At 46.1% G+C, this 57,671-nt stretch carries 57 protein-coding genes, 1 pseudogene and 1 riboswitch (2 of these 59 cut by a window edge); of the genes and pseudogenes, 38 read left to right on the top strand and 20 right to left on the bottom strand.

Features of this window, described 5'->3' with window-relative positions; all coding sequences use genetic code 11:
• Positions 1 to 579 carry the 5' portion of a MarC family protein gene (locus MY523_RS17420; protein WP_250655950.1) on the bottom strand. Its footprint begins 42 nt before the window's first position, so the window shows 579 of its 621 coding nt (coding positions 1-579); it begins with the start codon at positions 577 to 579; its stop codon lies beyond the left edge, outside the window.
• A gap of 251 nt (positions 580 to 830) precedes the next feature.
• Here MY523_RS17420 and phnC point away from each other — a divergent pair, with 251 nt between their 5' ends.
• The 14 genes from phnC (at position 831) to MY523_RS17350 (ending at position 15,479) form a co-directional block, all read left to right on the top strand.
• Positions 831 to 1,688, top strand: coding sequence for a phosphonate ABC transporter ATP-binding protein (phnC, locus tag MY523_RS17415; RefSeq protein ID WP_250655949.1), 858 nt, complete (start codon positions 831 to 833; stop codon positions 1,686 to 1,688).
• Between the two features lie 96 nt (positions 1,689 to 1,784).
• Complete coding sequence (gene phnD / locus MY523_RS17410; RefSeq protein WP_250655948.1) at positions 1,785 to 2,783, top strand: phosphonate ABC transporter substrate-binding protein; 999 nt, start codon at positions 1,785 to 1,787, stop codon at positions 2,781 to 2,783.
• Positions 2,784 to 2,836: 53 nt separating this feature from the next.
• Positions 2,837 to 3,643, top strand: coding sequence for a phosphonate ABC transporter, permease protein PhnE (gene phnE, locus MY523_RS17405; protein ID WP_250655947.1), 807 nt, complete (start codon positions 2,837 to 2,839; stop codon positions 3,641 to 3,643).
• A 118-nt stretch (positions 3,644 to 3,761) separates the two neighbouring features.
• Positions 3,762 to 4,463 carry a phosphonate metabolism transcriptional regulator PhnF gene (gene phnF / locus MY523_RS17400; RefSeq protein ID WP_250655946.1) on the top strand — a complete coding sequence of 234 codons (702 nt, stop codon included), beginning with the start codon at positions 3,762 to 3,764 and terminating at the stop codon, positions 4,461 to 4,463.
• 25 nt (positions 4,464 to 4,488) lie between these two features.
• On the top strand, positions 4,489 to 5,022 hold the full coding sequence (phnG, locus tag MY523_RS17395) for a phosphonate C-P lyase system protein PhnG (protein ID WP_250655945.1): 534 nt from the start codon (positions 4,489 to 4,491) through the stop codon (positions 5,020 to 5,022).
• 2 nt (positions 5,023 to 5,024) lie between these two features.
• The gene (gene phnH / locus MY523_RS17390) at positions 5,025 to 5,744 is read left to right on the top strand and encodes a phosphonate C-P lyase system protein PhnH (protein WP_250655944.1); all 720 of its coding nucleotides are present in this window, start codon (positions 5,025 to 5,027) and stop codon (positions 5,742 to 5,744) included.
• Positions 5,735 to 6,970 (top strand): carbon-phosphorus lyase complex subunit, encoded by a 1,236-nt coding sequence (locus tag MY523_RS17385; protein WP_250655943.1) that lies wholly within the window; start codon positions 5,735 to 5,737, stop codon positions 6,968 to 6,970. The genes phnH and MY523_RS17385 overlap by 10 nt, the downstream gene beginning before the upstream one ends.
• Positions 6,967 to 7,920, top strand: coding sequence for an alpha-D-ribose 1-methylphosphonate 5-phosphate C-P-lyase PhnJ (locus tag MY523_RS17380; RefSeq protein WP_275975261.1), 954 nt, complete (start codon positions 6,967 to 6,969; stop codon positions 7,918 to 7,920). Before MY523_RS17385 ends, MY523_RS17380 begins: the two co-directional genes overlap by 4 nt.
• Complete coding sequence (gene phnK, locus MY523_RS17375) at positions 7,913 to 8,743, top strand: phosphonate C-P lyase system protein PhnK (RefSeq protein ID WP_305883234.1); 831 nt, start codon at positions 7,913 to 7,915, stop codon at positions 8,741 to 8,743. The genes MY523_RS17380 and phnK overlap by 8 nt, the downstream gene beginning before the upstream one ends.
• Positions 8,744 to 8,764: 21 nt before the next feature.
• Positions 8,765 to 9,463 (top strand): phosphonate C-P lyase system protein PhnL, encoded by a 699-nt coding sequence (phnL, locus tag MY523_RS17370; protein WP_275975260.1) that lies wholly within the window; start codon positions 8,765 to 8,767, stop codon positions 9,461 to 9,463.
• Positions 9,464 to 9,470: 7 nt separating this feature from the next.
• Positions 9,471 to 10,616: an alpha-D-ribose 1-methylphosphonate 5-triphosphate diphosphatase gene (locus tag MY523_RS17365; RefSeq protein ID WP_250655942.1), complete on the top strand. Its 1,146-nt coding sequence runs from the start codon at positions 9,471 to 9,473 to the stop codon at positions 10,614 to 10,616.
• A gap of 250 nt (positions 10,617 to 10,866) precedes the next feature.
• On the top strand, positions 10,867 to 11,481 hold the full coding sequence (gene phnN / locus MY523_RS17360) for a ribose 1,5-bisphosphokinase (RefSeq protein WP_250655941.1): 615 nt from the start codon (positions 10,867 to 10,869) through the stop codon (positions 11,479 to 11,481).
• Positions 11,478 to 12,242 carry a phosphonate metabolism protein PhnP gene (gene phnP, locus MY523_RS17355; RefSeq protein WP_250655940.1) on the top strand — a complete coding sequence of 255 codons (765 nt, stop codon included), beginning with the start codon at positions 11,478 to 11,480 and terminating at the stop codon, positions 12,240 to 12,242. Before phnN ends, phnP begins: the two co-directional genes overlap by 4 nt.
• 441 nt (positions 12,243 to 12,683) lie before the next feature.
• Positions 12,684 to 15,479, top strand: a complete 2,796-nt coding sequence (locus MY523_RS17350; protein ID WP_250655939.1) for an RHS repeat domain-containing protein — start codon at positions 12,684 to 12,686, stop codon at positions 15,477 to 15,479.
• On the opposite strand, the gene MY523_RS17345 is transcribed toward MY523_RS17350, so the two are convergent.
• A protein-coding gene (locus MY523_RS17345) for an IS3 family transposase (protein WP_250655574.1) occupies positions 15,462 to 16,630 on the bottom strand; the annotation gives its coding sequence in 2 pieces (ribosomal slippage) (positions 15,462 to 16,369 and positions 16,369 to 16,630; 1,170 coding nt in all). The genes MY523_RS17350 and MY523_RS17345 overlap by 18 nt on opposite strands.
• A gap of 70 nt (positions 16,631 to 16,700) precedes the next feature.
• On the opposite strand from MY523_RS17345, the gene MY523_RS17340 reads away from it, so the two are divergent.
• The 9 genes from MY523_RS17340 (at position 16,701) to MY523_RS17300 (ending at position 22,748) form a co-directional block, all read left to right on the top strand.
• A complete protein-coding gene (locus MY523_RS17340) occupies positions 16,701 to 18,557 on the top strand; it encodes a putative Ig domain-containing protein (RefSeq protein ID WP_250655938.1) in 1,857 nt (618 codons plus the stop codon).
• 60 nt (positions 18,558 to 18,617) lie between these two features.
• The gene (locus MY523_RS17335; protein WP_250655937.1) at positions 18,618 to 19,541 is read left to right on the top strand and encodes an RHS repeat domain-containing protein; all 924 of its coding nucleotides are present in this window, start codon (positions 18,618 to 18,620) and stop codon (positions 19,539 to 19,541) included.
• Positions 19,542 to 19,547: 6 nt separating this feature from the next.
• Positions 19,548 to 19,841, top strand: coding sequence for an immunity protein TriTu family protein (locus MY523_RS17330; RefSeq protein WP_250655936.1), 294 nt, complete (start codon positions 19,548 to 19,550; stop codon positions 19,839 to 19,841).
• A gap of 131 nt (positions 19,842 to 19,972) precedes the next feature.
• A complete protein-coding gene (locus tag MY523_RS17325) occupies positions 19,973 to 20,932 on the top strand; it encodes an RHS repeat-associated core domain-containing protein (protein ID WP_476726617.1) in 960 nt (319 codons plus the stop codon).
• A gap of 2 nt (positions 20,933 to 20,934) precedes the next feature.
• A complete protein-coding gene (locus tag MY523_RS17320; RefSeq protein WP_250655934.1) occupies positions 20,935 to 21,261 on the top strand; it encodes a hypothetical protein in 327 nt (108 codons plus the stop codon).
• A 157-nt stretch (positions 21,262 to 21,418) separates the two neighbouring features.
• A complete protein-coding gene (locus tag MY523_RS17315) occupies positions 21,419 to 21,622 on the top strand; it encodes a hypothetical protein (protein WP_250655933.1) in 204 nt (67 codons plus the stop codon).
• A gap of 11 nt (positions 21,623 to 21,633) precedes the next feature.
• Positions 21,634 to 22,134 (top strand): DUF2247 family protein, encoded by a 501-nt coding sequence (locus MY523_RS17310; RefSeq protein WP_250655932.1) that lies wholly within the window; start codon positions 21,634 to 21,636, stop codon positions 22,132 to 22,134.
• Positions 22,135 to 22,242: 108 nt separating this feature from the next.
• Positions 22,243 to 22,488, top strand: coding sequence for a hypothetical protein (locus MY523_RS17305; protein WP_250655931.1), 246 nt, complete (start codon positions 22,243 to 22,245; stop codon positions 22,486 to 22,488).
• The gene (locus MY523_RS17300) at positions 22,488 to 22,748 is read left to right on the top strand and encodes a DUF7660 family protein (RefSeq protein ID WP_076590809.1); all 261 of its coding nucleotides are present in this window, start codon (positions 22,488 to 22,490) and stop codon (positions 22,746 to 22,748) included. Before MY523_RS17305 ends, MY523_RS17300 begins: the two co-directional genes overlap by 1 nt.
• A 50-nt stretch (positions 22,749 to 22,798) precedes the next feature.
• On the opposite strand, the gene MY523_RS17295 is transcribed toward MY523_RS17300, so the two are convergent.
• A protein-coding gene (locus MY523_RS17295) for an IS3 family transposase (protein ID WP_370301158.1) occupies positions 22,799 to 23,967 on the bottom strand; the annotation gives its coding sequence in 2 pieces (ribosomal slippage) (positions 22,799 to 23,715 and positions 23,715 to 23,967; 1,170 coding nt in all).
• A 136-nt stretch (positions 23,968 to 24,103) separates the two neighbouring features.
• Here MY523_RS17295 and MY523_RS17290 point away from each other — a divergent pair.
• Together MY523_RS17290 and MY523_RS17285 are read left to right on the top strand one after the other, a co-directional pair.
• The gene (locus tag MY523_RS17290) at positions 24,104 to 25,111 is read left to right on the top strand and encodes an RHS repeat-associated core domain-containing protein (RefSeq protein WP_250655929.1); all 1,008 of its coding nucleotides are present in this window, start codon (positions 24,104 to 24,106) and stop codon (positions 25,109 to 25,111) included.
• 67 nt (positions 25,112 to 25,178) lie between these two features.
• Positions 25,179 to 25,559 (top strand): hypothetical protein, encoded by a 381-nt coding sequence (locus tag MY523_RS17285; protein ID WP_250655928.1) that lies wholly within the window; start codon positions 25,179 to 25,181, stop codon positions 25,557 to 25,559.
• Between the two features lie 157 nt (positions 25,560 to 25,716).
• Here MY523_RS17285 and MY523_RS17280 read toward each other — a convergent pair whose 3' ends face one another.
• The 3 genes from MY523_RS17280 to MY523_RS17270 all read right to left on the bottom strand — a co-directional run bounded on the left by MY523_RS17280 (position 25,717) and on the right by MY523_RS17270 (position 30,213).
• Entirely contained in the window at positions 25,717 to 26,286 is a 570-nt protein-coding gene (locus MY523_RS17280) for a prepilin-type N-terminal cleavage/methylation domain-containing protein (protein ID WP_250655927.1), read from the bottom strand.
• The gene (locus MY523_RS17275) at positions 26,283 to 28,937 is read right to left on the bottom strand and encodes a response regulator (protein WP_250655926.1); all 2,655 of its coding nucleotides are present in this window, start codon (positions 28,935 to 28,937) and stop codon (positions 26,283 to 26,285) included. Before MY523_RS17275 ends, MY523_RS17280 begins: the two co-directional genes overlap by 4 nt.
• Before the next feature lie 328 nt (positions 28,938 to 29,265).
• Entirely contained in the window at positions 29,266 to 30,213 is a 948-nt protein-coding gene (locus tag MY523_RS17270) for an esterase-like activity of phytase family protein (protein ID WP_250655925.1), read from the bottom strand.
• A 240-nt stretch (positions 30,214 to 30,453) separates the two neighbouring features.
• On the opposite strand from MY523_RS17270, the gene MY523_RS17265 reads away from it, so the two are divergent.
• On the top strand, positions 30,454 to 31,056 hold the full coding sequence (locus MY523_RS17265; RefSeq protein ID WP_250655924.1) for a Yip1 family protein: 603 nt from the start codon (positions 30,454 to 30,456) through the stop codon (positions 31,054 to 31,056).
• Between the two features lie 191 nt (positions 31,057 to 31,247).
• On the opposite strand, the gene MY523_RS17260 is transcribed toward MY523_RS17265, so the two are convergent.
• Both MY523_RS17260 and MY523_RS17255 read right to left on the bottom strand, forming a co-directional pair.
• Entirely contained in the window at positions 31,248 to 33,728 is a 2,481-nt protein-coding gene (locus tag MY523_RS17260) for a fatty acid cis/trans isomerase (protein ID WP_250655923.1), read from the bottom strand.
• A 164-nt stretch (positions 33,729 to 33,892) separates the two neighbouring features.
• Positions 33,893 to 34,297: a hypothetical protein gene (locus MY523_RS17255; protein WP_250655922.1), complete on the bottom strand. Its 405-nt coding sequence runs from the start codon at positions 34,295 to 34,297 to the stop codon at positions 33,893 to 33,895.
• A gap of 333 nt (positions 34,298 to 34,630) precedes the next feature.
• Between MY523_RS17255 and MY523_RS17250 the strand changes: the two genes are divergently transcribed.
• From MY523_RS17250 to MY523_RS17230, 5 genes are all read left to right on the top strand, one after another.
• Positions 34,631 to 35,434, top strand: coding sequence for an ion transporter (locus tag MY523_RS17250; RefSeq protein WP_250655921.1), 804 nt, complete (start codon positions 34,631 to 34,633; stop codon positions 35,432 to 35,434).
• A gap of 187 nt (positions 35,435 to 35,621) precedes the next feature.
• A riboswitch (cobalamin riboswitch) is annotated at positions 35,622 to 35,880 on the top strand.
• Positions 35,881 to 36,044: 164 nt separating this feature from the next.
• Positions 36,045 to 38,942, top strand: a complete 2,898-nt coding sequence (locus tag MY523_RS17245; protein ID WP_250655920.1) for a ribonucleoside-diphosphate reductase subunit alpha — start codon at positions 36,045 to 36,047, stop codon at positions 38,940 to 38,942.
• A gap of 24 nt (positions 38,943 to 38,966) precedes the next feature.
• Entirely contained in the window at positions 38,967 to 40,085 is a 1,119-nt protein-coding gene (locus MY523_RS17240) for a ribonucleotide-diphosphate reductase subunit beta (protein ID WP_250655919.1), read from the top strand.
• A 172-nt stretch (positions 40,086 to 40,257) separates the two neighbouring features.
• A complete protein-coding gene (locus MY523_RS17235; protein ID WP_250655918.1) occupies positions 40,258 to 42,486 on the top strand; it encodes a patatin-like phospholipase family protein in 2,229 nt (742 codons plus the stop codon).
• 184 nt (positions 42,487 to 42,670) lie between these two features.
• On the top strand, positions 42,671 to 43,039 hold the full coding sequence (locus tag MY523_RS17230) for a glutaredoxin family protein (RefSeq protein ID WP_250655917.1): 369 nt from the start codon (positions 42,671 to 42,673) through the stop codon (positions 43,037 to 43,039).
• A gap of 4 nt (positions 43,040 to 43,043) precedes the next feature.
• Here the strand turns inward: MY523_RS17230 and cobD are convergent, their stop codons facing one another.
• Genes cobD through MY523_RS17210 form a run of 4 tightly spaced genes read right to left on the bottom strand, consistent with a single transcriptional unit; the run spans position 43,044 to position 45,631 of the window.
• Positions 43,044 to 44,066 (bottom strand): threonine-phosphate decarboxylase CobD, encoded by a 1,023-nt coding sequence (gene cobD, locus MY523_RS17225; RefSeq protein WP_250655916.1) that lies wholly within the window; start codon positions 44,064 to 44,066, stop codon positions 43,044 to 43,046.
• A 1-nt stretch (position 44,067) separates the two neighbouring features.
• Positions 44,068 to 44,979 (bottom strand): adenosylcobinamide-phosphate synthase CbiB, encoded by a 912-nt coding sequence (cbiB, locus tag MY523_RS17220; protein ID WP_250655915.1) that lies wholly within the window; start codon positions 44,977 to 44,979, stop codon positions 44,068 to 44,070.
• Positions 44,980 to 45,031: 52 nt separating this feature from the next.
• Positions 45,032 to 45,328: a hypothetical protein gene (locus tag MY523_RS17215; protein ID WP_250655914.1), complete on the bottom strand. Its 297-nt coding sequence runs from the start codon at positions 45,326 to 45,328 to the stop codon at positions 45,032 to 45,034.
• 15 nt (positions 45,329 to 45,343) lie between these two features.
• On the bottom strand, positions 45,344 to 45,631 hold the full coding sequence (locus MY523_RS17210; RefSeq protein WP_250655913.1) for an antibiotic biosynthesis monooxygenase family protein: 288 nt from the start codon (positions 45,629 to 45,631) through the stop codon (positions 45,344 to 45,346).
• 143 nt (positions 45,632 to 45,774) lie between these two features.
• On the opposite strand from MY523_RS17210, the gene MY523_RS17205 reads away from it, so the two are divergent.
• Both MY523_RS17205 and MY523_RS17200 read left to right on the top strand, forming a co-directional pair.
• Positions 45,775 to 47,607, top strand: a complete 1,833-nt coding sequence (locus MY523_RS17205; RefSeq protein ID WP_250655912.1) for an ABC transporter ATP-binding protein — start codon at positions 45,775 to 45,777, stop codon at positions 47,605 to 47,607.
• A 193-nt stretch (positions 47,608 to 47,800) separates the two neighbouring features.
• A complete protein-coding gene (locus tag MY523_RS17200) occupies positions 47,801 to 48,787 on the top strand; it encodes an ABC transporter substrate-binding protein (protein WP_250655911.1) in 987 nt (328 codons plus the stop codon).
• A 66-nt stretch (positions 48,788 to 48,853) separates the two neighbouring features.
• On the opposite strand, the gene MY523_RS17195 is transcribed toward MY523_RS17200, so the two are convergent.
• A complete protein-coding gene (locus MY523_RS17195) occupies positions 48,854 to 50,020 on the bottom strand; it encodes a site-2 protease family protein (protein ID WP_250655910.1) in 1,167 nt (388 codons plus the stop codon).
• Positions 50,021 to 50,059: 39 nt separating this feature from the next.
• Here MY523_RS17195 and MY523_RS17190 point away from each other — a divergent pair, with 39 nt between their 5' ends.
• The 3 genes from MY523_RS17190 to MY523_RS17180 all read left to right on the top strand — a co-directional run bounded on the left by MY523_RS17190 (position 50,060) and on the right by MY523_RS17180 (position 51,780).
• Entirely contained in the window at positions 50,060 to 50,266 is a 207-nt protein-coding gene (locus MY523_RS17190; protein WP_250655909.1) for a hypothetical protein, read from the top strand.
• Positions 50,267 to 50,420: 154 nt separating this feature from the next.
• Entirely contained in the window at positions 50,421 to 50,930 is a 510-nt protein-coding gene (locus MY523_RS17185; protein WP_250655908.1) for a hypothetical protein, read from the top strand.
• Between the two features lie 277 nt (positions 50,931 to 51,207).
• On the top strand, positions 51,208 to 51,780 hold the full coding sequence (locus MY523_RS17180; protein ID WP_250655907.1) for a Uma2 family endonuclease: 573 nt from the start codon (positions 51,208 to 51,210) through the stop codon (positions 51,778 to 51,780).
• Between the two features lie 532 nt (positions 51,781 to 52,312).
• On the opposite strand, the gene MY523_RS17175 is transcribed toward MY523_RS17180, so the two are convergent.
• The 6 genes from MY523_RS17175 to MY523_RS17150 form a co-directional block, all read right to left on the bottom strand.
• A complete protein-coding gene (locus MY523_RS17175) occupies positions 52,313 to 52,723 on the bottom strand; it encodes a hypothetical protein (protein WP_250655906.1) in 411 nt (136 codons plus the stop codon).
• A gap of 68 nt (positions 52,724 to 52,791) precedes the next feature.
• Complete coding sequence (locus tag MY523_RS17170) at positions 52,792 to 53,103, bottom strand: cytochrome C oxidase subunit IV family protein (protein WP_250655905.1); 312 nt, start codon at positions 53,101 to 53,103, stop codon at positions 52,792 to 52,794.
• Between the two features lie 33 nt (positions 53,104 to 53,136).
• Entirely contained in the window at positions 53,137 to 53,799 is a 663-nt protein-coding gene (locus tag MY523_RS17165) for a cytochrome c oxidase subunit 3 family protein (protein ID WP_250655904.1), read from the bottom strand.
• Positions 53,800 to 53,911: 112 nt separating this feature from the next.
• On the bottom strand, positions 53,912 to 54,748 hold the full coding sequence (locus MY523_RS17160; protein ID WP_250655903.1) for an SDR family oxidoreductase: 837 nt from the start codon (positions 54,746 to 54,748) through the stop codon (positions 53,912 to 53,914).
• A gap of 120 nt (positions 54,749 to 54,868) precedes the next feature.
• A complete protein-coding gene (locus MY523_RS17155) occupies positions 54,869 to 55,843 on the bottom strand; it encodes a GAF domain-containing protein (protein ID WP_250655902.1) in 975 nt (324 codons plus the stop codon).
• 185 nt (positions 55,844 to 56,028) lie between these two features.
• Entirely contained in the window at positions 56,029 to 56,586 is a 558-nt protein-coding gene (locus MY523_RS17150) for a hypothetical protein (RefSeq protein ID WP_250655901.1), read from the bottom strand.
• Positions 56,587 to 56,853: 267 nt separating this feature from the next.
• Between MY523_RS17150 and MY523_RS17145 the strand changes: the two are divergent.
• Positions 56,854 to 57,039, top strand: a pseudogene (locus tag MY523_RS17145) (glyceraldehyde 3-phosphate dehydrogenase NAD-binding domain-containing protein); the annotation flags it as partial.
• Between the two features lie 44 nt (positions 57,040 to 57,083).
• On the top strand, positions 57,084 to 57,266 hold the full coding sequence (locus MY523_RS17140) for a hypothetical protein (protein WP_338021688.1): 183 nt from the start codon (positions 57,084 to 57,086) through the stop codon (positions 57,264 to 57,266).
• Here MY523_RS17140 and MY523_RS17135 read toward each other — a convergent pair.
• Positions 57,263 to 57,671, bottom strand: partial view of an SMP-30/gluconolactonase/LRE family protein gene (locus MY523_RS17135; protein ID WP_250655899.1) — the 3' end only. 647 nt of this gene lie beyond the right edge of the window; the window shows 409 of its 1,056 coding nt (coding positions 648-1,056); the start codon falls outside the window, past its right edge; its stop codon occupies positions 57,263 to 57,265. The two genes, MY523_RS17140 and MY523_RS17135, sit on opposite strands and share 4 nt — an antisense overlap.

Genomic DNA, 57,671 nt, shown 5'->3' with positions numbered 1-57,671 from the left:
ATTCACTGCAACCGATGCCAAAATAAGCCCCATCACACGACTCACAACGCTGGCGCCCGCGTTGCCGATAACTCTTTGAATAGGCCCTGCCATTAGAAACAGAATAAGCGTAATAAATATGACCGATAGCATCACCAGAGCGGTAACAATCTGCTCTTGCAGCGAGAAACGATGGTTATCGGTAAGCATCACCACTGAAAGCATCGCCCCGGGAGAAGCCAACGATGGAATCGCCAGCGGAAATACCGCCAAGTGGCCAATATTACCTTGAATCTGTTTCTTCTCTTCGTCGGGTTTACTGTCACCAAAGATCATCGTTAGGGCAAATAGAAACAGCACAATGCCGCCTGCAATTTGAAAGGCATCAAGAGAAATACTGAGTTGTTCAAGCAGTAACTGACCCAACACCAGAAAAAATAGCAATATCGCCGCCGCAATTGAAGCGGCTTTGATGGCTATCTTTCGCTGCATTGATGCCTGCAAGCCCGTCGTTATGGCAATAAAAACCGGGATCGAACCAATGGGGTCGATAACGACCCACAGCGAAATAAACTCTTTAACAATCGTATCCCAGTTCATAGAAGTCCTTGGTTTTCATTTAACCTGTTATCGCAAAACGCTTTTATCGCCGGATTATAGATCATTGACGGCTGTGGTCGCTTGTCTTTTTAGTGTAATCGTTTGTTTATCTGTTCTTAATAGTAGTTGAAAGAAACTGTCACATTCTTCTCGCATGATTGTCTAGACAAGCTGGTCAATATTACTCCAGCTGGTCTAGACAAGTTGGTTAACTAATCGCCAGTGATAATAGATAAGAATGCGAGGAAGAGATGGGCAACGTCGTACAGATACAATCACTTCACAAAACGTTTAATAACTCCAACCGTGCGTTAAAAGGGATAGACTTGTCTGTTGCGAGTGGGGAAATGGTTGCCCTGATTGGGCCTTCCGGGTCGGGTAAATCGACGTTGCTGCGCCATATGGCCGGGTTAACCTGGGGAGATAAAGGCGGTCAGGGCTCAGTTTCAATCTTGGGTGAGACCATTCAACAGCAGGGCAAGCTCGCCCATACCGTGCGTCGTTCGCGGGCCAAAATTGGTTATATCTTCCAGCAGTTCAATCTTGTTAATCGTATGAGTGTCGTCAATAACGTGCTGATGGGAAGTTTAGGCCGCATTTCCAGTTGGCGTGGAACGCTCAGCCTGTTTACTAAAGATGAAAAACGCCAGGCACTTAAAGCGTTAGCAAGGGTCGGTATGGCGCAGTATGCCTACCAGCGTGCCGATACCTTATCGGGTGGTCAACAACAGCGAGTTGCGATTGCCAGAGCGTTGATGCAGCAAGCTGAAATTATTCTTGCTGATGAACCTATTGCATCGCTTGACCCTGAATCCGCACGCACCGTGATGGATATCCTCAAAGATATTAACCAGAACGACCATAAAACCGTCATCGTGACACTGCATCAAGTGGAGTATGCAAGAAAGTACTGCCAAAGAGCTGTTGCCTTAAAGGGCGGTGAACTGTATTTCGATGGTGCCAGCACTGCGCTCAGTGATGAACGTCTGGCCAATATTTATGGTGCTTCTGAGCTTGCTATGGGTAGCGATCAGGCACCAAATCATTCAAGTGAAAAGCCGGTAAATCTGGGTGTTTCCGGAGCTATGGCTTTTGCTGAAGCAGGCTGAGGCTGTCACTTGATGGTCTCAATTATCAACTATCTCAATAACTAGCTATCTCAAAAGAAACCCTTACTTAAACCTAGTGACTTTCAGGAGTCAAACATGATTTTACGGATAACAAAGCGCTTAGTGGTTGCGGCCATGATGGTGGTGACATTGGTTAGTTCTGCGCTGGCGGAGCAAATGAAAACACTCAATTTCGGTATCATCTCCACTGAGTCGAGCCAAAATTTGAAAGCAGTCTGGACCCCTTTTCTTGACGATATGGGCAAAGAGCTGGGTGTAGAGGTCAAACCGTTCTTTGCATCCGATTATGCGGGAATTATACAAGGAATGCGTTTTGATAAAGTGGATATCGCTTGGTATGGCAATAAGTCTGCAATGGAAGCCGTTGACCGTGCCGGGGGGGAGATATTTGCTCAAACGGTTGATGTTGAGGGTAATCCAGGGTATTGGGGGCTGCTTGTCACTCATAAAGATAGCAAGCTTAACAGCATCGAAGATATCTTTAAAAACAGCAAGGAATTAACCTTCGGTAATGGTGATCCAAACTCGACTTCCGGGTTCTTGATCCCTTCTTATTATGTGTTCGCGATGAACAAGGTTAACCCTAAAACCGCTTTTAAGCGTGTGTTGAATGCCGGTCATGAGGCGAACCTCTTGTCAGTGGCCAACAAACAGGTAGATTTTGCCACCAATAATACCGAGAACCTCCGCCGCCTGGAGATTACCAACCCGGAGAAGGCGAGTCAGGTAAAGGTTATTTGGAAGTCACCTTTAATCCCTGCTGACCCAATCGTGTGGCGTAAGAACCTGCCTGAGCCAGTAAAAGCCAAGATTTATAACTTCTTCACTAAATACGGCACTACCGGTGATGCCCGTCAGACCAAGATACTGGCAGATCTTCAGTGGGCCCCCTTTATTGCGTCAAGTGACGACCAGTTGCTACCGATTCGCCAATTGGTTCTGTACAAAAACAAGCTAAAGATTCAGAACGACGAAACACTGTCTGCAAACGAAAAAGCAGAAAAATCTGCCTCTATTGATGCCCAACTGGGTGCTCTAGAACGTCGTCTTGCGGCATTAGATGCGCGTAAGTAGTCAAGTATTCGCGAGGGATCTGATCCCTCGCTTATTGGTGAAAGAGACTGATTATGCAGCATGTGATGACAGCAGAAAATAAACCGACCGTTGCGGTGACACCACCAAAAAAACACTGGAGCCACTGGCTTATATGGGCGTCAGCGTTTTTAGTGCTGGCCTGGTCCTGGGAAGGCGCAGAGATGAGACCAGCGAGCCTGGTCAATGATTCCGGGAATATGGCGGAATTTATAGCGGACTTTTTCCCGCCTGATTTTTCCCAGTGGCGTCTTCATTTAAGCGAAATGCTGATAACCATTCAGATTGCAGTATGGGGCACTGTCTTGGCTGTAGTGCTGGCCATTCCTTTGGGCATTATGTCGTCGGAGAACATTGTTCCCTGGTGGGTTTATCAGCCCACTCGTCGAGTGATGGATGCGTTCAGGGCGATCAACGAGATGGTGTTTGCCATGCTATTTGTTGTGTCTGTTGGTTTGGGGCCATTTGCAGGTGTATTGGCGCTATTTATACACACCACAGGGGTGTTGGCAAAGCTCTTCTCTGAAGCGGTTGAAGCGATTGATACAGGGCCGGTTGAAGGTATCAGAGCGACCGGCGCATCGGGTTTGCAAGAAGTTATATATGGCGTGATTCCTCAGGTGTTGCCGTTGTGGATCTCTTATTCGCTCTATCGTTTTGAATCGAATGTCCGCTCTGCCTCGGTATTAGGCATGGTCGGCGCAGGCGGTATTGGGGTGATTCTATGGGAGAGCATTCGCGGTTTCATGTTTGCCGAAACCTGTGCCGTGATGATTGTGATCGTGGTGACGGTAACGTTGCTGGACATGCTGTCGCAGCTGATTCGCAGACGCTTTATCTAACTTTTAGCGCGATATGCGAATGGCGAAATTGCAGGTTGTCTAGACATCTAGACACCAAACAGCAAGACAGGGCTTTACCCCTGGACAGCACATCCAGATAACAGGGAGGGAAAATGAGATGGCGGTGTATTTAGACGTAGCGGAAGCCCTGGAGAGTGAAATCAGAAACCACTTCGAAAGTGGGCAGTTTTTACCGTCTGAAATGGAGTTGGCAGAGCGTTTTGCTATTAACCGGCACACGCTGCGAAGAGCCGTAGACGAACTGGTCAGTGCGGGTTTGCTATTAAGGCAACATGGCAAAGGCACCATGGTGGTGGACAACAAAATTGAATATAGCCTTCGTTCAAAGGGGCGGTTTACCGAGTCTCTTGAAGAAATGGGGTTAGAGGCGAGCTGTGAAGTCAGGTCTATCCGCGAGATCAGCGCGGACATCAAATTGGCAAAGCGCATGTGGGTAAAACCCGGAACGGCTCTCACCCATATCGAGACGGTGCGCTGTATTGATCAGACACCGGTCTGCCTGATTAGCCACTATTTGGTGTCAAGCCTGCTGCCCGGTATCGCCGGTAAGTACAAAGTTGGTTCGTTGCATCAACTGATCGAGGCCGAGTACCAGAAAAAGATCAGGCGAGATCAAAGCCTGATTGGCGCCAGCTTGCCCACACGGGAAGAGGCCTTGCAGTTGCAGTGCTCACGAAGCCTGCCGCTGATTATTGTTCGCTCTAACAACAGGCTTAAAGAGAGCAATGAAGTGATTGAATATTCGGTTTCCAGAAGCCGGTCTGATGTATTTGAGATGAAAATTAATCCAGAAGAGTAATGGTTTTATCGTTAGGACATTCGAAATGACAGTAGATGCTAGACCACAGGGCGACAGCGCAACAAGTCGTTGCCAGGAGCCACCAGAGGCGATGACGCCAGGAAAGCGCAAGACACCTCGCCAGCACTGGATGAGTGTTTTATCCCGGGCGTCTGTTAATGAACTGGAACGTCGTTGGCAGGCGTTAGTTCACCCGCCTAAGACAAGGCTTATCCGTACGCCGGAAATAGGTCTGACGATGGTTCGCAGCCGGGCTGGCGGAGGTGGCACCCCCTTTAATCTGGGCGAGATGACCATGACTCGTTGCGTAGTAGAGCTAGAAAATGGCACCGCAGGTTTTGGTTATGTGCAGGGACGCAGTAAGCGACATGCAGAGCTGGCCGCATCGTTCGATGCTCTGTTGCAAGACACAGAACAGTATGACCCAAAGCTGCACAGGGCGTTATTAAATGACTGGCTGAACCCGCTCGATGATGTTTGGCAGGCAGAACGAGCCCGGCGCTCAAAAGCCGTAGCCGCGACAAAAGTTGATTTCTTTACCATGGTCAGAGGAGAGTAATTGTGCAGGCATCTACAGACCACATCGCAGAAAACCAAGAACAAACCCTGACGGCTGCGCTACATAAACCGTCAACGACAAAGACCCAGTTTCTGTGGCGAGGGTTTCAGGATGAGGTGGTTGAGTCACAGCGTTGCTTCAGAAAAATAATGAAGGCGATGTCTGAACCAGGGCAGCTGGTATCGCTAGAAGCTCTCGACACATCTGACAACATCTCATCGGCAAGCTTTAGTGTAGCGCTAACGTTGATTGATCAGGATATTTCGGTTTGGGTCTCACCGCAGTTATCAACGACTGCATTTTTAGAAAATCTACGGTTTTACTGCGGTTGCTCGCTGGTCTCTTCGCCCTCAGAGGCGGATTTTGTTTTTATTAAATTGGCTGAGTGGCAAGATCTGAATAGCTTTAAACAAGGCAGTGAAGAGTACCCAGATCGATTTCCCACGCTGATTCTTGAAGCTGAGCATTTGGCAGAGAGTGGTGATATTGAGTTGAAAGGGCCGGGAATCAAAGAGTCTCGACAGGTGACGGTTAAAGGCCTTAATAACGGGCATTTAAGCCTCATCAAGAGTAATCAACAGAACTTCCCCATGGGGTATGACTTTATTTTTACCTGCGGAGAGCAGCTGATGGCGCTACCCCGCACCACTCAGGTTGCCAAGTCTCATGCCGAACGGGCCAGTGTTGCAGGTATTCAATCGGGAGACTCGTCATGTATGTAGCGGTTAAAGGGGGCGAAAAAGCCATCGATAACGCCCATCAGTTGTTGGCGGAGCAACGCCGGGGTGATCGAGGCATTGCCGAGTTGTCGGTTAAGCAGATTATGCAGCAGTTAAAGCTGGCAGTCGCCAGAGTGATGACCGAAGGCTCACTTTATGACCCAGAGCTTGCTGCGTTAGCGATTAAACAAGCGAGTGGTGACCTGGTGGAAGCGATCTTTCTGCTACGGGCATACCGTACCACACTGCCCAGATTAGGCGAGTCGGTACCGCTAGAAACCGCTGAGATGTTAATAGAGCGCCGTATATCAGCGACTTACAAAGACCTGCCCGGCGGACAGGTGTTAGGGCCAACCTATGACTATACCCACCGCCTGCTGGATTTTAAATTGTTGGCAGAAGAGCAGGAAACGGGTGCAGATTCCACCATGGCTGATAGCAGAAAAAGTGACATCGGTGCCGGGTCAGAAGGTATTGCACCTGTTGCTAAAGAGCCCTTAACGGAAGACTGCCCCCGGGTACTTGATCTGTTGAATCATGAAGGCCTTATTGAGCCAGCATCGTTCCAGCAGCCAGATGCTCGGTCAACAGCCCCTGAAAAAACAACAGATATTACCCGTGAACCACTGACCTTCCCGGCTGACCGGTCAGCCCGGTTGCAGTCATTGGCTAGAGGTGATGAAGGATTCTTGCTGGCCCTAGGTTACTCGACCCAGCGCGGCTATGGCCGAAATCACCCGTTTGCCGGAGAGATTCGAATGGGAGAGGTGGCGGTTGAAATTGAGCCGGAAGAGTTAGGTTTTGCGGTAGAAGTGGGTGACATCTATGTAACAGAGTGCGAGATGATCAACCAATTCAGTGGTTCAAAAACCGAAGCACCACGCTTTACCCGAGGTTATGGGCTGGGGTTTGGGCAGTGTGAACGTAAGGCGATGTCGATGGCCTTGGTTGATCGTGCACTTCGTGCTGATGAACTGGGAGAAGAGCAAGTGTCGCCGGCACAAGATCAGGAGTTTGTACTATCACACTGTGACAACGTTGAAGCGAATGGTTTTGTCTCGCACCTGAAGCTGCCTCACTATGTTGATTTCCAATCAGAACTTGAACTGCTTCGCCGATTACGCAAGGAGTTTAGCGCCCAAAACGAAGTGTGCGGAGGTAATAACGGCGGTGAGGCCGCCAGTGAGTCAGCTGGGACAGAGATCGAATCCAGGGAGTTAGCATCATGAGTGAATCATTGCAGGGTTATAACTTTGCCTATCTGGATGAGCAAACCAAACGCATGATCAGACGCAGTCTGCTTAAAGCGATTGCGATTCCAGGTTATCAGGTACCCTTTGGCGGGCGGGAAATGCCACTGCCTTACGGCTGGGGCACGGGGGGGATTCAGCTTACCGCCGCGGCTATCGGTAGCGATGATACCTTAAAGGTCATTGACCAAGGGGCTGATGATACGACTAACGCAGTGAGTATCCGCCGTTTCTTTGTTAAAACAACCGGGGTTGCAACCACTGAAAAAACAGAACATGCAACGCTGATTCAAACCCGGCACCGTATCCCCGAAAGGGCGCTGAAAGAAGATCAGGTGATTGTATTTCAGGTGCCTATTCCTGAGCCTTTGCGCTTTATAGAGCCAAGTGAAACCGAAACCCGGAAAATGCATGCCTTGCAGGAATACGGTGTGATGCATGTAAAGCTGTATGAAGATATTGCGCGTTATGGCCATATTGCTACCACCTATGCCTATCCGGTTAAGGTGAATGGCCACTATGTGATGGATCCATCGCCGATTCCTAAATTCGATAACCCAAAGTTAAGCGAGTCGCCTGCGCTGCAACTGTTTGGCGCGGGTCGAGAAAAACGGCTTTATGCGGTTCCGCCATATACACAGGTCGAGAGCCTTGATTTTGAAGACTATCCGTTTGAAATCCAGCAGTGGGAAGCGAGCTGCGATATTTGCGGTTCAGATAACAGCTTCCTTGACGAGGTGGTGACCGATGATAAAGGCGGCAGGGTCTATGTCTGTTCAGATACCGATTACTGCCACACGCGGTCTGCCCCGTCCGTAGCCAACCAAACGACTGCGTCTAGTTGCGTTAATGGCTCTAGCACAGAAAACACACTGAATAAAACAAACCAGCCGAATAACACCCAAGTACCGGAGATGAGCCGTGAATAATGCAATGTTGGACTTCGTTCAAGCAGCCGATATGGCCTGTTCAGCGGAGCAGGAGACGCCGTTATTAACGGTAGAGGGCCTGACCAAACTATACGCGCCGGGTAAAGGCTGCATGGATATTGATTTTAATCTTTACCCCGGCGAAGTGTTGGGCATTGTTGGAGAGTCAGGCTCAGGAAAAACCACCTTGCTAGAGACGTTGTCCGCACGTAGAGAGCCTGATAGGGGCAGCATTCAATATCAGCAAAAAGACGGTACGGTTGCGGATATTTATCGCATGAGCGAGTCGAAAAGAAGACAGCTGCTCAGGAGTGATTGGGGTGTGGTTCATCAACACCCGCGAGATGGCTTGCGCATGAATGTCAGTGCCGGGGCCAATATTGGGGAACGCTTGATGGCGGTAGGCAATCGTCATTATGGTGATATCCGTAGCGTGGGGCTGGAGTGGCTCTCGGCGGTCGAAATTGATGCAAGCCGCATAGACGATCAACCGAAAACATTTTCAGGCGGTATGCAACAACGACTGCAAATAGCCAGAAATTTGGTGACCAGTCCAAGGCTTATTTTTATGGACGAGCCGACCGGAGGTCTTGATGTATCCGTGCAGGCAAGATTGCTGGATTTGTTGCGCAACCTGGTAATGGAGTTGCAGCTGTCGGTCATTATCGTGACCCATGACTTGGCGGTGGCCCGGTTATTGGCTGACCGGTTGATGGTAATGAGGCGCGGAAGAGTGGTTGAGCAGGGTCTGACCGACCAGATACTGGATGACCCACAGCATCCCTATACCCAGTTGCTGGTCTCATCAGTGCTGACTCCCTAACGAACAGATGGAATGATTCATATGACTGTAATGATTGATGTACAGAATCTATCTAAACAATTCACATTGCATAATCAGGGCGGCATTAGTTTTACCGTTTTGGATGATGTGAGTTTTAACGTCAGCAGAGGCGAGTGTGTGGCGTTGCATGGTACATCGGGGAGCGGAAAAAGCACCCTAATGCGCTCGCTGTATGCAAACTATAAACCGCAAAAAGGCTCGATCTATATATACAACGGTTCGGTATCGATTGATATTGCAGATGCGGAGCCACGGCAAATTATGAGATTGAGAGAGCATACCATTGGTTATGTTAGTCAGTTTCTCAGGGTGATTCCGCGAGTGAGCACCTTAGATGTGGTGATGGAACCGCTAAGAATGAAAGGGGTCGAGCGCCATGAAGCAGAAGCACGGGCGGCTGAGTTACTTAACAGGCTCAATGTGCCTGAACGGCTCTGGTCATTGGCGCCGTCAACGTTTTCAGGCGGTGAGCAACAGCGGGTGAATATCGCACGAGGGTTTATTTCTGACTACCCGATCTTGCTGTTAGATGAGCCTACCGCCTCATTGGATAACCATAATAGAGACATTGTGGTTGATATGATTTGTGAGGCGAAACAAAAAGGCGTCGCGGTTGTTGGAATATTTCATGATGAAGAGGTTCGCTCAGTGGTCGCTGATCGCTTGATTGACCTGACCAACGGAACAGAGTCGGAGTAAGCATGCTATGAATAAAATGATACTAACCAACGCCTCGGTTGTGACCCCTGATGAGATATTTAAGGGTACCGTGGTGGTTGATGAAGATGGAATGATTGAAGAACTGTCGCAGTCTGCAAGCCAGGTAAAAGGTGCCATAGATTGTGAAGGCGATTTTTTAGTCCCCGGTCTGGTGGAGCTTCACACCGATAATTTAGAGAAATATTTTACCCCCAGACCCGGTGTTACCTGGCCCTCTCGTTCGGCGGTTGTGACTCACGATGCGCAGATCGTTGCATCGGGCATTACCACCGTGTTTGACGCCTTATCATTAGGCGACGTCGTTCATGGTAGCAGCCGTCTTAAAAACCTTGAAGATATGATCAGCGCCTTGCAATTGGCTGAAAATGATAAGGTTCATCGTGCCAACCATTACCTTCATTTGCGTTGCGAAGTCAGCTATGAAGGGGTGTTGGGGCTATTTGATGCACTGGTTGATCACCCCATGGTTCATTTGGTGTCAGTGATGGATCACTCGCCAGGCCAGCGTCAGTTTGTGAAAGAAGAGAAGTATCGAGAGTACTATCAGGGTAAGTACGGTTTTAGTGATGAGCAACTGGCCGAGTTTATACGCAAGCAAAAAGAAGCCAGTGCAAAGTATAGTGCCTCAGCACGGCATAGCATTGTCAACCGCTGCCACTTGAATGATATACCGCTAGCCAGTCATGATGATGCCACCACCGAGCATGCAGATGAGGCGCGGGATAATCGTATGACGGTGGCAGAATTTCCGACCACGGTTGAAGCGGCAAAAGCATCGCACCAGCATGGATTGAGTGTGCTGATGGGGGCACCCAATATTGTTAGAGGAGGGTCTCACTCCGGCAATGTGGCGGCTAAAGAACTGGCTGAAAATGGCGTATTGGATATTCTTTCGTCGGACTATTACCCCGCCAGCCTGATGGATGCCGCATTCAAACTGGCAGCATTGGATAATGATTATGATCTGCCAAAAGCGATAAAAACAGTCTCGGATACCCCGGCAAAGTCAGCCGGTCTTAATGATCGAGGGGCGATAGAATTGGGTAAACGGGCCGATTTGGTTTGGGTTAAATCAGCCGGTGAGCACCCGTTAATCAGGCATGTCTGGAACCGAGGCCAAAGGGTCTATTGAGGGCAGAGGCCAATGTCTCTTAATTAAGCTTACCATCCTCGCCAACGCCTAAAAAATTCTGTCATTCCCGCGAAGGCGGGAATCCAAGGTTTTGGGACTATTTATGACAATGGTTTCCCGCCTTCGCGGGAATGACATCGTTGGAGTAGGAACGGCATCGGTGGTAAGTGTATAACATCGGCTGCGCACAGTTTTTGATAGTAAATTTATTAAACAATAACGATAATGTGATGGTACAGGGTATAGTTTGATGATGAATCAACATGGAAGGCTGTTTTATCTGATGGGGGCATCGGGTTCCGGCAAGGACTCAATCTTATCAGGCTGCCGGGAGCGGTTGTCAGGCAAAGAAGATTATGATGATATGCGATGCTTTATCGCTCATCGTTATATTACTCGCAGGCCCGAACTAAGGGGCGAGAACCATGTTTGGCTGAGTGACGAAGAGTTCAGAAAACGGGCTGCCAGTCGTGCATTTGCCATGCACTGGCAGGCCAATGGGTTTTCATATGGGGTGGGTGTTGAGGTAGACCACTGGCTTGCCAGGGGCATCAATGTCATTCTTAATGGTTCGAGAGGCTATCTACCCAGTGCCATCAAAAAATACCCCCATACCCTCGTGCCAGTGCATATTCATGTTGAACCAGAAGACCTCAGAAAGAGGTTGATTAAACGCGGCCGTGAGTCCGGTGACGAGATTGAGCGGCGCATCGAACGAGCACGAAAACTGAGCGCGGGATTAAATCAAGGGGTGAAAACCATTGATAACAATGGCTCATTAACCGATGCCGTCGACGCGTTCTTTGAGATTATGAGCCGAGAAAGCCCAACTGTTGTGGACTTCAGCAGGGAGGGCAGCCAATGAAACTCAGATTTCAAGGCACAGGGGATGCTCGCCAAGTGCCTGTTTACGGCTGCGAGTGCAAAAGCTGCTATTTAGCCAGGGTCGATAAAACCAAACGACGAGGCCCATCATCCCTGCTACTCGAAACAGAACAGGCTACACTGCTATTTGATGCCGGCCAGCCAGATCTGACCGAGCGTTTTCCGCCTGGTACGCTGGATGGGGTGATGCTCACCCACTATCATATGGATCATGTGGCAGGGCTGTTTCACCTTCGCTGGGGCGTTAATACTTTAATTCCTGTTTGGGGGCCAGATGATAAAAAGGGCTGTGATGACCTGTTTAAACACCCGGGGATACTCGACTTTAAGCCAGCCCTGAGTGCTTTCAGCATGATTTCGTTTGGCAGCCTCAATATCACGCCTATTCCGCTCAATCACTCGAAGCCCTGCCTTGGCTATTGTGTGGAGCAGGAAGGGCTAAAGTTTGCCTATGTAACCGACACAATCGGTTTGCCCGACAAAAGCAGAAATTTTTTAGCGGAATGGAAAGCCGATATCTTAATTATTGACTGTACCCACCCGCCTCAACCTTTTGGGGAAGAGACAGAGCGGGCGTTAAACCATAACGACTGGCGAACCGTTGAGTTGACCATTTCGCAGGTAAACCCTCGCCATACCTGGCTAACGCATATCAGTCACGAAATGGACGAATGGTTACTCAAAAATGAACTGCCATTTGGTGTGTCGGTCGCCTATGATGGATTGGCGTTGGAGTTGTAGCAATGGTGCTTAAATGTATTGAGTGGCCACATGGCTGAGGCATGTGGAGTTAAATTATATGCGCTTGCGCACCAATAGAGGTTCTCGGCCCCAGCAGTCACTCCAGTTTCTTGATAGTCGCCCCCATGTCCTATTGTTGTCCCCACGTCTTATTTTCGCTCCCACGCCCCTATTGTCATTCCCGCGAAGGCGGGAATCCATTAAACCCCGAAATTTCAGTTATAGTTCGGAAGCCAAGGGTGGTTTTTGAATCTCTTTATATATCACTGAAAGAACTGAAATATGACTAGAGCTTCAGCTGACATTGACTCGACCTAAAGAATGTCTAAAACGTAAACAATTTAAAAATCTACTGCACTTCTTGATCTTTAGTTAGAACGCTCTAGTTTTAGCTACCTATAATGCGCGCTGAATTTTGCAGTATGGAAAAGGATCCTAAGAATGCAGTTATCTCGTCAACTAGCGTGCCTATTGGTCACATTGCTGTGTGGCATTTTATCGTTGTCTGTTGCGGCAGAACCCGACACTCATATTCCCGACTTTTATAAAGAGCCAGGTGTTTCAGCAACCCGCAACTATGCGGGAACAGACACTGAAGTTATAGATCCTTTCAGCGGTTCTTTGCAACTGATCTACAACGATATTGGAATTACAGGGAATGGCGAAGCCGGGGCTTCAGTGGTAAGGGTTTACAGCCCTTTCAATGCAGTGAAAGGGTTTGGTGTTGGATACCAGTTAAGAGGTAGAACAGTAACGGGTGTTGGCTGGGATATTCACTTTGGCCGCGTTTGGCAGTTTGACCAGTTTAGTGGAGAAAATTGTCAAAGCAACATGGTGCATGTTGGGAAGAACCCCGTATTGGAGCTACCTAGCGGATCTCGTCAAGTTTTTGCAAATGCGCCTTCAGGGGCAGCATATGATTTAATTAGCAAAGACCGGTGGATAGCAAGCTGTACGATTACTCGACGAACTGAAAATGGCACGATATACAATGAAAGTGGCCTGTTGGTTACCGCTCCAAACGGGACTAGATACACCATTGATAGGTTATCACGAGTGCATGAAAGCCTGAATGAGAGTTCAGCCTTACATGTTACTCGAATCGAAGACCGAAATGGCAACTGGGTGGAGATAAACTACCAGCCCAGAAACATTAATCCGGCTACTATTATTAATGAAGTAGTGGGCAGCGACGGTGGAAAAATTGAGTTTACCTACTCAGATCCCACCAGCTCCAAGGCCTTATTAACTGAAATAAAAGTCGGCAGCCAAAAATGGCGCTATCTATATAATAAGGTTCCCAATATTGCCACTGAGCACTATTTTCTTGAAGAAGTTCAAGGCCCCGAAGGCCTCAGGTGGAAGTATGAATATTATCCGCCATCATCAACTTATGCGTATTTGATCAAGAAAGTAACCACTCCGTATGGTGGCAGTTCGAGCTATGAGTATCAGCATGTTAGGTTTGAGTCGGATGTTCAGGCACCATCATTGGCAGTAAAAAAGAAAACCACCTCCGGCCCAGGCATTAAATCTGGAACGTGGAATTATCAGTTCTCACCAAGCTCGTCTTATGATGAAACAATCGTTACTACCCCTGTTTCTAAAGAAATATATCGACACTACGGGATGCGCAGTTCCAAATCTGGCTCGCTGTGGAAGATAGGTTTACCTATTAGCAAAGAAACACTATCGCTACAGAATAAATCCTTGCGGAAGGAGGTTTATACCGCTTGGGATACGCAATTCATCTCTAGCCAGAACGACTACCGCCCTTCTATAGCTTCGATTGATGAGAATATATCATCACCAATTCTATTGGAGAAAACGATCACGCAAGATGGTAATACATATAGAACTCAGTATCTTGATCATACAGCCTATGGGGCGCCACAAAAAAAGCTTGAATTTGGCCAGGTAAACAGGGAAACAACAACGTTATACAGCAATAACTTAAATAAATGGATTTTATCTCAACCAGTTAAAGAAACCGTAACCGGCGTTGGCAGTACTGAACGCAGTTACGATGCGAATGGCAATCTTAATTGGGTTAAGCAGTTTGGGATTACTACAGGCCAGTATACCTACTATAACAACGGGACCACTAAAACGGTCAAGAATGCAAACGGCCACATAACGACCTTTAGCAACTACAAGCGCGGTATAGCACGTCAAGAAAATCAACCAGAAAATGTAACAATTTCGCGAGAGGTTGATGACTACGGCAATATCACCTCGCTAACTGATGGTCGAAGCAAAACGACTACTTACCGGTATGATCAGCTAAATCGAATCACGGCAATTACGCCGCCCATTAAATCTGCTATTTCAGTTAGCTATAGTCTCTCGTCCAGAACTCAAACATTAACGCGTGGAGCATTTCGAGATAGCTTAACGTTTGATGGTTTCGGGCGTAAGTTACAGCGAACGGCAACGGATACTCTATTATCTAAAACTATCACAACCACCAACAAGTATGATGAGCTAGGGCGCCAGGTATTCACTAGCCACCCAAATCAATCTTTACTTGGTGTTACGACAGTCTACGATGCGTTAGGAAGAGTATTGACGACGACCCTGCCTGGTAATCGTATTAACCAAATAGAGTATTTAGTTAATAATCAAGCGCGTCTAACCAACCCGAAGGGCGCGGTGACTCTACAAACCTACCGTTCATTTGGGGAGCCTAATGAAAAGCAGCTTGTAAAGATAGAGCAGCCAGAGGGCGTAACTACGACAATGCAGTTAAACCTGTTGGGCCAACCACTCGTTGTAACACAAGGCGGGATTACGCGGTCTTACGAATACAACCAGCATTATCAGTTGATATCTGAAACTCATCCTGAGCAAGGCGTAACTCGCTTCAACCGAGATAATTTGAATAATGTAATTCAGAAAAGTACCGATGGCCATTACCAAAAACTGGCGTATAGCTATGATGCCCTGAACAGGCTGCGTAAGGTTTATAGCTACGAATGGGATCGAATAGTTGATACCGGCAATTACGATTTTGATGAGAACGGCAATCTAACTAATTTCTCAAAATCAGAGGTATCAAGAAGCTACCAATATGATAGCAATAACAACTTAATAAATGAGTCACTGGTGGTTGCAGACAGAAGGTTTGAAATAAAGTATGCCTATAACCAATTGGATGCACTGTCCAGCATCACATACCCTTCCGCTAATGACGTGGTCAACCAAAGTTGTACAACCCAGTTAAGCTACTTTTCTTAGTTCAGTCATTTCTTTTTCAAATTCCGCCGGGCTTCGATAGCCCAGATAGGAATGCATCCGCTGATTGTTATAAAACACTGAGATGTACTCCAGGATGTCTTGCTGAGCTTCATGTCGTGTTTGATAGCTTTTCCATTGAACACGTTCTTGCTTCAAAGTTCCAAAGAAACTTTCAACAACCGCATTATCCCAACAGTCACCTTTCTTGCTCATACTTCCATTAAAATTATGCAGCGTTAGAAGTTTTCTAAACTCCTTGCTGGCGTACTGGCTCCCCCGATCAGAATGATGTATTAACCCGGCCTGCGGGCGTCTTTGCCAAATTGCCATCTTGAGTGCATCACAAACCATCTGAGCCTTCATTCGCGAACTCATGCTCCAGCCAACAACCTTTCTTGAGTAAAGGTCAATCACAACAGCTAAATACAGCCAACCTTCTTGTGTCCAGATATACGTGATATCTGAGGCATAAACCTGATCAGGCTTTTCAACTGCAAACTCCCGCTCTAACAGATTATCGAATACAGGTTGCTTATGATTACTGTTTGTCGTGACCTTATACTTTTTCTTGTGCTTGACCTTAACACCAGCTTCTTTCATTAACTTTCTAGTTTTGTTCCTGCCTACCCGATAGCCAAGAATATTCAGCGCTTTTTTCATTCTTCGGTAGCCGTATGTATGCTCACTTGACTCTGCGATATCTTGTATCCATTCAATCATTTCGGTATGAGTTGGATCGTCAGACATAGTAGCTTGGCGTTTTAAAAAACTATAATAACCTGAACGTGTAACACCCAATTGTTGGCACATAATGCCAATAGGCCACACCTTTTTATGCTGGGCGATGAAAGCGTATTTTACTTTGCTTCCGTGGCAAAAAAGGTGGCTGCTTTTTTTAGGATGTCGCGCTCCATCTTGAGCCGTTTGTTTTCTTCCCTTAAGCGGCGAAGCTCTTCTTGTTCCGGTGTCAGCTTTCCATTGCCGCGGAATGCGTGACCATCATCATTTTCGTGCTCTTTGATCCAGCGCCCTAAAACGTTAGGATTAATACCAAGATTTCTTGCCGCTTCAGCCTTCGAATAGCCCTGGTCAATTACCAGACTAATCGCGTCTAATTTAAACTCTTTTGAGTACTTCTTTCTTGCTGCCATTTTTCACTCCAGTTTTTAGGATTATCTCTTAACTGGTGTGTACAAATCTATTAGACCACGTCATTGTTCAATGAGTCATATTAGGTTTACTGTCAAGGGACAGTTTTCCACCGGAGGTGTTGAAGCTTATGAATTTAACAAACAACCAGTATTTTTCGATGAAAACGGCCAGGAGTTGGCATATAGTCTGCCAGGGATCGAGGCCAAAAAATTAACCGCAGCGGAGATTTCTGCTTTATTTGATAATATGGCGGTTATTAATGATCAGTACGTGCAGGGGCAGAATAGGCATATTTTTGAGCGCCGTTCGCAAATAAATCGAAATGGTCAATTGGTTGATAATCGTAGATTAGTGTTGCCACCAGGAATTTCTCCTGCCGATATTACTATTTATTCAACGGGGTGTGCTTTATTACTTAAACATCAGAATGACAAAGATTGGGTCGTGGTCTCAGGCTGGTATGCCAATGAGCTGTTTCAGTATGAAGAAATTATCTTTGATGATGCTACTGTGTGGACCAATGACAACTTATTAAATCCTCCATTACTAGATGTGACAGGAGTCAATGTTGTTAGTTCGGAACCGATAGTTTCACCTGCAAATAAGGTCTTTCACTGGACTATTCCCGAAGGAACAATAGAAACAACGTATACTAAAAACCTATATGATTTTAAGTATAGTATTTTCTATGAGAAGGAAGGCGAATGGTTCTATGATCAGCCCAAGTGGCTTCAATTTAATGCAGAAACACTCACTTTGAGTGGAACACCGGCATCTGATGATATAGGAGAATATGTGCTCTATATCAATGTAGAAGCGCCGCTCGGTGGATATGGAAGAATGGAGCTACCGCTTACAATCGCCTCGGATTCGCTTATTGTTACCTCAACTCCAGTAACCGAAGCAGTAGAAAATCAAGCCTATCAATATGCAATCAAAGCTACAGATAGTAATAATAATGTCCTTACCTACTCCTTAACTACAAAGCCAGAAGGAATGACAATTGATTCCTCATCAGGGCAAATCAATTGGCTGCCTGCCAATGGCCAAGCAGGAGAGCATGATGTTGTTATTGAAATTAGTAATGGCACAGAAATCGTCACTCAGCAATACACTATAGTTGTTGCTGCAGCCACTAACGTAATTCCCATGATCAGTTCTAGCCCTGTAATCCGGGTTACGGCTGGTCAGCCATATCAATATAGTGTGCAGGCAACTGACAGTGACGGTGATACCTTAACCTTTAGTTTAACTGCCTCACCTTCAAGTATGGCAATAAGCTCGGCAGCGGGAATGATTTCATGGAACCCAACTATAGATCATGTTGGTAGTCATACCGTTACAGTAACCGTCGCAGACGGAAATGGAGGTATTGCAGAGCAATCATATGACCTGACCGTAACCTTGCCAGACGGCGTAACTGATAGCGGCAGCTGGGGAAGTGATACGATTGTAACGGGCGATGGAAACGATGATATTGATGCATCACTGGGCAACGATACGATATATGCCCGAGGTGGTGATGATGTTATAGATGGCGGCTGGGGTAATGATACGATATCCGGCGGATCAGGAAATGATAACCTTAAAGGTGGGTTAGGCAATGACACGCTGACAGGGGGCACAGGTAATGACTACCTAAACGGCGGATTAGGCAATGATACCTATATCGTTAACGTTGGGGATGGTAATACCCAAATTAAAGAGTCTCTCAACTTACTTGAAACTGACACCCTGCGAATAGAGGGTAATATCACCATTAGCGATATTAGCGTTACACGTAGCGGCAACTCACTGGTCATGTCGTTTAATAACCAAACAATTACTCTTGAAAGCTGGTTTGACTTCTGGCCCCGCCGAGTTGAAGAACTCCATGTCGGCGGCCAAGTCTTCAATCAAGATCAAATCAATGAGCGAGTGCAGTAGGAGAAGATGATGAAACAACAGACTCAAACACTGTCTCGATTCAGCTCAAGGATGTTGGGAATGAAACTACTAAATACCCTTATATGGTTTGTTATTGGGTTAAGCAGTGCCATCGTGCAAGCGGCACCTGTGACCCTGTCTATTCACACTGACGCATTGGGTTCGCCTATTGCGGCGACTGATCAAAAGGGAGATGTAGTCTGGAAAGAAGAGTACAGACCGTTCGGTGAACGGATTATTAAGGATAATAAAGCGGATAGCCAAAAACGCTGGTTTACAGGCCATGTACAAGATAAGGATACAGGACTGGTTTACATGGGGGCGCGCTTTTATGACCCGTCGATAGGGCGTTTCTTAACGCCAGACCCTGTTGGGTTTAGTCCGAATGCACCGATGATGTTTAACCGATATGCTTATGCGAATAATAACCCGTATAAGTATACTGACCCAGATGGCCGGTCGCCGGAAAATTTGTTTATATCAGATTACTCGGCCTATCAAGAGTTACGGGGGGCTCAGCTTGGAATTGATTCAAGCACAAAAGCAGGTGCTTTATCTATTGCGAAAATAGACCAGCGCGAAGCAGCAATGGAACTTGTTGGCGCAGGCATTGGGGCGGGAGTTGGAAAACTTGCAGGTGCTTTTTCCAGAATTACAAGAAGTGGAGATACTCGCGTTGGTCGTTGGATGTCCTCTGATGAACTAGCAAATATGAAAAAGACTGGTCAAGTTCAAGAAGGAAGTGGTGGCATGACTTTTGTTGCTAACTCTGGCCCATCGTCATTTAGTAAGCAGGCAAAACCTGGTAGTAATTATGTGGAGTTTGATGTTCCTTCCAATAGTTTATTACAGGGTGGAAAAACAGATTGGCTTAAAACGCTTGGCTCTAACGCTCCAAAATCACAACTATTTAAATTGAATAAGCAAGGTGGAGAAGTTAACCCGCCTTTCCGTAATCTTTCAGATGTGATTGAAACGAAGTAGGCTTTTATGACTGAATCTTTATCGGGTTTAACTTGGTTTGAATCGAACGTTAAACCACTTTTATCTGACACTTTTGAACTTAAATACATTGACGAGAAAGATGGTGATTTAGGGGATTTGTCTGGAGTTCAGTTCGACTCTGAAAAAATAGGTGGTTATATCTATTTTTGGAGTTCCGGATATGTAGGCTACCAGCTGGTTGATTATCTTGAGGAAGTAGAACTCGTAGAAGACACAACAGAAGAAGTTTTATCAAGGTCATACGATGAAATTCTTAAGCCGTTAATATCTCATCTTTAGTAGCAAATAACCCATTCGCACATCGTAAATGGAGAATATCAATCCATGAATGATAAAGGGGAACAAATAAGGGCTGCGTCAGCTTGATGAGCGCCAACAGGTTTAGGTGCTCTAACTTGCGTAGGTGATAAATATTTCGCCAGGAGTGCGCGCTGGCTTCGCGTAACAGGGTTATCAAGACAGACCAAAAAGGTGACGTGGTCTGGAAAGAAGAGTACAGACCGTTCGGTGAACGGATTATTAAGGATAATAAAGCGGATAGCCAGAAACGCTGGTTTACAGGCCATGTACAGGATAAGGATACAGGCTTAGTTTATATGGGCGCGCGCTTTTATGACCCGACGATAGGGCGTTTCTTAACGCCAGACCCTGTAGGGTTTAGCTCGAATGCACCTATGATGTTTAACCGATATGCTTATGCAAACAATAATCCGTATAAGTATGTTGACCCTGATGGAAGAAATGCTGTAACCGCCTTTGGAGGATTATTGGTAGAGTCTTTCAACTGGGCTAGTGGCAATGGGTTTAATGGCTCCCAAGTATGGGGGGCGTTGCAAGACGGTTATGATGGTAATGGTTCAGGGGCATGGAGAGCCGCAGGAGAAGATGCGCTCTCTTTTGGCGGTGGCGTTATAGGTGCAGCTGCTAAGATATACCGACTAGCTAAGGCAGGTAAGGTTACAAAGGCAGCAGCTCACGGCTTTAAGAACGCAGGTGAATTTGCAAAGTTTGGCAAAACTCTAAATTCAGGATTAGCTGATGCGGGTTTTGGTGGTACGAAAGCGTTGTTGCAAGGAAGTGCAGTTACGGGCAAAAGCTTTAGGACGGGCAAAGCATTTGACGCTGGTAGGGTGAGCGACTTCGATATAGCTCTTGCAGGACCAGAAATACTTGCCAGAGCTAAACAGCTTGGTATTGGGCTGAGATCAGGTGGAACTAGAACTGGGCCACTTTCTGCTGCTCAAGTTCAGCAATTGGGACTAGGTGGTATGCAGTCCACTTTATCAAAATCAGCTGGTCGTCCAGTAAACTTTATGATTTATGGTGATGCTGGAGCTGCTGCGGCCAGATCTCCGAGCATAGGATTCTAGTGATGAGTTTAAAATCTTACGACCTTTATGGTATTGAGTGCGAAAGCCTGGAAATTGCTCGGACTGTAATTGAGTCATTGCTAAATATAGTTATGATTGCACACGAAAGTGGATATCACTGCGGAGAGTATTATCGTTTGAATGACGTTGGTCAGGAGCACGTTATTCTTCAGAATAACTATGATGATTTCGAAGAAGAATGGACTGAAGAGGGATATTCTAAGTATCCCTTTCTTCTGTATGTAAACGAAACTCTGCGTTCTAGTGAGGTAGCCGGTTTGTTGCAGAACGATAAACGAGTAGTACTGTTGAAGCATCAAGAGTTGTAGTTGCTATCTATGATTTGATGTTACAAAGAGTGGTGCGGAGAATGTTGCCAGCTTTGAAAAACTTCGTTCATCTCTCGCAGCAGACGAAATTCTCAAAGCGGATAGGGTTGGGTCAGCACTTGCTAAGTCAGATAAAAACCATCTGGCGGCGAGCTTTTTGAGTAAAGAACAATTGGCTGCTGGAAAGGTCTTTCCAATCCGGGGTGGGGATGGAGTACAACGAACGTTGCTGCAAACTAAGGGAACTCTGGATGGTAAATCAGGGGTCTTTGAGTATTTGTTGGAACCAAATGGTACTGTTTCACATCAGTTGTTTAAAAAAGGTAGGATCAATGGTGTTCCTACTAAGATAACCCAGTAAGGCGACCAAAGATGGAATATTTAGCTAGCCTACTTACGTATAACTTTGTGTCATCTCTAGTAAAGGTATCTTGGCGAGAAATTTTGCTTGCTGTTCAAAGGCAGTTTGTATCCCGAGAGTTTGCGATTCAAGCTGCAATGGTCGAGCTCGAATTACTTGATGAATACCCAGATCAATTGTTAGATCTTGCGTCGCTTGATAAAACCAATGATATTCACCCATATATTGATGAGCTTGCTTCAATGGAGCAGGAGCTGGATGAAGAGGCATGTTCGAGAAAATGGTTATTTCTAATTTTAGCTTGGGTATATGAACACCGAGAAAGCTATTCTGATCCATTGGGCGTGGTAGAACAGGTTTATGCAGATTTTGATTATCCTGAAGCTATAGAGGGCTTTGTGAGATACATGCCCTCTGAAGAGCCTGATCTCGGTTCTACTGAAAAAAACGTAGCACGTTTATTTGAGAAGTGGGGAGCTTTCTTAGAGATTGAAAAAGAGAGTTATAAATAGGCGTTAATCTGCCTTTACTAATTCAATGTTACAAAGGGATTAGTCGACCCAAGTTCTATTCGATTTACGCAAGATAGTATTAAGGCCACTTTTAAGGATGGTCGTTCATTGAAAGGTTTGATCGATGATTTGAAGTCCGGAAAAGTAACAGCTGATGACTTGCCAGCAATCAGAACTTTTGAACGAGATGGGAAAGTTTTTTCTCTTGGTAATCGTCGGTTAAAAGCTTTCCAAGAAGCTGGCGTACCAATACGGACAAAGCCTGCAGCCGCAGACGAAATAGCAAATGAAGCATTCAAATTTACGAGTAAGAATAAGGGGGCTTCTATTAGAGTCCGTGGAGGCGGTTTGTAATGAAATCAAAACTAGTAAATGAGCTTGATAATGTATTAACAAAGGAGGATTTTTCTAAGTTTATTATAAGTATGATCGCTGACTTTAAAGATCATTCTGATGACTGGGAAAATCAGGACTTACCAAGCTTTTTAGAGGCCGTATCTGGATGGGTTGAAGACATGGACGGTTTCTATGAGAACCAAGGAAAAGAGTTTCCCGGTGATATAAACTGGAAAATCTTTGCTGATATTTTTTATGCTGCAAGAATTTACGAATAATAAATAGTTGGTACAAAAGTGACATGGTCAAGCAAAAACGACCAACCCAGTTAAGACACTTCTTTCAATTCAATTTCCTGAGCTTCGTATTCATTCGGGCTCATGTAGCCCAAGTATGAATGAAGCCTGCGGCTGTTATAAAACATGGATATATAATCCAAGATATCCTGCTGTGCTTCATAGCGAGTCTGATAGCTTCGCCATTGAATGCGCTCTTGCTTCAGACTACCAAAGAAGCTTTCAACAACGGCGTTATCCCAGCAATCTCCCTTACGGCTCATGCTGCCTTGAATGTCGTGTTGATCCAGCAACGTTCTAAAAGCATCACAGGCATATTGAGAGCCTCTATCCGAGTGATGAATCAAGCCTGCTTTCGGATGTCGTTGCCAAATCGCCATAGTAAGCGCGTCACAAACCAAGCTCGCTTTCATGCGTGAACTCATGCTCCAGCCAACGACTTTTCTTGAGAACAAGTCGATAACAACCGCAAGGTACAACCAGCCTTCTTGCGTCCAGATATACGTAATATCTGCGACGTACGCCTGATTAGGCTGAGCAACATCAAACTCTCGCTTTAAGCGATTTGGATAAACAGGCTTCTTGTGATTGCTATTGGTGGTCACTTTGAATTTCTTCTTGTGGCGCACCTTCACTCCAGCCTTATCCATTAGTTTTTTTGTTTTAGCTCGGCTTACTGGATAACCTAGTATATTCAATGCTTTCTTCATCCTGCGTTCACCATAGGTATGATCGCTGGATTCTGCTATATCTGTTATCCAATCAAGCATTTCCTGGTGATTTGGGTCATCTGGTTGACTAAGCTTCCGCTTGGTAAAGCTGTAATAACAGTTTCGTTTCACTCCAAATAGCTGACACATCAGGTCAACCGGCCAGGCCTTCTTATGTTGAGTGATAAAGCCGTACTTCACTTCGTTTCTTTGGCAAAGAAGACCGTCGCCTTTTTTAATATTTCCTTTTCCATTTCTAGGCGCTTTACTTGCGCCTTAAGCTTTCTGATTTCATCTTGCTCTGGCGTGAGCTTACCGTTGCCTCTGAAAGCATTACCTGAATCGTTTTGATACTCTTTTATCCATCGCCCCAGTACTTGTGCGCTAATACCCAAGCTACGGGCAGCCTCTGTTCTTGTGTAGCCTTGATCAAGCACTAGGCTAATCGCATCCAATTTAAATTCTTGGGAATATTTTTTTCGTGTATTCAATTTACCTTCTCCAGTTAGGACGTATTATGTCTTAACTGGACTGGTCACATCTATTAGACCACGTCAAAGCCCGCACTAGCGGGCATTTTTAATGCGCTGCTTGCTGGATTCACGACTCAGCTCAAGGATGTTGGGAATGAAACTACTAAATACCCTTATATGGTTTGTTATTGGGTTAAGCAGTGCCATCGTGCAAGCGGCACCTGTGACCCTGTCTATTCACACTGACGCATTGGGCTCGCCTGTTGCGGCGACTGATCAAAAGGGAGACATGGTCTGGAAAGAAGAGTACAAACCGTTCGGTGAACGGATTATTAAGGATAATAAAGCGGATAGCCAAAAACGCTGGTTTACAGGCCATGTACAAGATAAGGATACAGGACTGGTTTACATGGGCGCGCGCTTTTATGACCCGTCGATAGGGCGTTTCTTAACGCCAGACCCAGTTGGGTTTAGTCCGAATGCACCGATGATGTTTAACCGATATGCTTATGCGAATAATAACCCGTACAAGTATATTGACCCTGATGGAAGAAATGCTGTAACCGCCTTTGGAGGATTATTGGTAGAGTCTTTCAACTGGGCAAGTGGCAATGGGTTTAATGGCTCCCAAGTATGGGGGGCGTTGCAAGACGGTTATGATGGAAATGGTTCAGGGGCATGGAGAGCTGCAGGAGAAGATGCGCTCTCTTTTGGCGGTGGTGTTATAGGTGCAGCTGCTAAGATATACCGACTAGCTAAAGCAAGTAAGGTTGCAAGTCAAGCGGGAGGCTCGATCCGAAATGTTAACAAGATCGGCGGAAAGCAAAATTGTGCGAATTGTGCCATAGCTACTGATGCTACCCTAGCAGGCAACCCTGCATCAGCGTTGAACAGTGGTTTAACTAATAAGATGGAAGTTGCTGCTCATTTTGGACAAAAGTTCGGAAGCATGACCAGCTTAACGAGAGTAGAGGCACAAATGGCAAAAGCAGGTAACGGCACAAGAGGAGTTATCTTTGCTGCCCGAGAAGGAAAGCCTGGTCACTTTTTCAATGTGGTTAATCAGAATGGAACAGTTCGTTTTCTTGACGGCCAAACAGGAAAGGTCTTTTCTTCGCAAGGCCAAAATTTTATCGGCTATCAATTGTTAAAAACGAATTAATTTGTGAGTAATCTAGAGAGGTAGCAGTGTGAATAATGATATGGTATCTCATGTATGTACTTATGCTATGGGAACTCTAGTCCAGCTAAGTGATGGAAAGTTTAAGCAAGTACGCGATGGTGAGTTGGAATGTCTTATGACTGGTCATGACTACGTGCTAGTGGAAAAGAGCCTAGTTAGCTTGATTGAGTCTTTGAGCGTTAAGGGAATTGAGTTTATCCCGGCGAAAATATGGGGCAAGGAAACAGGTACTGATAACGAGGACTATCTTCAAATGCTGGTCTCTAAGGAGTTTGGAGCCGATGAGATCGATAGTTTATCGTTAGATTCAAAGCAGTTTTATTTAATGGATAGAAAATACCTGTTTGCAACTCCAAGCTTGGTAGAAAAACTCAAAAAGTCGGAGTTTGAGCTAGAGTTCAGTCTCGGTTTAAGCGATTTCGGATAGCTTAATAAAGCCCCGCTCGGGGCTTTCAGGTCGCTGGCAAACCCCAGTTACTTTCGAGCTAAACTCCTTTATTCAATATGGATTCCCGCCTTCGCGGGAATGACTATCAGGGCTTTGGAATGGCTACTGGGGCGTTCGGGTATGATCATTTAACCCCCTAGCAATTGGCAATATCCGCTCTGCGTCCACAAACATCAACCGTTCCATCCCGTGAGTCGTAACGTATCACTAGCTGAGCGCTGTTTCGGTTACCGGTGTCACCACCGGCACGATAGACATAGCTACAGACTTTATTGCCAGTATGTCGATAAGACCGGTAGTCTGCGCCATTGGTTGTGGATACGGAAGGAGGGGCATCAAGTATCCCTTGCCAGACTCCCACGCACCCGGCATTGCCGATGCCTATATTTTCGTTGCCATTGCCTTTTGTCGTGCCAATCGGGTAGCCGATATTATTCGTGTCAACGGTACCGTCACCATACCCTGCTAAGTTTTGTACGCGCGTCGAATGCCCAGCAGCTCTAAAGACAAGCCTAACGGTATCAACACCTACCTTCAGTGAACCAGCGATATAGTTTGCGTTGCCGAGTTCGGCCTCTGCTCTTAAGTCTGAATATCGGGACAGTGCGAACATACTTAGAATAGAGAGTATGGCGATAACGACGACGAGTTCGATTAGCGTGAACCCAGTACTGAGGCGGGTATTTGTATTGCGGTGTAGTATCAATTTAGCCTCAAGTGATTTGAGCAGATTTGTTCCAGCTTTTGCCGGTCGATGGGTTTTGCCAGGTGCCCCGTTGCCCCCATGGAGGTGCAGTATGATACATCTTCTGGCGAGGTATTGCCTGTTACCATATAAACAGGCGCATTGTTCCCGCCACTTCGCAGTGTGGTTAGGGCGTCTATACCTCCCATTATGGGCATTTCCATATCCAGTAGAATCAGGTCAAATGAGTGATAGCTGGTTTGCTCTATCGCTTGTGCGCCGTCTTCTACCGCCATGACCTCAATACTTTCGCTCATTTTTTCAACTTGCCGCTTAAGCAGTTTTAAATTTACCGGGTTGTCATCGGCAATCAATACATGGCCTTTGAGTTGGTATGGCTTTTCTGGCAGGTACTGCTTCAATACGTGATAGAAATACTTCCGGTCGAAGGGCTTGGCAATAAAATTAACAAAGCCGATATCCCGGTAGCGCTTAAGCTGGTGTTGCATTACGTTGGCGGTGAGGGCGATGATAGGAATGTTGCAGCCTTGCGCTTTAAGTTGAGCGGCCGCCTCTTCGCCGCCCATTTCGGGCATTTGAATGTCTAGAAGAATTAAATCAACCTCAGTTTCTGCAACTTTCTCAAGCGCTTCAATACCATTACTGACGATGGTGATGTCGACGCCCATTCTTTTCAGAATATGGGTGATCAGCTTCTGGTTTTCGAGGTTATCTTCTGCAACCAGCACTTTGCCTTCCAGCTTGGTTTTGTCGATTTGTTCACCCGCGTACTCATCTGCACGCATCTCGTTCTCAAGGTCAATTTTATTTTGAAACCATGTCGCGTCAGACAAGTTGCCCGGATGTATGGCCAGCACAAACTCGCTCCCTAAACCTGGCTGACTGTCAACGTAGAGCTCTCCATTGAGCAAACTGGCCAGCTGCTTTGAGATATAGAGCCCCAAGCCCGTGCCGCCGTATTTGCGAGTGGTTGAGCTGTCAGCTTGAACAAAGGGCTCAAAGACGCGTTTCTTTTGCTCTGGCGTTAGACCAATGCCTGTATCTTTAACTTCAAAATAGAGTGTATCGGACTCCTCTTCGTAGCGTATTAAAATGTTAACCGAGCCATGCCGGGTAAACTTTACGGCGTTACTGGCCAGATTAAACAGTATCTGTTTGACGCGAGTAGGGTCTGAGACGAAAAACGAGGGAAGCGGAAAGATCGGTGAAATATTGAACAATAAGCCTTTTTCTTCAGCTTTTATACTTATATGAGCTTTCAGATCACGAATCAAGCTGACTAACGGTACGACTAAATGTTCGACTTCGAGTTTGTGCGCTTCAATTTTGGAGAGATCGAGTATGTCGTTGATGATGGTAAGAAGATGCTTGCCGCTTCGAATGATGGTGTCAACAAAATGCTGCTTTTCGTCTGCTGTTAGGTCATCATCACGCAGCGATTCAGAGTAACCGATAATGGCGGTCATCGGTGTTCTGATTTCATGACTCATATTAGCCAGGAAATGGCTTTTAGCGGCTTCAGAGGTCTCAGCTGCCTGTTTTGCCATTAATGCTGCATCACTGGCTCGCTGAGCCTCTTCAAATAGCTGCGAGTTGCGGATTGCGGTGCCGACTTGCACCAGATAATTCGATATTCTTTTTATCCCTTCTTTGTTGATGTCGAGAGGGGTTTGGTAGTTGACGAACCCTAAGCCTCCGATCACCTTATTCTCTACCGACAGAGGGAAATAAATAATACTCTCTGATGGTTTTACGGTGTACAGCCTCTGGTCTATTGGCGCGCCGACTTTAGCGACATCATCTGCGTTGACTTGCTTGATATAAATCGGTTTATTTTCCAATATCGGCGACACAAAAATGCTGTTCCGATCTTCTGTGAGCGAAAAGGTCAGCCCTTCGAACTGGGCATGTTCATAGGGGCTGAGAGACTCGCCATAGCTTTTTATGACTGATAAGTGCTCTTGATCATCATCCAGCAGGGTGATGTAGACCTGCTCAAATGGGTGCAGTCGGCTTAAGGCCTGCACCACTCTATCCATGATTTTATCGAGTTCAAGGTGAGCGTTAACGGCATAAGCAAGTTCACTGGTCTCCTGCATCTGTTCTGCTTGCTGAGATAGCTTGCGCTGGGCTTTGACTAAATTGGTATTAATTTTATAGACCGTAACACCGAGCGAGAGGCTATAGCCGATAAGGCCAACAGCCGCGACGATGGTTCCTGCCAGTGGCAGTGTTTCCTGGTAGTGAACGCCAACGAACACTGTTCCCAGTGCGGCTCCGGCAATAAGGGTTATCAGGCATCTGATCAGCAGTTTAAGGCCGCCAGACGCAAAGCTGCTCATGACCGTGCCACCAATGAAAACGGTTGTGGCCAAGGGGTTAAAGCTCCAGAGTGAAATACAGAACCCGTATAGCGCTGCATCCACCAGGCTGACTCCCTGTTCGTGCTTTCTGGTCGTCGAAAATAGGTAAACCAGATGAGGGTAGACCAGTGTGTGACTTATGATAAACAGCCAGAGTAGCAGGTTATCAACATCAAAAAACAGCGACAGATGTATGCCCAGCACGATCATACAAGTAGTTGCCCTCAGCGGGTATGCGACCCGGACAATTCTCGCTTTAGGGCGGGAGTAGGAAGTGTTTTCAGGCATTAATTACTCTAACAATTATTGGCTGGTTTACTGAGTATAGCAACGGCTCGCATTATTAGAAATTTGAACGTGTTAGAAGAGAAAAAGCAAAAAAAAAGCGGTAACATGATGCCGAACGTTAATCATGTACCGCTATACGATAGGGCTAAAGTAGGGAGGCCCTGATTGGAAATCGTCGAGTAGAACAACATAAACGGCCTGAAGGTTTATGTTGTTTCACTCTTTCGAAAAGATGAGTCTATATTAAGAGCAATGGGGGCGTAGTGTAATCGTCCGTAGGGCGTATTAGGGGAGTAAAAAGGCGTATTTTGGGATGGAAAGCCTTGAGCTACCAGTTATCAGGGCGTTTGAACTTAAATAGCAGCGGTGCATTTTTACCTGACTTCAACCTTGGTTCGCCATTGTTATCCAATATTATGTAGATACTATTCCCTAAACGTGCAATACCCTCTGCCAAACCATAGTGACTGTTCTCGAACCTGAATTCAGGCGACCTTTCTGTTGCATGGTAGCTCCAGCAGGCTTCTGCTCCCCAATGCTCATAGTTACGGCGACAGACCCTGAAGAAGTTACGTTCTAACGTATACAGTTTGGGAGGCTGGTCGTTTGGCCCATGCTCAAGCCATAAACCGGTAAAGTCGGCATTTAGCGGGCTTATTACGCCTTCATTTTTTATCACTTTAAGTTTATCAATAATTGTTAGTGGTACTTCTCCTTTGACCCGCAATAGCCCTCTGGGCTCACGTTCCAGTGCTATCGTTATGTCATCTGAATGGACTGTAATGCCCTCAAAACCGGTATTTAGTCTAGTTGCGAAGCCTTGTTGCTGTATTTCACTAAAAAGGCCCGGTGTTACCCAGTTGGCGTTGCCTTTAAGGTCAATTTTGGCGACCGCAGAGAGTGATTCGCTGGCGAGAAAAAGCGAGTAATGGCTGTCACAGTGAACGCCTTCCCAGTCAAAACGCTTATCCGTCCATTTGAGACCCCAATCCGCCAGCTGCTCCTGCCATCTTGAGTCATCGGGTAGCGCATTGAGCAAATTCATTTGTCGGTAGGTTTTGATTTGAGTTGATGGGGCGTTCAGCAATGGAATGGTAAAAATGCGGTGGTTATGGCGATCTGACACCATTACCAGATCATTCCCGCAGAATGAAAGCCCAGACGGCTGCAAATTGTCGAAACCGGCTAGCTCCCAGTATTGCTCAAGTGCTAACTCATCGGCAGAAGCCTGAGGCAGCAATATAACGGAAAACAAAATATTAAGTAGATAGCGCATCGGCTCTTCTTTTCGGTTTTCGGTTTTCGGTTTGTTAAGGCGCACCAATACTTGATGATCGTGCTAAACAGTCTGCCACTGAAGATTTCTGTTAGCAAAGGCTGCGCCTTTATCACCTTTAACGATAACAACGCTGTTTTTTAAACGATCATAATTTAACCAGTTTCTTGACTAAAATGCTCAAGTTTCCAAGACTAAGAGAGTACCTTTATAAAAACAATAGATAGAGGAAGTGAGTTTATGAGCTTAGGACATACTGTTGGGCTATTGACCCATCCAGATCAAGAGTGGGAAGCAATCCGTGAAGAGCATGAGTCTGTCAGTAAACTCTACCTCTCACATGTATTTATTTTAGCATTTCTCCCTGCTGCGGCAGCCTATTACGGCACCACTCAGGTAGGCTGGCAAGTCGGTGGAAGTGAGGTCGTGAAGCTCACTTCGGGAAGTGCGCTACAGCTCTGTGCGCTGTTTTATCTGGCAACCCTTGCAGGCATTTATATGATCGGTCGTGCAATTGACTTTTTTGCGGTGACTTACGGCGTAGGAGAGCATGAGCACAATGGCGTTATTCTCGCGGCATATACCGCGACACCCATGCTGATTATGGGGATTGTAGCCGTTTATCCGGTGCTGTGGGTTAATATGCTGGCCGGTGTTGCGGCGGTGGCCTATTCGGTTTATCTCTTGTATGAGGGGTTGCCTATTCTGATGAAGATTCCCGAAGAGCGCGGGTTTATGTTCGCAACCTCTGTGCTCACTGTGGGCTTGGTAATGCTGGTTGGGCTACTGGCGATTAGTGTTGTTGTCTGGAGTATCGGTGTTGGCCCGGTATATGTGAGCTGAATGGCACTGACTTAACAAAGAATGACCCGCACTGTCATTCCCGCGCACAAGGTGAATTGCGAAGCAGGAGAGAGCACTCCGGGGTGGGCGGAAATCCATTTTGAACGGAGTCTACAGATCTATGGACCCCCGCATTCGCGAGGATGACAAGCTTAACTCTTTTTACGAAGGTAGGTTGCCCTGCCTTCTCTTCACTTATTTTCGTAACGATTAAGGTCGAACCAGCCTGCTGTGATGGGGGCTTGCCGCATGTAGTCCTTGTTTAGCCAGTCGTTAAACGCCCAGAATCGGGTGTCAGTTCGCCTTATGCCGTAACTCCGTATAAAGCGATCTTCATCTTCTGCGGTCTTAATCGATGTGAGCTGGACTATGAAGTCGGCTAACTGAGCTTCATTGACCTGATAGTAGAAATTCGGGTAGCTGCCAATATAGCCAGGTATTACGGTCAATGTATCGTTTTCTGGCTCTAACCTTGAGTCCTCATTAAACAGGTAAGAGATATTTGTATGAGCGCGGTTGTGTATAAGCGAGTAGCTTACGGCTTTTTCATCAGCCCGTGATGAGATGACCTTTAAGTATGCCAGGTCAGGTATCGGTTTGAGCGTATGTCCTGTTATGCTGGCCAGCTGCTGCATGTGCGGAAAAATGCGCTTTTCAAGATCCGAGGTTTCTCCTGCTGAGCAGGCGTTTATATTGCCGTCTCCCATACACCGGTTGATCGGGTCGGTTAGGTCAAGTCCTGCAAACTGGTTTTCGATATAACCCAATAGCTCAGTTTTGTACTCTTTGGTTTGATATCGCACGCGTGATTCCCGCTCGGTGCCTGTCAGCGGATTATCGAAGTAGCTGATAATGTTGGTTCCGACGCCTCGGTACCAGCTATCTCTCATTGGTTTTCGCTGGTCGGATGGCAGGAAGTCAAGGAAGTTGTTTTCAGATTCCATCCTCAGGTAATCCATGTAAAGCCGGGTTGATAGCTGGTGGCCAACATTGCCATATACATTAAATCCTGCGACCAACAGGTAGTGAATACGCTCGAATATTGGGTAATCGATAATCCACACGGTCTTGGGTTCGCCGCCCTCAAACCCTTTAACAACCGTCGCACTATCAAAATGCCTGAAGATGGTGAGTGCCGCGTTATCATTGGGTATAGGGTTGCCAGCGGCATCTTTCAGGTTGTCGTTGCGGCCATTCCAGATACTGCCCAAGCTGTTTTCGACACTGTTTTGATAACGTTTATCGAGGTAATCGTTTTTTGCCTGGCGGTAACGCTTCTGAGCTTGTGCAAACCTGAACCAGATATTGGTTGGGTTGAGCGTATCTTCCTTTGCAGCCGGGAGCCGAAGGTTTTTTGCTTGCTGCGCAAGAAATACAGAATCATGGCTAACAGGGTCTTTGTCGGGGTCTAGAAACATTGCCCAGAAATGGTCATCAATGACGTTGAGCGAGATCTGACCACGACAAACAGGTCCTTTGATAAACCCGCCAATAAAAAACTGGGCTTCATCGAGTAAAAAGGTGTACTTCGATTTTGCAGGAATTGCCGCAAATGACCTAAATGGGTTAGATGCAACTTTCGGCTCGTAGGATGGCAGAGATTCAACCTTATAGTCGGGTTCGAGAAACAGCTGCTTGAATCGCGCCATACGCTTATCACTAAGTTCATAAACCAGATGTGTTTTGTCTACGATGGTTGCTTTAATCGGACGCAGACGATAGTACACTCGGTCCGTGTCAGGATCATCGTAGGGTCTTACCGTGGGTACTTCATCAATCTCTTCACCGGGAGGTGTGTAAGATCTCACCAGTTTGAAAAACTCTCGGTCTGGGCTGTTTTTGAAATGAAGATGGCCCAGGAATAGATGTTCATAAAGATAACGTGAAACCAGCTGCTGCTTGAGTGACGAGCCATTGAAGAACTTTTCCCACTTGCGGGCAGCGTTTTGTGACTCATTTGAAAACGGTGCGGGTGGTTCGAACTTTGCTCCTTCGTAGAGCCATTGGTTGATGGTTGAGAGTTCCTGAACATTTAAACCCGGTAGCCCGAATGGCATTCCCCAGAGCGGGTTTTTCTCCTCATAGTAATCAAACTCTTCGATAGTCGGGCATTGTTGATTCCGGTTAAGGCTAAGGTCAAATGTTTCGGGGAGAGGTTGGGGGGAGCCGCCATGGTCAGACAGCGGGTTGATGAACTTTTGGTTCAATACCCGAAAAAGAAGCGACCCCATTAGATCAGCCTCTGCGTTCTCAATGCGTTCATTGAGGATGGGGTAGAAGCCTTTCTCTCGCCATTTTTCGGTGCTTTTCGCATCGATAAACAGACGGGTTGGCTCCATTGCCGTCAACCGGCCACCATCATAAACCAGCTCTTTGTTGGCGCCACGATCAATACCCTCGTAAGAGGTCAGCTTCTGCTGGCAAGGCGCGTCATTGCAGGCATGGCAAGCGACACATCGAGAGTCGAGAATCGGTTTGACGTCTTTAATAAAAGAGACATGCCCTTTGTCGACTCGCCCTTGAAACTCACTCCAGCCAATGGTGCGATCTTTTATTTCAGCAGGGCCATACAGTGCATCATAATCGGTGGTATAAATACTGGCGCAGCCGGCAACCACTAGAGCGGTCATAATGGTTAGGAGGCAATAGCGAATAAAGCGAGATGCAGGCATATTAAACTGATCGGGTAGTTAATGTATGTATGCTGAATTGTAAGGGAAAATGATAAGCAGGCAAAGAGGGGGGCTATGTTTGTATTTGAAGCGGGAATATCAGGGCACTGGGTTAACCCGGTGCCCGTTTATTATGACTAGGCTATGACGATATATCGGAATGGCTACGAACAAGGTCGATATTTGCCCTTATGAATTTTCACATTATTAATGAGCATGTTGTCTGAGCTCCTTTTGAATGTGTTTTCTCCTACTTTTTCGTAGCTGCTGCATGAATAGGGGCGACCATAAACCGAGGTGCAAAGCTGTCCGTCTTCAACCTTCCAGTTGCCAATATAGTGAGTATAGCTGCCCTGCTGTTCCATCTTCCGTTCTCTGCCGAAAATTTTACCGCCCTCTTCGTAATATTCGTAAAAGACGTTGCGGCCACACTCGCCAGCCGTTTTATAATTTGCCTCCAGCGTATTTCCTATGAGCAGTTTGGCAGCCGCGTTTCCCTGATATACTTCCGCCGCCTGAGTTGCCGATGCCAGAACTGATAGCAGTACAAGTGATAATATTTTGTTCATTATCCGTCTCCTTAATGTGATGATAAAAACACCTCTTAAGTGGTATTTTATGATGTTGAATAAACCGGATATTGATACAAGTCACGCCTCAATAAGTGCCTTATAGGTACTTACCACTACATAAATGATCAAACAACGTCATTGAAAGGCGTGCATTGAGGCTCCACATACGGGAAGTTGCTGCTGGCAAAGGCCAGTGGTTCTATAAGTACAGGGTAAAAGCAGGCACAGGGTAAAAACAGGTGTTGTTTTTATATTTTTTTAATACGCGGCTTAATATTCCGGTAAAATGCCAGCTTTCCATTCACCATCAATTTGTAAACGAACTTATCAATGAACTACGCAGCCATCCAAGATGCTTTTTTCAGGCTCAAAAGTAATAGACTATTTGAGCTGTTTGTTATTTTTATCATTATCGTGTCGGCGCTTGAAATTGGTGCCAAAACCTATCAGTTGCCCGATTCAGCTGTTTCGTTCACCCAATTTCTTGATCTGTTTATAACGCTGTTCTTTCTGGTTGAAATCACCATTCGTTTTATTGCCGAGCCTCATAAAAGGGAGTTTTTTAAAAGTGGCTGGAACGTGTTTGATACATTGGTGGTGGTGATTAGTTTAATCCCCATTAATGACTCTGAGATGGCTTTGCTTGCCAGGTTAGTCCGGGTGTTTCGGGTACTCAGGATGGTCTCGGTCATTCCAGAGCTGCGAATTCTTATTAACTCGTTAATCAAAGCACTGCCACAACTTGGGTATGTCATGCTGCTGATGTTCATTATTTTTTACATCTATGCAGCGATTGGCAGTTTTTTGTTCAACACAATCAACCCCGTACTGTGGGGAAATATCGCTATATCGATGTTGACGCTATTCAGAGTGATGACGTTTGAAGATTGGACTGATATTCAATACGAAACGATGGAAGTCTATCCGATGAGCTGGGTATTTTACCTATCGTTTATCTTCTTCACCGCGTTTGCTTTCTTAAACATGGTGATTGGCATTGTTGTTAATGTAATGGAAGAAGAACATGCGAAAGCTCGGGAAATTGAACACGAGGGAGAGCCAACGCTTGTAGACCTTCATTGCGAGATAAGAGAGTTAAAGAAAATGATAGTGGATATGCAAAAGAAACAATGATTTAACGCAAACTCGCTAGATTGCGTATTGAGTCAAAGCCCATAATAAATGCGCAGTATTAATGTGCACCTTATTATGGGTTTTTTATTAGCGCGCAGCCTGCAAAGCGGGAGAGCTCTTTAGAGCTAAAATCAAATGTTGATAATTTAGTTAGCGCGATATATAGTGCTTTTTCTTTGGTTTTTTGCGTCTATGTTGTGTTTTTTGTTTGAACAACATCGTAGAACTAAGAGGGAATCCGGTGAGAATCCGGAACTGACGCGCAGCGGTATTGGGGAACGAACGCGACACGAGTGGCAGACACTCAGGCACTGTTTATGGGTACTGGTAGACCCTAATTTTGGTACTAGAAGCACCTTAAACAGCAAGCCGTCGCTGTAGGCGATAAAGCAATATGCTTTTGATGGCCCCTAAGTCCGAAGACCTGCCCAAGATCTCGTCACGATGAACTTAACCATTGTGTTCCGAGAAACAATCATACCTTCGCGAATAAGGTAATGAAAATGTATTCCTACGTTTTTGTTTTTTGTGTGCCTGACGGTTATGTCATGCCGCCCTTTTCGCGAAGTTATTGTCTTTTTACGCGAATTAAAAACAAAGGCGCTTTATCATGTCTTCAGAATTATCTGCTCAAGAGAGTACTGACTCTCCATTAGCAAATCCCGATGCGGTTAGTTTATTTCAGGTCATTAAACGCAATGGCCAAGCTGTTCCTTACCATGATGCGAAAATCGCTACCGCTATAACCAAAGCCATTCTGGCGGTTGAAGGCAGTTCTGCCTCCGGCTCAACACGGGTCAAAGAAACCGTCGATGCACTGACGCACTCCATTAGCGCAAGCTTCTTCAAAAATAAGCCCGAAGGCAGTGCTATCCCTATTGAAGAAATTCAAGACCAGGTCGAATTAGGCCTGATGAGACAAGGGCTGCACAAAGTGGCGCGAGCGTATGTCTTGTACCGTGAAGCGCATAGTAAAACTCGAGAAGGTGATGCTGAAATATCTGCTCACACTAAGACCACTACACACTCCAACATTAAAGTATTGAATGCAGATGGGTCAGAATCGCCGCTTAATATAGGCCGAATCAAAACCATCATTTATGAAGCCTGTTCAGGCTTAGATGATGTGAATGCCGATGACTTATTCGAGAACGCACAAAAAAACCTCTATAACGGCATAAAACAAAAAGATATTGCCACCGCACTGATTATGGCAGCGCGTACACGTATAGAAGAAGAGCCTAATTACGGTTATGTCAGCGCAAGACTACTGTTGGATTCGATGCAACAAGAGGCTTGCCGCTTTTTGGCTGTAGAGCCGCCAAGCTCTTTTAAAGATATGAAAACCCTTTACGTCGACTTACTCCGTTTGACGCTTAATAAAGGGGTTGAACTAGAAATTATGTCGGCGGATTTACTTAATTTTGATATCAAGCGTTTGGCTGAAGCGATGATGCCAGAGCGAGATTTTCAATTTACCTACCTTGGCCTGCAAACCCTGTATGACCGTTATTTTGTTCATTGGCGCGAAACTCGATTTGAACTGCCCCAAATTTTCTTTATGCGGGTATCGATGGGCCTGGCGCTTTTAGAAGATGACCCGACCGAGCGAGCTATTGAGTTTTATCACCTGTTGTCGTCTTTTGATTATATGTGCTCGACCCCGACCTTATTTAATGCGGGTACTAATCGACCTCAGCTTTCATCTTGCTATTTGACCACCATCCCCGATGATCTAGCGGGTATTTATGATGGCATGAAAGATAACGCACTGCTGTCGAAGTGGGCGGGTGGCTTAGGCAACGACTGGACGCCAGTACGAGCATTGGGCTCTCTCATCAAAGGCACTAATGGCCAGTCTCAAGGTATTATCCCCTTCCTGAAAGTGGTTAATGATACAGCGGTTGCGGTCAATCAAGGGGGCAAACGCAAAGGCGCTGTATGCGCTTATTTGGAAAGCTGGCATCTCGATATCGAAGAATTCTTAGAGTTGCGTAAAAATACCGGTGATGAGCGACGCCGAACTCACGATATGAACAGCGCCAACTGGATTCCTGATTTGTTTATGAAGCGGGTATTTGAAGATAAAGATTGGACCTTATTTTCACCTAACGACACACCCGATTTGCACGATCTATACGGCCAAGCGTTTGAAACCCGTTATCAAGAGTATGAAGCGATGGCAGCAAAGGGTGAGATGCGCTTGTTTAAAACGATTTCGGCCAAGAGTCTGTGGCGCAAGATGCTTTCAATGTTATTTGAAACAGGTCACCCTTGGATTACCTTTAAAGACCCTTGCAATATACGTTCACCTCAGCAGCATAGTGGCGTTGTTCACTCGTCCAATCTGTGTACAGAAATCACCCTTAATACCAGTGAAGATGAAATTGCCGTCTGTAACTTGGGCTCGGTCAATTTGGTGAACCATATTCAAAATGGCGAGCTAGATGAGGCGCATCTACAGAAAACCATCAAGACTGCCATTCGTTTGCTCGATAACGTGATCGATATTAACTACTACGCAGTGCCACAAGCGGAAAATGCCAATTTACGTCATCGCCCGATAGGCATGGGGATTATGGGGTTTCAGGATGCGCTCTATGCCTTAAAACTCCCTTACAGCAGTGTTGAAGCGGTTCATTTTGCCGATCAATCAATGGAACTTATTTCATATTACGCCATAGAAGCCTCTGCAATATTGGCCAAAGAGCGGGGCGCTTATGAGAGTTATGAGGGGTCATTGTGGAGTCAGAGTATTTTGCCTATTGATTCACTCAAGCTGCTAAGTTCAGAGCGCGGTGATCATTACTCTGTGTTTGATGAATCGACGCAACTCAATTGGCAGCCGGTTAGAGATTTAATTAAAGAACACGGTATGCGCAACTCGAACGTCATGGCTATTGCCCCAACGGCAACGATCTCCAATATTGTTGGGGTCTCGCAATCGATCGAACCGAGTTATCAAAACTTGTTCGTCAAATCGAACTTATCCGGTGAATTTACCGTGGTGAACCCCTGGTTGGTCGATGAGCTCAAAGCTTTGGGCTTATGGGATGCAGTGATGATTAATGACCTGAAGTACTACGATGGCTCACTTCAGCATATTGAACGTATTCCTGAGGTGATCAAAGCGCGCTTTTCGACCGCCTTTGAAATTGACTCACGCTGGTTAATTGAAGCGGCCTCACGGCGTCAAAAATGGATCGACCAAGGTCAAAGCTTAAATTTATATATGCCAGAAGCCTCGGGAAAACTACTCGACAACCTCTACAAAACAGCCTGGACACGCGGCCTGAAAACAACCTACTACCTCCGTTCGTTAGGTGCTACCCATATGGAGAAAACCACCAGTGACGCAAGCCAAAGAACTGTCGCTGAAAGCAGTTCTATCAATGAAGCTAGTGCAAGTGACCCTGCACCTGAAAGCACTGACTTTGAATTAAACCAGGCGGCTGATGCGCCCCAGTTTTGTTCAATACTTGACCCTGAATGTGAAGCTTGCCAATAGCCATTAATTAACTGGAGAACCATCATGAATACACCTAACTGGGACAACCCTTTAGCCGCTGCCATTCCATCAAAAGCATCGGTTATTTTTGAAGAACAGGGTCAGACAATAATCGATAATATAAGTGAGCTGGCAGAAGCATTGCCCCCCGTGAATCCAGGCGATAAACGTGTGGTCAACGGGCTGACGGATGTAAACCAATTAGCGCCGTTCAAATACCCTTGGGCATGGGAGTTTTTCTTGAACGCCAATAAAAACCATTGGACACCTTTAGATATCAACATGTCGCAAGATGTTCACGACTACAACCATAAGCTTACGGTTGAAGAGAAGCATGTGTATGAAAATGTTCTCTCATATCTCACCACCTCTGACATTATGGCGATGCGTAATATCGGTCTTGCAGTGATGGAGAAAATGACCGCACCGGAGCTACAAATTTACCAAGCCCGACAAGTCTATGAAGAGGCCATGCATACCTGGACGTATCAGCACTGCATTGAAACTATCGGTTTAGACCAAGGCGAAATCTATAACCGCTACCGTGTTGTACCTGCTATTTATCGTAAAATAAAGCTCGCCAACACTCGTTTAGATTCAGTTATGCGCAGTGATATTAACTTGCGCAACCGTGACGATCTCGAGCAGTTCGTCATGGCGTATATTTTCTTTGCCGGTATCTTTGAGGGCTGCTGGTTCTATAATGGATTTAGCCCTATATTTGCGTTACAGCGTAGAGGTCTGATGAAGGGCACAGGCGAGCAGCTGCAATACATCATGCGAGATGAAGTGTTGCATTGTGCGTTTGGTATTCGTGTCGTGAATCAGATTATAAAAGAAGAAAATTTACCGTTAGACCCAAAAGCTATTCAAACAATGTTTGAAGAAGCGGATGCCGCAGAGCGATCTTATGCAGACTATATCTTAAAAGATCCGATTCTGGGTTACTCTGCTGAAGAGCATAAAGAGCAGTTCAGGTTTATCGCTAACCGAAGAGCTAAACAGCTAAAGCTTGTGCCTCCCTTTCCCAATGCCAAGAGCACCTTGCCTTGGTTAGATGAGCAGGCCAATATGCGGAAAGAGAAAAACTTCTTTGAAACCAGGGTGACGGAGTATCAAACTGGATCATCGTTGAGCTGGTAGTTACTGTATAGCGCATAGCTTTCTGAGAGAAAGCTATGTATTCCTTACTGAGGCGGTGGGCTTTGTAAGAGAGTCTTGCTTTGACTAACCGGTGGCTAGCTGGTTTGATAACACTATACTAATGACAACAATGACTTATTTTTGAACTTCTCTTTATCAAGGAACGATCTTTATGGCTGGCAAACAGCTTATAACCTCTCTTATATACGCGCTGCTGCTATCTTCTTTAACCTTCACATGCTCGGCGGCCGACGCGACCCCATCAAGAGAAACACCGCAGAGACCTGTTATCGGTTTGGTGCTCAGTGGTGGTGGCGCTAAAGGTCTGGCGCATGTTGGCGTTCTAAAAGTACTCGAAGAAATGAAAGTACCTGTTGATATTGTGGTGGGGACGAGTGCCGGCTCAGCGGTAGCTGGGCTCTATGCTTCGGGTTTACCGGTTGATGAAATTGAAGAGCGGTTTCATCGAATGATCTGGGATAAAGGGTTTACTGATGAGTCATCCCGTGCGGACAAGTCTTTCCGTCGTAAACAAGATGACTTTGATTTTGCAACCGATCTGGTTCTAGGTGTCGATTCGGACGGTATAAAATTTCGTAAAGGGCTGATTCAAGGACAACAGCTGATGTTGCTGCTGAGCGAGTTAACGTCTCATGCTGCGCATATAGATAATTTTGACCAATTCCCCATTCGATATCGAGCGGTTGCATCTGATATCGGAACGGGAGAAACCGTTGCTGTGAGCAAAGGCAGCCTGGCGACAGCGATGCGTGCCAGTATGTCAATTCCAGGCGCGTTTCCACCAGTAGAGTATGAGGGACGTTTATTAGTTGATGGCGGAATATCAGATAACTTGCCGATAGACGTGGCAAGGGATTTGGGTGCTGAGCTTATTATAGCGGTGGATATAAGCTCTCCGCTGTTAGAGGCCGACGAGGTAAATAGTCTAGTCGGGGTCGTGGAGCAATTAACTAACTTGTTAACGCGCAGGAATGTGGAAGAACAACTCGCTAGCCTGACACCACAAGATATTTTGCTCATCCCTGACTTGCAGGGCGCCGGTTCGGGTGATTTTCAGCTTAGTGATGAAATTGTTGAAATGGGGGCGACATCAGCAAGAAATAGTGCGCTCGCGCTCAAGGCTCTCTCTATTGACGATGAGAGTTGGTTGGCGTTTCAGGAAAAGCGTACGAGGGCGGCAGAGCCAATCGGTAGTATTGACCGGATTGAAGTGGTGAATCAATCGGGAATATCGCCCGAGTTTATTACTTCTCGTATTAGTCAGCCTGTTGGAAAGCCGTTAGACCGGGAGGTTCTGGAGCATGATATCAATGTTATTTATGGCTTGGGGTATTTTGAGCGAGTGACCTACGACTTGATTGATGATAAGGGCGAGAGTGTGCTTCAAGTGAGCGCAGTTGAAAAGTCATGGGGGCCTGACTACTTGCGGTTTGGGCTTAATTTTGAAGACAACCTCACTGATGATACAGACTTCAATATCGCACTCCATTATGACCAGACCTCATTGAACAGGTGGGGGGCTGAGTGGCAAACATCATTGCAATTAGGTAGCCACCCCTTTTTGGAAACCGAGTTTTATCAGCCTATCCCGGGTTTTCTGGATTACTTTGTTGCGCTTGGAGGTCTCTATGAAGAAAGGACACTTCCCGTATTTAATCAAACAGATAAGCTTTCAGAGTGGGATATTACAGAAACCAACCTGAGCGCTGCTGTTGGGCGTGAGTTTGGCAGCAATGCTGAACTACGTGTTGAATATATATTAGGTAAAGCCAATCTAAAGCTTGATGTTGGAAACGAGCCTATTACTGAGTTAAACGAAGATGTAGGCAGTATATCGACGTCGTTTACCTACGATTCGCTTGATAAGCTATTTCTCCCACATGAAGGGGTATTTTTTCATGCAGAATGGGAAGCATCCAGACAGGACTTGGCGGCTACACTTGACTATGACAGAGTTGCAGCGTTGGTGGGCGGCGCTTATACGGTCAACCGTTATACCGTTGTAGGTCGTTTAAGCGCTGCAAAAATGGTAAGAGATCAAGCGGCGCTAAGTAATCTGGTTTCACTGGGGGGGCTGTTTAATTTATCTGGTTATAGCCGTGATACGTTTGTCGGCCATGATGCCGCCTTGGCAAGCGTTATTGCTTATCGAGAATTTGGTGGCCCTTTTATCCCTTATATGGCCGGTTTTTCCTACGAGACAGGTAACGTATGGCAAGATTTGGACGATGCCAGTTGGGGAGATGTGTTGGACTCTTACACTGTTTTTGTTGGAAGTGATACGCCTCTCGGACCGGTAACGTTTGCGGGTAGTTATGCTGACAGTGATAACCAGGCTATCTACCTGATGCTGGGTTACGATTTTTATGCGCTTTTTTAGCCGCTTTTACTCCGACGCTTTGGTTGTGCAGACAGTGACCCGAGATTAGATAGTGGCTTGTTTCGTGATGTGTGAAAACGAGTTAGCCAAGTGATGACCCTCCGCCAGTTTATGTTAGAATGCCCGCCCAATTCAGGTAGCTAAGCGCTTTGCCTGACTGTTTTTGAAATGTGGAGGTTGCCAGATGGCTGTTGTTCGTTGGATTCTTGGACGTTTGATTTTAACGTTGAACTGGTTGTTTACACCTAGAGGCATAAAGCGATCTGCGGAAGATCAGCGTGCCATCGATAATAAAACCGCTAACTTGGCGCTGTATCAGTATGAAGCCTGCCCTTTTTGTGTGAAGGTTCGTCGGGCGATGAAGCGAAACTCGTTGAATATTGAAACCCGTGATGCCAAGCGAAATGAGTCGTATAAAAGTGAGTTGTTAGAGCAGGGTGGACAGCTTAAAGTGCCCTGTTTGAAAATCCAGGAAGGCGGTGAAACGCGCTGGATGTATGAGTCATCTGATATTATTAGTTATCTGGAACAGAATATCGCCCAGACCGTTTAATTGATTACAGAATAAAACTAGACGCAGCTTGTTGAACACACGCTAACGCTTTGTCGTCAGCGCATAGACCAAACCGCAATAGGCTGCGCTGAGTACCCAGCTCAATTTTTCTTAGCAGTATTCCCTGCTTCCCGAAGTGTGTTTTCAATTTCTCTGCAACTCTGCTTTCCATTGGGAATGAGATAAAGAAGTCTGTTCGCTGATGGTTATCAACACCAAAGCGCTGAAGTTCTTCCGACAAAACTATTGCCTGCTCTGCTGCGAGCTGCTTAAGTGTTTTTATCGTGCGTTGTTGCCAGGTCTGGTCTCTCAGGCACTGCGAAGCGATCCACTGGCTTGGCCCACTGACTGTCCAAGGGCCTAAAGCCGAATCTATCTTGTGAAGCCATTGTTCGCCCGCAATCACAAACCCTGTCCGAATCCCTGGCAGACCAAAAAACTTTCCAATAGATCTCAATACAATCAGCGAACCTGATGAGTCACTTGATAAGCTATGCGCCGTGTTGGTATCAATAAACGCCTCATCGATAATAAGTAGACCGCCATAGCCTTCAATAATGCTTAGTAGCTTCAGTAGTTCCTTTCTGTTGTAAAGGTGCCCGGTCGGGTTATTGGGGTTGATGACCAGCATGACGGATGGCTGCTGGTCTCTGGCAATACTTAACAGGTCATCGATATAAGGGTCGTAAGGTAATAGCTGGTGACCGTTTTGCTGCCAATGGTAACGGTGCTCTTCATAGCCGATAGCTGGGACAGCAACGGTTTGGGTGTTAATTAACTTGGGCAGTACCTGAATGGCGGCCTGTGACCCGGCTACGGGCAGAATATTTGTGTTGTCATAGTAGCTTGCGGCCGCTTCAATAAGTTCGCTATCCGGGTAGGGAAGGCGTTCTATATACGCTGGCGGGATAGGATGTCTCAGTGTCCATGGAATAGGGTTCAGGCCCGTCGACAGGTCTAGCCACTGGTCAGCTGGAATACCATAATTCATGGCTGCAACAGTAAGGTTTCCTCCGTGTATTAACATTTCAAGCAACCAGGAACAAGATAGTAAGCGTGGCTAACCAAATAAACAGCGCTTTGTTTATGAGAGACTGGGCTTCTTGTATATCTTGCAGGGTTGGTGGTTCACCCATGCCCAACACTGGCTTCGACTCTTTCGTGCCATGGTAAACTGCGTCGCCTCCTATAGTGATCGAAAGCGCGCCTGCTCCGGCTGCCATGACCGGGCCTGCATTCGGGCTTTTCCACTTTGCTGCCTGAGTTTTCCAGCTCTGCATGGCTGAATGGTAATTGCCTGCCAGTGCATAGCTATAGGCGCAGAGTCTGGCGGGAACCCAGTTTAACAGGTCGTCCAATCGCGCGGCTGCCCAGCCAAATTGCAGAAACCGCTCATTTTTGTACCCCCACATGGCATCCAGAGTATTCGTTAGGCGATACAACACCGCCCCCACGGGACCTAACAATAGAAACCAGAATAGTGCACCGAATATAGCATCATTGCCGTTTTCCAGTAGTGTTTCTATAGTCGCTGATACAATCTCTGGTTCTTCAAGTTCTTGGGTATCTCGGCTTACGATCATCGCCAGATTCTGCTTTGCTTCTTCAAGGTTGCCTTGTTGGAGTGGCTTCATAATGGCGCTGGTATGCTCAAACAGGCTTTGCCAACCAATGGTGATATACAGGGTTATAGCGCCAAATATTAATGCTGACAGCCCTGAGTCGAATAGCGTGAGTTGCAGTATTGCAGTGGCCACTATAATCGGCGTCACGCAAATCAAATAAGAGGCTGCGCCGTCTACTCGGGTTGATTGGGCGTGATTGCTTCGCTTTTCTACGGTGTTGGCAATGTTGCCAAAAATGACTAGTGGGTGATTGTCTTTAGGTTCACCTAACAGCCTGTCTAAAATGAAGGCAGTAAGAATCTGAATAATAACCATGAATTACAGCAACTGTGAGTTTAGGCTTATATGGGGCTCATATTTGCAAGCGCTATAAGTCTATATCAAGGTGGCTGTCATTGCTTCTGAAAATCCGTGTAATCGAGCGAAATAGCCATAGAAACAGGTCAATCGGTAACTCGATAATAAACTCTATAATATCAAGTAGGCTATTGTCCCCTTGTCGAGCGCCTTTCCGTTTGCTTGGCCAGATAATATACGCTGCGATAAAGCATATAACGGTCGCTATCAGCAAACGGCCATCAAAGCCATTAAGAACCAGGTTGCTCAGCGATACCACTGCAACGATAAAAACCACTACCGCGATGACTTCTCTTAGTGCATTCATAATCGATTGAAATCCTTAATGGCTGTACTGTCGTAGCAGTTCGACCACTTGTACCTGATAGTTGTGATACCACTTATTCCGGCCCTGTTTCTGAGCGGCCAGGTGCTCCGGGTCTTGTTTCCAGCGTTTGATATGTTCAAGGCTGGGCCAATATGAGATGGCTATTTCCCGGTTTTCCTCACAACAGGCTGAAAACTCCAGGCAACCATATTGGCTCGTTGCAAGCTCCCTCATGCGCGCGGCCGTGGCACTGTATTCATCATCAAGTTGAGCAATTTCTGCTTTAAATATGACGGCATACATTGCGTGGCACTCCCTTTTTGGCTCCTTGAATTGATCGTCAGAATAACATGGTGAGATGTATTTTTTGAATGTTTTGCTTCTGATATCAGGCTACAATAGCACTCCTCACCTACCTTCATCTTAAGAATTTATCTGGTTTTACTATGTTTCGCTTTTTTGAAAAGCTTATTAAGCCCTTTCCGTCTTCTGTACCCGGCCAACCACCAGGCAGCCTGCTGGCATTTTGTCGCCACTATACCCGAGGTATGGAAGCCCCATTAATACTGATGACCGTTCTGACGGCGTTATTAGCAATTTTGGAAGTGGGATTATTTGGTTTTTTGGGTGAGCTGGTTGATTGGCTCAACGTAAAGCAACCTGATACGTTACTGCAGGAAGAAGGCCTGACCCTGCTGGGAATGGGGCTACTGTTGCTAGTTGGGATGCCGCTGCTGGTGCTGCTGCACGCAGCTATTGTGCACCAGGCGTTGTTGGGTAACTTCCCCATGCAAATCCGCTGGATGGCGCACCGCTATCTGCTTCGCCAGAGTATGTCATTTTATCAAAACGACTTTGCCGGTCGTATTGCCACAAAAGTGATGCAAACTTCGTTAGCGGTGAGAGAAGCAGTTATGAAGCTGCTTGATGTGATGGTCTACGTCGCCATCTATTTTGTTGCGATGCTGGTACTGGTTGCTCAAGCAGACTTGCGTTTAATGATGCCTCTTGTGGTGTGGCTGGTGCTCTATATTGCTCTGCAATACTATTTTGTGCCCAAACTTAAAAAGGTGGCAACCCATCAGGCTGATGCGCGATCTTCGATGACCGGCCGTATTGTTGATAGCTACACCAATATTGCCACGGTGAAGTTGTTCTCTCACAGCAAGCGGGAATCTGATTATGCCAAAGAGAGCATGGATGAGTTTTTAGGTACGGTATATAAGCAGATGCGCTTGGCAACGGGGTTGAATGCAAGTGTTCACGCGCTCAACTATGCATTGGTATTTTGTGTCGCCGCCATGTCGATCTGGTTGTGGATGGAAAATGCTATTTCAGTAGGGGCGATTGCGATTGCAGTCAGTTTGTCTCTTCGTTTAAACGGCATGGCCCAGTGGATCATGTGGGAAGTCAGTGCGTTGTTTGAAAATATCGGTACGGTAAATGATGGCATGACCACATTATCCCAGCCGCTAGAAGTCACGGATGCTCACGATGCTAAAGCGCTGGTGGTGACTAATGGTGAGCTGCGGTTTGACCATGTTGGTTTTCACTATGGTAAAAAAAGTGGAATTATTGATGACTTGAACCTGCATATTAAACCGGGCGAAAAGGTTGGGTTAGTGGGGCGCTCCGGGGCCGGTAAATCAACCTTGGTCAATTTGTTATTGAGGTTTCATGATTTGGCGGAAGGCCGCGTATTAATCGATGGTCAGGATATTAAAACCGTTACGCAAGATAGCCTGCGCGCGCAAATAGGCATGGTGTCGCAGGATACCTCACTGCTACACCGCTCTGTACGAGACAATATCCTGTATGGCCACCCTGATGCTACAGAAGAAGAGATGATAGCGGCGGCAAAACTCGCTGAAGCGCATGAGTTTATTCAGGGACTGACTGACCTGAAAGGCCGCAAAGGCTATGATGCTCAAGTGGGTGAACGGGGGGTTAAGCTATCGGGAGGGCAGCGTCAACGTATCGCCATTGCCCGAGTGCTGTTGAAAAATGCATCGATACTGTTGTTGGATGAAGCCACCTCTGCACTCGATTCGGAAATTGAAGCGGCCATACAACATAGCCTGACCAAGCTAATGGAAGGAAAAACAGTGATTGCAATAGCACACCGCTTATCAACGATTGCAGCGATGGATCGCTTGATTGTCTTGGATGAGGGTCAAATCGTCGAGCAAGGAACACATCAGGAGCTGGCCGCGAACGGTGGAATATATGCCCAGCTGTGGGCTCATCAGTCGGGCGGCTTTATAGGGGTTGATGCGTAAGGCTATTAGATTCTAAGTGGATGGCGTAAGTTTTTTGTTTCATCTTCCGTCGCTGTCATTAATCGGGACTATACTAAATTAAGAGTACTTGCTGCATAAGACAGGTGGTATTTGATTAGATAAAGGGATCTTTGTTGTTATTGCTTTTTATGCTGCGAGTGCTCGCAGACGTAAATGAAAACAGGCGATAGATATGAAGTTGCCCCTTATTCTAGTCATTTTTTTTAGCCTCTTTTTTTCCGCCCATAGCTGGTCTGCGCAGAAATCAGTGCTGCTGATTTCAAGTTATCACCAGTCCTTCCCCTGGACGCAACAGTGTGAAGATGGCGTCAAAGAGGTGCTTTCAACGACGGTTAGCCTCGATACCTTCTTTATGAATACAAAACAGCTGCCCGAGTCAGCGTTTCAAGAACGTGCAGATTTGGCTTGGCAGAAGTATCAAGCATCCAAGCCTGATTTGGTGATGCTAGGCGATGATAACGCGCTTAGGCTACTTGGCCCGCGACTTGCCGAGGAGCCAGTGCCAGTGGTGTTTTTGGGTATTAACCATAACCCGAGAGTGTACTTTTCTGGTGGAATACTCCCCCCTAATATGACAGGGGTGCTTGAGCGAACGCCTATCATGGGCACTATTAGATTTGTTTCCCGAGTGTTGCCTGGTGTGAAGCGAATATTGCTGCTTGCGGGTGAAAGCCAAACATCGCAGGCGGAATTGAAAAATACCTTGCTGGATCAAAAAAAACTTGCAACAACCGGTATTGTGGCCGATGTAAAAACGGTCAGCACTTGGGCTGGCTGGATAGAGACCTTAAAAACGGTTCATAAGCACTATGATATTGTGCTTCCGCTTGCGTACTTTAATATCAAGGATGAAAACGGCAAGTATCTGTCTGCCTCTGAAGCCATTGCAGCTATGTCGGCCGCAAGTCAAATACCGATCATTGTTAATCAGGATTATACGGTTGGCGACGATGGTGCGATGGGGGCGTTGGTGATTCAGGGGAGAACACACGGAAGGCGGGCAGGGTTGATTGTGCTCAGCATCCTTGAAGGTGCCTCACCGCTATCAATGCTTCCCGAAATTGATCAGACCGTTGCGGTATACTTCAATCAAAGGCAACTGGAGCGATTTGGTATTACGCTACCTGAGGATATTGTGAAGCACGCCATATTCAAGTAGACCGTGTTCATCTGGCCCGTGTTGGTATGCTAGAGGTGTATGCAAGCCAGGCTTCAGCACTTTCCGCTAGCTTTGCAATATCTGTAAGGGCAGGCTTAGTAGCGTGTCACCAGAGCTGGCAAAATACCAGATGATCGCGACAAAACTGGCAACAGTTAGCAAATACCAAACCGTTGTAAATACCTGCCCGTAGCGATCAAGTGGCAGCAGGTGACTTTGATGTCGGCCCTTCCACTCAAAAAATATCTCAACACTGCCGATGAGCAGTAGAAACCCCAGCAGTGCCAGGCCTAAGGCGTAGCTCAGCCACACTCCAAATGCAGCGGCTACGATACAAACAATCAACCCGACCTTGCTGTTCATTGAAAAGGTTACACTTTTAAGAATATGGCCTCCATCCAACGGCAGGATGGGTAACAGGTTAATTATATTTAGTAGTGCATTGAACGTTGCCAGTCCGGCAAAAAAAACATTATCGGTAATCCAGTAACCGACCATGCAGAACAGTGACATACCGAGGCCGAAAAATGGCCCCATAATAGAGATCACAACATCTTGCCAACGGGTATTTATCTTTCCATCTGTTAATGCCATTCCGCCAAAAAAGGGGATTAAGTAGATGCCTTTGGTGGGCATATTGAAATACTTCATGGCTCTAATATGGCCATACTCGTGAAATACCAGGCAGGCCAATAGCGCTATCGCAAATTGAAATGAGAAAAACCAGGAATAGGCCGCAAGGCTCGCGCCAGCCAGTACTACCTTAATCAGTTTGGCACTTTTAAGAAGTTTCATGCCGAGAGAAGCCAAACCAATCAAGCTCAGTTTTGTTTTAGTCTCTACAGGGCGTTCGGGAACTTGCTGCTCGATGTCTTTAGTGTTCCGCTCACCTGCAACGTAGTCATGGCCATTAACCAATACACGGTACTGAAGGCTAAATGGTTGCCATTGAAGATCAACTTCAAGGCGACATTGAACAAGTTCTATTGCAGGCGCTTCAGGTGTGATTTCGCTGCAATCGGCTGTCGGGTTGTCGTCCGAATTACTGGACTCCGCACTCGCGTTCTGACGCATAAACTGCATTTCGAAGTGATGAACTTTTGGTTCAGCATCATCTGCTGACGCCGCAATTTCAGACACCAGCGCATCACCCCAAAATAGCTGCTGCCAGCCCGCCATCGAGCCCTCTAACCGAAGGTTTTTACCCAAGAACTCGACTTTTAATAATTCCACAACGACACCTGCTCAATAGACATTAACTGCGGCGAGATTATGCCTGTTATGGAGGGTAGAGCCAAGTTATTAGAGAACAGACAGGTATTGTGTGTAGCCGTGATGAAAGGAGGTACGACTGAAATCAAGGGGACATTAGCCGCAATATTGCCCATGTCCATATTTTTAGAGAGCGAAAACAAAACCCTGATTCCGCTCGTTCCTCTCTTCATCAAGGCTACGGTGACTCACCCATCAACGGTCTAGTCATGCTCGCTCGGCTAGTGTTTCAGGTAGCCACTGAACCAATTTATGACTGTTATATATAAAGGTGGTGGCTAAGTTATTTGAATGCTTATGCTGGTTGATTGTGAAATTCTATTTGCTATAGTGTCGCGACTGCAAGAAAGGAATCTATGCAATGAAAACCCGTTTAACTTCATATCTATTTATCAGTCTTTTATTTTTGATCGAAGGCTGTTCTTCTATCTCAAGCTCAACGACCCAAAGTGCGACAATAGCATTTGGCGGATACTACTTCGTTGTCCCGCCGTCGCCCGACTTTGTAGGGGCTAACTCAAGCGACTCATTAATCATATCTTTTAATGATCATTCAAAAAAAGTGGTGTTCTCTCTTAATAACTATCAAAACTTTGATGATTACAATATCTCGGCTGCTGAGTTTTTGTCTGTAGTCTATGGCTCTACAGCGACAAAAAACAAAAGCCTCAATATGCTCAAACAGAGCGTAGCTGAAAATGAGTTGTCGCGAGAAAAGTTTGAGCTAAATAACCTTGTGGTGTATCGACTTACCTATCAGGCCAAGGAATTTTCGGTTATTTATAACAAGGCACGCCCGTTGTTTTGGGTTGCGATAGAAAGCTCAGGTATAGATATGCTGGAAGTAGTGAAAAGTCTAAAAGAAATATAATTCAAGGAGGAATTGTGAATATCGAGGATGGTTTGTATTAACGAGCCTGCTTTTTGTAACCCGGTAATAGCACGGGTATTTAATATTAGTCAGTAGCCGTGATGAAAGGAGGTACGACTGGAATCAAGGGATGTTAGCCGCCTTATGTCCCGCGTTCATATTTCTAGGGATCGAATACAAAACCCTGATTCCGCTCGTTCCTCTCTTCATCAAGGCTACGGTTTGGGGTAAGCTGTCTTGACGATATACAAAGATTGAGTGAAAAGTGAGGGCAGGTATGGCTACTGCATATAAAGATATTCGGGTCTCTGCTGAGCAATATCTAGAAGCAGAGGCGCGCAGCGAAGTTCGTCATGAATATGCTGATGGCTTTGTCGTTGCCCAGGCTGGGGCTAGTCGAACTCATAATTTAATTGCTGTTACTGTTTCAAGCTTTTTGAGGGCGCACTTAAAGGGCAGTTCTTGCCGGACGTATGTTTCGGATATGAAGGTTCGTATTTGCGCCCAAGACCTGGATTTGTTCTATTATCCCGATGTTATGGTCTCTTGTGATGAGAATCCACAAAGTGAGTATTACGAAGATAAGCCGTGTATCTTGATTGAAGTGCTATCAGACAGCACAGAATCAAAGGATCGCTTAGAAAAACTGAACGCATATAGCAAGATACCTTCGTTAAAAGAGTATATTTTAATCTCTCAGAACTGTGTCGCTGTTGATGTTTACAGGCGCTCAGGATCTTCATTCGATCTAGAGCGATTGAGCGACGGCGATACATTGCGCATTGAATCTATTGGCCTTGAGCAGCCAGTAAAGGATATATACGAAGATGTGTTGGGGTTAATTGGGTAAACAGCTCCTGTCGTATTGTCAGCTATTTGGTCTTTAAAACATGGGTCATCTAATGCTCGCCCATCGTCTATTGCTGCCTTCATATCATCGATTATTTTTCAATTATAGGGTGCGTGCCCACCATTAGGTGCTGACTGGATATTTCAATAGGTATTCTTTTTTTGTGAGAGGGAGCCCTGCGCTCGAAAGACATAATAACGGCTAAATTGGTTAAGCGGGAGGCTCCCACTACGAGAGCTGGGAACCATAGCATACAATTGGTTAACGCATTGACATATCCCTTTTATACTCATCGATAAGAACCCAGATAGACTGTTTTTTCTTCCCTTTATATTCTTTATAACGCTTAAAAGCTGAATAATGGAATAAAAAACCTCTTTCCCGTATGCGCTTTATGTCAGCAAGAGAGCAGCCTGAGCTAGGAGGAATTTTGCCTGATTTAACCCATATTATATCTAATAGAGGCCAAGCGATTAGTGCAGTTAAGAACCAAATGATAAGCACTAAAGTGAAGATATCCCATAGTTTCATACTAAACCGTCATTGCCATCAGTTGAGGATTTTTATGCATTTCGGCGTAAACCCTGCCTCCATCGTAAATACCATTTTTAATTAAAAAAGTATTTACAGTTACAGGCATGATTCGGCTTTTCATGGCACAGCCTAATTGTTTGGATGTGGCGACCATCATGCTGCCTGTAACCATGCCAGCATAAGCAGATGCACTCAGGGCTGCAAGCCCTATGGTCAATGGAGCAGCACCAAGCTCACCAGACAACACGGCTGCTGCTGAGACGCCAAGGTTTATACTGCTTACGGCGATTATATTCCCTAGTGTAGTAACTGCTTTATCATAGGAATCGAATAATGAGGTGGGTGCTGGAACGCCTAATGCGTCCATGTTTTGTTGGAACTCTTCCGCCCAGCCAATACAGTTTGACATGTCAAAATCCTTTTTAAATAACTTTCATCCATTTGAGAATTTATTCTACCTGATGGATTTGCAAACATTCAAGGCCCTAACCGAGTCCACTCCGCCAGCGTTTCTGGAAATAGCCACACTAACACTGCCATCAGTGGAAACAGGTAAAAATAAGCATTCATTAAGTGATAAATATAAGGCGAGGCGCTTTTTAGCTCCATAAAGTGGTCAATCACGAGTCGTGCCTTAATCACTATCATCGCGGCTATCACGATGGTAATAAGCAGGCTGGGTTCGGCTTTTTCAGCAATCGCAGCACTAATGAGCGTCATGGCTATAAGTAATAGCCAATAAACGTCAAGGTGGCGGCCGTTTGTCGTTAAGCTAGATAATTTATTCATCCTGTTCTCCTGGCTTTTTAGCCAAGTACATATTTAACGAAGCACATAAAGCAGAGGGAAAATCATAATCCAGGCTAGGTCAATCATATGCCAATAGCAAGCAGCGGCGATTAATCCGGAGTGATTCTGGGCGTCATATCGCCCCGACTTAATTTGGGTAATCGCCCATATAATACCTCCGCTGCCCCAGCCTACATGCAGCATGTGGTTAAAGGTGGTGTAGTAATACACGGCAAAGAAGTTATTGCTATTCACTTCGATGCCCTTGTCTACATTCCATTCGTATTCCCAATACTTAATGATCAGGTAGAGTATACCTGCGCCGACAGTTCCCCAAAGCCATCGTATTGCGGCATCAGGCTTACCGTCACGCAGTGAAAAAATACCTTTGACGACGAAAAAGCTGCTGGTAATCAGGACTAATGTGTTGATAGTGCCTGCGGTGGTATGTAATTGAAGGGGGCCTTCCAAAAACTCTTCAGGGTAATGGGCGCGAGCGATAAAGTAGATAACAAAAAAGATACCGAACTCGGTAAGCTCAGAAAAAATACCCACCCATATTGCAGGGTTTCCAGGAATAACTTTCGGGTCAAAGGCTTGTTTCAGCCTGTCTTGGGGGACTGACTCTGGAGGGGACTCGCTGGATAAGTCCAGTGCCAGAGTGCTATCTCGAAGGTGGCTATCTGAAGTGCTCATAATTAGCCCTAACGTCTACTAATATGGCTGGCAGGTCAGGCGAATAATAAATACCCGCCACGCCTGAAAGTACCAATACCTCACTTGTCATCATACGCTTTGAGCTGAATGACTAAAATGAAAATGTCTTTTTAATTTCCTGCTCGAACGCTTCAGCGGTCATCTGTTTCGCCATTGGTAAAAAGGTTTCGGCTTCTGCACCAACGGGCGTACTAATAGGTGAGTTATCGTCTTCAAGCACGCTTTTCACTGTATTAGCGACGGCAACAGGTGAAGGCCCTTCATTAATTTTCTGCGCCACGATAGGAACGAAGTGAGAAACCTGTTTTTGATACGGTGAATCTTCCGCCATCGTCTGTTGATTCGCCACCAGCCCCTTATTGACAAAGTTGGTTTTAAATAGCCCGGGTAGTACAGAGTTAACACGAATGCCAAAAGGCGCAACCTCATACCGTAGTGAGTCTGTAATGCCCTCAACCGCGTATTTTGAGGCATTGTAGTGGGCTAAAAGTGGTAGCCCCATTTTGCCAAGGAAAGAACTCACGTTAATAATCACGCCGGATCTTTGCTCTCTCATAATCGGCAGTACTGCGCGACAGAGGCGGAAGACGCCGAACACGTTGACATCAAATTGCTTAATAAACTCTTCGTCAGTGCCATCCTCTACGGTGGAGACAAGACCAAAACCGGCATTATTGACTAACGCATCGATTCGGCCAGCTTGTTGTTTGATTGTGCCAACAGCGTTGGCTACTGAGTCGCTATCACATACATCTAAAAGTACCGTCTTGAGCGATAGCCCCTGAGATGTAGCTTCTTGCTCCAGTTCGTCGCGGCTCGTTTTTGATCGGGCTCCTGCGTAAACGGTATAGCCGCTTTTAGCTAACAGCAATGCAGTCTCTTTACCCATTCCAGATGTTGCGCCGGTGATTAATACAACTTTGCTCATATTCAGCCCCTAATGATTAACGGTATGTGGTGGGTCTAAATAATGTATCAGGGGAGGGGGAGCAGGGTGTGAGTAAGCCGTGAAAGATGAGTGAAATTTTCGTGATATTTATAGCGGCGTTCAAATGGCCAGTAAAAAGCCGATACCCGAAATGGTCTTGATGGTGACGCCAGGAAGCTTTTTCCTCAACCGCAGAACCAGCGCTCGAATAGATGATTCGCTGACCACCACATCTTTCCAGACAAATGATTCAATCGTGCGGTGGTCGGTTATCTGGTTTCGGTGTTCAACCAACAGTTGAAGCAGTAACGACTCTTTTTTTGTCAGAGGCAAGACTTCGTTATTGAGTATCAGGGTTTGTTGCTCTTCAATATAGGCATAGCCGTTGCCCAGGCTAATGGGCGGGGCATCGTGGCTAAGAGGGGGATTAGTTGATTGTTGAGTATTTGTTTCTGCCCGTTTAGCCATCAAAGCAGATAGTCTTCTTTTATATGACTGAAGCTCTTGTTCGACCATCTGCCGCTGTTGGTTATTTCGGTAGGCTTGAATCAGGTTGCCGCAGGTGGTCAGGAAAGGGTCAAGGTATTCGATAAGCGATTCGTCATAGCCCGCTTTTCGGTTGGCAATGCCCACCACGCCCAACAGGCTATCACCGCTGAAAAAAGGTATTCCCAGAAACTTATTAAGAGGTGGATGTCCTTTGGGCAGGCCACCGCTTCTAGGGTCATTGGCTGGGTCATTTGAAATAACAAACTTCCCTGTTTTGAGTATGGCGCCATATAACGTGTTTAGTTTTGAGAATGTCAGGCCTTGTTTTTCTGTTTTTTCGTAGAGTTCCCGGGTCTCCTGGCTCCATGAAATATTCGTCGTCGCATAGCTTTGAATATAGGGTTTGCCAGTATTGTTATAAAACACCTCGCCAATAAACCCATATTCACTCTCAGTTAGCTGCAGCAGGCTGTCGAGTAAACCATTAAATAAAATGTAAGGGTTTGCCTCTGCGATAAACTGAGTTAATGCATGAGTAATCGCATTGGTGAGTTCCAGGTTTTTTGACAGTTGAACATCTGTTGGGAGTTCTGCAAAGGGAGTCATAGTCGTTGGGTTTGCATGGTGATTATGGTGAACTCTGATTGTATCAGATAACACAGTTTTAGGATTAATGGTATGAAACTAAGTGTTGGCAGCTGTGGCGTTACATATTTATTGGGCATCGTAAGGTGTTAATGCCTTACGAGGGCCTCATCGTTGCCTGTTAGAGTATTGCCATATTTACTCGCCTAGTGGAAACAATCGATATCAATTCGTGAAGATTCTTCGGCGCCGGTGCCATCTGCGCGGCTCACTTTTGCATATACTTCGGCCTCATCCACGCCGCAAAAAAAACATTCTCGCCCCCCTTCGCCAGAGCCTCCACCCTCCAGGATAGTGCCGCCACCGCCTGTTCCTCCTCGTAGTTCAAAAACCGGGGTACATTCCAGCGTTAACCCCGTTTGAACTCGATGGTTTCCCCTTGTTGCAGGCCTGACGACATCATTTAGCTGAGACTTGATGAGTAGGTCATCGCCGAAACGGAGCGCCGCATCATCATCCCACAGCGAAACGATGGGACTAACCCCGCCCCGGTTGTCGTCCCGCACCACCACATCCCAGGTTATAGAGACAGGTCCCGGGCCTGGTCCACCGCTAACCTGAACATTAAATATGGCATAATTAGCGTCATCAGGAACCTGAACCGGCTGACCACCACATGAAGTGATAAGGGTGCTCCCAGCCAGGATTATCAGTGATGTTGCTCGTTGTTGAATCAGCTGAAAAGCATAATTAATTATACTCATGATATTTACCTCAATCTTTTTTCTAAAATCTAAAGATCACATTGGTGATAACAGCAACGCTTATGCCACAGTAAATTGAGGGTTCATAGGTTTTTTATAAGATATTGATAATTAATAATAAATTGAGTGTTAACAGAGTTGGCGTTGAACTAACTAACGCGTACAAAACTGTTGTGTTTTAAACATCAAATTAAACTTTTTGTTTGGAGTATAGCGACGTTATTGGTGTTGTTAGGTAATTGAAATTTGTTTAATGAGGAACGCCACATGACCATTAAAGTCGCTATTAACGGTTTTGGAAGCATGGGCCGGTTAGCGCTGCGAGAAGCGTGGGCTTGGCCTGCTATTCAGATCGTTCATATTAATGAGATTAGTGGAGATGCGAATACGGCTGCGCATCTTATCAACTTTGATTCGGTACATGGGCCATGGAGCGATGAAGCAGAGGCGCAAGATTAGCAGACACTGATTATTGATGGGAAAGCAGTTTCTTATTCTTGATTTTGCCAAGGAAGAAAGGGGGGGCACTGGATGTAGGGTTTTACTACATGGCCAACTCAATGGGGCGGTTAATTGGTACAGTGCTATCGGGCCTGGCATCCAGTCTGTTTCTATTGGCGACAATGGTTATTTCAACTGCTCTACCGGCGCACGGCAATGCAAATATCTCGCCCCACTAAAGTGTGCATTTGAGTATATGTTCTTCAAACACCGATCCAATCAACAGGATTTCTCCGCTAACCGCACCTACCGTAGAGCCAGAGATATCGCTTCCGTCACTTAAATAGACTTCAGATACTTTAGGTTCTGCTGAATTAAGCTCGATCTTGATCACTTGTGATGGTGAGATTTCTGTTTTGTCTTTGGCATGTGCGACAAAGTCCAGTAGACGGGGGTGAGCTCCCAACCATAGATTACCTTTGTCATCCCACTCAAGATTGTCCGCGCCAGTGTTGACGGGAGTTTCGCCTTGTTTTGTCAGCGAGCCATCATTCAAATCCCTCTCGAACACGTTGATTTTTCGCCCCATGATCTCAGCAACATACACTGTTTTTAAGTCTGGGGTGATAGCAATGCCATTGCTA

It is taken from the genome of Alkalimarinus coralli, from assembly GCF_023650515.1.
Lineage (GTDB): Bacteria > Pseudomonadota > Gammaproteobacteria > Pseudomonadales > Oleiphilaceae > Alkalimarinus > Alkalimarinus coralli.
The sequence above is the reverse complement of the archived record's forward strand: the minus strand, read 5'-3'. Positions and strand labels throughout refer to the sequence as shown.

Excerpts from the sequence above, each read along its gene's own strand:
- phnC (WP_250655949.1), top strand. The coding sequence starts at position 831 with ATGGGCAACGTCGTACAGATACAATCACTTCACAAAACGTTTAATAAC.
- phnD (WP_250655948.1), top strand. The coding sequence starts at position 1,785 with ATGATTTTACGGATAACAAAGCGCTTAGTGGTTGCGGCCATGATGGTG.
- phnE (WP_250655947.1), top strand. The coding sequence starts at position 2,837 with ATGCAGCATGTGATGACAGCAGAAAATAAACCGACCGTTGCGGTGACA.
- phnF (WP_250655946.1), top strand. The coding sequence starts at position 3,762 with ATGGCGGTGTATTTAGACGTAGCGGAAGCCCTGGAGAGTGAAATCAGA.
- phnG (WP_250655945.1), top strand. The coding sequence starts at position 4,489 with ATGACAGTAGATGCTAGACCACAGGGCGACAGCGCAACAAGTCGTTGC.
- MY523_RS17385 (WP_250655943.1), top strand. The coding sequence starts at position 5,735 with ATGTATGTAGCGGTTAAAGGGGGCGAAAAAGCCATCGATAACGCCCAT.
- MY523_RS17380 (WP_275975261.1), top strand. The coding sequence starts at position 6,967 with ATGAGTGAATCATTGCAGGGTTATAACTTTGCCTATCTGGATGAGCAA.
- phnL (WP_275975260.1), top strand. The coding sequence starts at position 8,765 with ATGACTGTAATGATTGATGTACAGAATCTATCTAAACAATTCACATTG.
- MY523_RS17365 (WP_250655942.1), top strand. The coding sequence starts at position 9,471 with ATGAATAAAATGATACTAACCAACGCCTCGGTTGTGACCCCTGATGAG.
- phnN (WP_250655941.1), top strand. The coding sequence starts at position 10,867 with ATGATGAATCAACATGGAAGGCTGTTTTATCTGATGGGGGCATCGGGT.
- phnP (WP_250655940.1), top strand. The coding sequence starts at position 11,478 with ATGAAACTCAGATTTCAAGGCACAGGGGATGCTCGCCAAGTGCCTGTT.
- MY523_RS17350 (WP_250655939.1), top strand. The coding sequence starts at position 12,684 with ATGCAGTTATCTCGTCAACTAGCGTGCCTATTGGTCACATTGCTGTGT.
- MY523_RS17340 (WP_250655938.1), top strand. The coding sequence starts at position 16,701 with ATGAGTCATATTAGGTTTACTGTCAAGGGACAGTTTTCCACCGGAGGT.
- MY523_RS17335 (WP_250655937.1), top strand. The coding sequence starts at position 18,618 with ATGAAACTACTAAATACCCTTATATGGTTTGTTATTGGGTTAAGCAGT.
- MY523_RS17330 (WP_250655936.1), top strand. The coding sequence starts at position 19,548 with ATGACTGAATCTTTATCGGGTTTAACTTGGTTTGAATCGAACGTTAAA.
- MY523_RS17320 (WP_250655934.1), top strand. The coding sequence starts at position 20,935 with ATGAGTTTAAAATCTTACGACCTTTATGGTATTGAGTGCGAAAGCCTG.
- MY523_RS17310 (WP_250655932.1), top strand. The coding sequence starts at position 21,634 with ATGGAATATTTAGCTAGCCTACTTACGTATAACTTTGTGTCATCTCTA.
- MY523_RS17300 (WP_076590809.1), top strand. The coding sequence starts at position 22,488 with ATGAAATCAAAACTAGTAAATGAGCTTGATAATGTATTAACAAAGGAG.
- MY523_RS17290 (WP_250655929.1), top strand. The coding sequence starts at position 24,104 with ATGAAACTACTAAATACCCTTATATGGTTTGTTATTGGGTTAAGCAGT.
- MY523_RS17285 (WP_250655928.1), top strand. The coding sequence starts at position 25,179 with ATGGGAACTCTAGTCCAGCTAAGTGATGGAAAGTTTAAGCAAGTACGC.
- MY523_RS17275 (WP_250655926.1), bottom strand. The coding sequence starts at position 28,937 with ATGCCTGAAAACACTTCCTACTCCCGCCCTAAAGCGAGAATTGTCCGG.
- MY523_RS17270 (WP_250655925.1), bottom strand. The coding sequence starts at position 30,213 with ATGCGCTATCTACTTAATATTTTGTTTTCCGTTATATTGCTGCCTCAG.
- MY523_RS17265 (WP_250655924.1), top strand. The coding sequence starts at position 30,454 with ATGAGCTTAGGACATACTGTTGGGCTATTGACCCATCCAGATCAAGAG.
- MY523_RS17260 (WP_250655923.1), bottom strand. The coding sequence starts at position 33,728 with ATGCCTGCATCTCGCTTTATTCGCTATTGCCTCCTAACCATTATGACC.
- MY523_RS17255 (WP_250655922.1), bottom strand. The coding sequence starts at position 34,297 with ATGAACAAAATATTATCACTTGTACTGCTATCAGTTCTGGCATCGGCA.
- MY523_RS17250 (WP_250655921.1), top strand. The coding sequence starts at position 34,631 with ATGAACTACGCAGCCATCCAAGATGCTTTTTTCAGGCTCAAAAGTAAT.
- MY523_RS17245 (WP_250655920.1), top strand. The coding sequence starts at position 36,045 with ATGTCTTCAGAATTATCTGCTCAAGAGAGTACTGACTCTCCATTAGCA.
- MY523_RS17240 (WP_250655919.1), top strand. The coding sequence starts at position 38,967 with ATGAATACACCTAACTGGGACAACCCTTTAGCCGCTGCCATTCCATCA.
- MY523_RS17235 (WP_250655918.1), top strand. The coding sequence starts at position 40,258 with ATGGCTGGCAAACAGCTTATAACCTCTCTTATATACGCGCTGCTGCTA.
- MY523_RS17230 (WP_250655917.1), top strand. The coding sequence starts at position 42,671 with ATGGCTGTTGTTCGTTGGATTCTTGGACGTTTGATTTTAACGTTGAAC.
- cobD (WP_250655916.1), bottom strand. The coding sequence starts at position 44,066 with ATGTTAATACACGGAGGAAACCTTACTGTTGCAGCCATGAATTATGGT.
- cbiB (WP_250655915.1), bottom strand. The coding sequence starts at position 44,979 with ATGGTTATTATTCAGATTCTTACTGCCTTCATTTTAGACAGGCTGTTA.
- MY523_RS17215 (WP_250655914.1), bottom strand. The coding sequence starts at position 45,328 with ATGAATGCACTAAGAGAAGTCATCGCGGTAGTGGTTTTTATCGTTGCA.
- MY523_RS17210 (WP_250655913.1), bottom strand. The coding sequence starts at position 45,631 with ATGTATGCCGTCATATTTAAAGCAGAAATTGCTCAACTTGATGATGAA.
- MY523_RS17205 (WP_250655912.1), top strand. The coding sequence starts at position 45,775 with ATGTTTCGCTTTTTTGAAAAGCTTATTAAGCCCTTTCCGTCTTCTGTA.
- MY523_RS17200 (WP_250655911.1), top strand. The coding sequence starts at position 47,801 with ATGAAGTTGCCCCTTATTCTAGTCATTTTTTTTAGCCTCTTTTTTTCC.
- MY523_RS17190 (WP_250655909.1), top strand. The coding sequence starts at position 50,060 with ATGCCTGTTATGGAGGGTAGAGCCAAGTTATTAGAGAACAGACAGGTA.
- MY523_RS17185 (WP_250655908.1), top strand. The coding sequence starts at position 50,421 with ATGAAAACCCGTTTAACTTCATATCTATTTATCAGTCTTTTATTTTTG.
- MY523_RS17180 (WP_250655907.1), top strand. The coding sequence starts at position 51,208 with ATGGCTACTGCATATAAAGATATTCGGGTCTCTGCTGAGCAATATCTA.
- MY523_RS17175 (WP_250655906.1), bottom strand. The coding sequence starts at position 52,723 with ATGTCAAACTGTATTGGCTGGGCGGAAGAGTTCCAACAAAACATGGAC.
- MY523_RS17170 (WP_250655905.1), bottom strand. The coding sequence starts at position 53,103 with ATGAATAAATTATCTAGCTTAACGACAAACGGCCGCCACCTTGACGTT.
- MY523_RS17165 (WP_250655904.1), bottom strand. The coding sequence starts at position 53,799 with ATGAGCACTTCAGATAGCCACCTTCGAGATAGCACTCTGGCACTGGAC.
- MY523_RS17160 (WP_250655903.1), bottom strand. The coding sequence starts at position 54,748 with ATGAGCAAAGTTGTATTAATCACCGGCGCAACATCTGGAATGGGTAAA.
- MY523_RS17155 (WP_250655902.1), bottom strand. The coding sequence starts at position 55,843 with ATGACTCCCTTTGCAGAACTCCCAACAGATGTTCAACTGTCAAAAAAC.
- MY523_RS17150 (WP_250655901.1), bottom strand. The coding sequence starts at position 56,586 with ATGAGTATAATTAATTATGCTTTTCAGCTGATTCAACAACGAGCAACA.